We start from the raw sequence: 56019 nt of genomic DNA, 5'->3' as shown, positions 1-56019 counted from the left end.
AGCACGATCGAGATTCTTGATATCCTGGCGCGCGGCGGGACCTTCGCTCTCGCCGTGATGCTCGGCCTTCTCTTCCTGCGTGATGCCCGGCACAGCCTGGCGGCCCGTCTCGGCATCCTGTTCGCCACCGGCGTGGCTTGCTACGCGCTCCTGTCGTCCAACACGATCGCCGCCGTTCTCGGCCCCTTCGATCCGGTGCTGAACGTGTTCGCCGTGCCCACCGGCGTGTTCTTCTGGTGGTTCACCACAGCCCTGTTCGATACCGGCTTCCGCTGGCGGATGTGGCGCCTGCTGCCCATGCTGGCGGTTGTGCTGTGTGCGGCGGGCAATTTCCTGTCGCCCGGCGACAGCGTGTTCGCGATGATCTCCGCCAGCGGCTGGCAGATCATCAACATCTCGATGATGGGGCACGCCGCCATCCTGGCCCTGCGCGACTGGGGCGACGACCTGATCGAGCCCCGGCGCAAATTCCGCATCGCCTTCGCGATCCTGGTCGCCCTCCTGGGCATTGCCATATCCGCCCTGGAACTGCGCTATGCCCGTTCCAGCTTTCCCGACTGGGTCTTCCCCGCCCACGGCTTCACGCTCTTCATCCTAGCCATGGGATTTACCGGCTGGCTGGTTGCCACGCCCACCGACCTGTTCGGCGCCCGGGACAGGCGCCGCCGCGGCACCGGCGCGCGCGGCCGGGAGCTGTCACCGGAGAACCGCCCCCTCGCCCGCCGGCTGGAAGCCGCCATGGCCGAAGGACTCTATCGCGAACCCGGTCTCACCGTCGGCTCGCTGGCCGAGCATCTGGGCACGCGCGAGCACCGGCTGCGGCGGATCATCAACCAGGGGCTGGGCTACCGGAATTTCTCCGCCTTCCTCAACGCCCACCGGCTGGAAGAGGCCAAGCGGCTGCTCGCCGACCCGGACCGCGCCCATGACCAGGTCCTCACCATCGCGCTGGACCTGGGCTATGGCTCGATCGCGCCCTTCAACCGGGCCTTCCGCGCCGAAACCGGCACGACACCGACGGCTTTCCGTCGCGATGCGCTGAGCGGTTAGAGCAGTTTCAGCAAAAGTGGGTACCGGTTTTGCGGTTCGAAAATGCGGCCACTCAGGACCCGGCATTTTCAGCAAAAGTGGGTACCGGCTTTGCGGTTCGAAAATGCGACCGGTCAAAGGCCAGTGCAATCGCATCGGCCGCAATCGCGATGAAATCGCTCTAGAGATCCGGCTCGCTGTCCTTGAACACCTGGTGCGCGGCTTCGTCATAGCCATTGCGGCGCGAGATGATCAGGATGGCCGCCAGCCCGCCGCCGACGGCGACACTGACCACTGTGCCCAGGCCGAGGGCAATCCAGCCGTGAATGCCCATCGAGACCTCGGGCAGATTGCCCAGCCCCCAGACGATGAAGGCGAGACAGAGCAGGATCGCGACGACCGCGACGGCGATGAGGGGGATGTTGGTTCTGTTCATGGGGTCTTCTACCTGTTCCTGAGACGCAGGACCATGGCGGGCCCGGCCTGCGTGACGCTTCGCCGCACCACGCAAGCCGGGCCGTCACGGCAGCTCAGTGCCGGGCGACCTGCATGCGATTCCACAGATTGATCATCGCGATGAGTGCCGTCAGCGCGGCGATCTCGCGCGCCTCGAAATGACGCGCCAGCCCGGCGCGCAAGGGCTCCAGCTCTGCGGCCGGATCGATAATCGTCAGCGCCTCGGTCCAGGCGAAGGCGGCCTTTTCACGTGCGGTGAAGTCGGACATGTGACGCCAGGCCACCAGCCGGTCGAGACGTTCGTTCGTTTCCCCGTCCTCACGGGCCTCGCGCGTGTGCATCTTCACGCAGAAGGCACAGCCATTGATCTGAGAGGCCCGCAGCACGACGAGATGGCGCAGGGCAGGTTCCAGACCCGTCTCGAGGATGGCCGTCTGGGCCGCGATGAAGGCATTGAAGACGTCCGGCAGGTCGCGATCGGCACGGATTTCGGTATGGGCAGTCATGTCAGTCTCCCGGGTTGGCGAAGCAAAGGCTTCAGAACCCAAGACGCATGGCCGGCGCCGCGTGTGACAGATGCGCTGCGGAGTGCCGGGAAGGCTTGTCGCGCGTGTCGCGGACAGCCCGCCTTCGCCAAGGCTTCGGAGGACAAGCCTCTTCGCCCCAAGTGCGCGCTGCGGGTGGCTTGCCACCCGAAGCCCGCAGGGCGAAGGGTGGTGGCGAGGGAGAGACTTGAACTCTCGACCTCACGATTATGAGTCGTGCGCTCTAACCAGCTGAGCTACCTCGCCACGAGGTCTGTCCCGTTCGGGAGAGGGACGCCATATACGCGGCCCGCCCGCGGCTGGCAAGCCGCGAACGGGCCCCGATTTCAGTTGTGCCTGCTTTACGCGGCACGCACCTCGTTGAGGAATTGCTCGACCGCCGATTTCAGCGAGTCGGACTGGCGCGACACGGCCAGCGAAGCCTCGAGCACCTCGCCTGCGCTTTCGCCGGTTTCCGAGGTCGACTGGTCGACTTCCTGGATGTTGGAGAACACGTCGCGCGTGCCGTCCGCGGCTTCCTGGGCCGAGCGGGTAATCTCGCCCGCGGCCGCCCGCTGCTCTTCCATGGCAGCGGCGATGGCCGTCGCGATTTCCGACATTTCGTGGATCGTGCCGCCGATCGAGGACATCGCCTCGACCGCCTTGGCCGTCGCACCCTGGATGCCGGAGATGTGCTCGGAGATGTTCTGCGTCGCCGCACCGGTCTGGCTGGCCAGCGCCTTCACTTCCGACGCCACGACCGCGAAGCCCTTGCCGGCCTCGCCTGCGCGCGCCGCCTCGATGGTGGCGTTCAGGGCCAGGAGGTTGGTCTGCTCGGCGATGTCGTTGATGAGGCTGACGATATTGTCGATCGACTTGGCCGCATCGTCGAGACGCTGCACGTCCTCATTGGTGCGCTCGACCTGGTCGACGGCAGAACCGGCGATCTCGGTGGAGCGGGCGATCTGCTGCGAGATCTCGCCGATCGAGGAGACCATTTCCTCGGCCGCGGCGGCCACGGTCTGAACGTTCTGCGACGCGCCTTCGGAGGCCTGGGCCACGGCGGCAGACTTGCCGGTGGTGGCCGCCGCCGTCGAGCTCATGGCGCGGGCGGCGGCTTCCATGCGATGGGCCGCTTCGCCGACCTGGCTGAGTGCATCCGACGAGGCCTGTTCGAAGGCCTGGATCAGGCTTTCCACGGCCGCCGAACGCTTCTCCTTCATGCGGCGTTCCTGCTCGGTTTCCGCTTCCAGACGCGCACGCTCCTTGGCGTTCTGGCGGAACACGTCCACCGAGCGCGCCATGTCGCCGATCTCGTCCTGGCCGGGCGTGAAGCCCAGATTGACGTCATTGTCGCCGTCGGCCAGCGCGCGCATGGTGCGGGCCATCGCCGTCAGGCGCGCGAGCAGCGTATTGTTGACGTAGAACCAGGCAATCGCGAGCGCCACCACGAGGCCGATCGCCGCGATGGAGATCAGCAGGATCCGGCCGGCAATCACGGCGCCGTTGGCGGCGTCGGTCGCGTTGTCGACGCGGCCGGCGACCTGTTGCTTGTAACCTTCAACGCTGGCCAGCAGCGTTTCGGCCGACAGGCGCGCCTCCTCGGCGACCACTTCGGCCGCGACAACAGCGGCGAGTTCCGCCTTGCGCAGTTCGAAAATCCCGGTGTCGCCCTCACCGAAGGCGATCAGGGTGTCGGCCTGGCCGCGCATCACGTCGGACACGACCGGCCCGAGAATGGCGAGGTTCACATCCAGTTCGCCGACGGCTTCGTCCCAGCGGTCGAACACCGCGTCGACATCCGGATTGGTCGAGGCAATATCGACCTCTGTGTACTGGATCATCATCTGGTTGGCCGCCAGCAGCGAACGCAGCAGGCTTTCAATGTCCGCGTCGGTGCTGGTGTCGAGGGCATTCTCGACGCTGGAGGCAAACTGGGCGCGCGCCGTGCGGGCCTGCGCGGTCGCGTCATAGCGTTCGTCGCGGATCTGGAGCCGGCGATCCACCACCTCGTTCATGCTTTCGACGAGATCGGAGAGATCGGCGACGGCCGTCGCCAGTGCTGCGGTTTCCGCCTCGCCGCCGATCGACTGGAGATCCTCCAGTTCGGCCGTCAGCTGCTCGCGGTAATCGACGACGCGGTTGTAGTTGGCCAGGCGCGCATCCACCGTCGGGGACAAGGCAAAACTGGACAGCGCCTCGGAGAGGGCCTGGCTGTCTTCGCTCAGCGAATCGACGGCCTGCGTTTCCGGAATGGCACGCTCGGCAATCTGCTGCACGGCGTAATTGGCCGAATTGAAGCCGGTCACACCGACCACCGCCGCGATCAGCGTCATCGCCGATGTCAGACCGAATGCAGCCAGGAGCCGGACCCGGATACTCGAGGTCTTGCCGAGAAACTTGGCGAACACAGAATTCATTGGATGGCCCCTTACGGTTAATGCCCCCGATAAAAAGATACGGCGACGCTACCGCGCCGCCGTAAATGAATTCTTATTCTTGTGAGCGCTTTCCGGTTCTATCGCCGGATGGCGCAGTATTTCTTTATGTTCAGCCGCCGAGGTTGAAGTCGAAGCGCTGCTGGACACCTTCGGAAGCGGACGCGGCCGGCGCGTAGGCCCAGCCTTCGATGGCGCGCAGAACGGCGCGGTCGAACACGCCTTCCGGGCTCGCCTCGACGACCGTCGCGTTCTCCACCGTGCCTTCGGCCGAAACCGTGTACTCGACAACCGCATAGCCCTCGATCCCGCGGCGTTCGGCACCGCGCGGATATTCCGGTGCCTCGACCTGGGTGCGCTCGCGATCGTCCTGTGCCAGTGCCGGAGCCGCCGTGAAAGCCATCGCCGTCATTGCCGCTGCCAGAAACATGGTTCCCGTCTTGTTCATCGACATACCCTTCATCCAGTTCTTGGTTCGAGGCGCTGCCCGGGATTTTCCCCGTGTTCGAACGCCCGTTGATTTCCTGCGGACCCGTTCTGTCCGACGTGATGAAGAATGACCGAAACCGGTTGCCAAACGCTTAAGTGCGATTCGATTTTTCGAGCGGTTGTAGAATTTTTTTATCTCGTAAATTCAGTGTCTTAGCTGTTTTCAATTTGAAGATTTGGTTACCTGTGCCAAAACGCGACATGTCTTCGCCGGATTCTTCGTAAACATCGGATTAACCGCGAAAAAACAATTCGATCCTTCCTGGTCGCCCCAACCGGACCCCTTGCATGACCCCCACCGACCGCCGCATCGATGCCGACACGCTGACCGGGTTTCTCGCCGCCGTACTCACCTCGGCCGGAGCCCGCAAGCCTGACGCCGATTGTGTCGCGGCGCATCTGGCCGATGCCAATCTGAAAGGCCATGACAGTCACGGCGCCGGCCTGCTGCCGGTCTATGTCCACCATATCCGCAAGGGCCTGGTCGAGACCGGGGCGACCCCCTCCACGCTGACCGACACGCCGGTTCTGCTGCGCATCGGCGGCAATGGCGGATGGGGCGCGCCGACCGGTTTCGGCCTGATCGAGCAGGCCGGACAGAAGGCGAAGGCCGGCGGGCTGGCGGCGGCCACACTTGGCAATGTGCACCATCTCGGCCGTGTCGGCGCCTATGGCGAGCGGGCGGCGGCGGCCGGGCTGGCCTCGATCCATTTTGTCAGCGTCGGCGATCATGCGCCGCTGGTCGCACCCTTCCGCGGGTCCGACGCCCGTTTCGGCACCAACCCGGTCTGCATCGCCTTCCCGGCTACCGCCAACCGGCCTGCCTTCGTGCTGGACATGGCGACCAGCCGTATCGCGCTGGGCAAGGCACGGGTTGCGGCCAACAGGGGCATCGCGCTGGCCCAGGGCAATCTGATCGACGAGAAGGGACGGCCGACCACCGATCCCGGCGGCATGGCCGGTTTCGAGCTGAAGGGCGCACTCACCCCGATGGGCCGCCACAAGGGATACGGGCTGGCCTTTGCCTGCGAGATCCTGGGCGGCGTGCTGTCAGGGGCGGGCACGATCCAGCCGGGGCGCGAGCGGCGCGGCGGCCTGCAGAACGGGCTCTTCTCCATCCTGATCGATCCGGCCGCCTTCGGCGATCCGGCCTGGATGGAGGACGAGATCGAGGCGCTGGCCGATTATGTCCTCGCCTCGCCGCCCATGGACTGGGACAGCCCGGTTCTCTATCCCGGCGATCCCGAACGCGCCGCCGAGGGCAAGCGCCGCCGCGAGGGCATCCCCATGGACGACACCACGATCGCCCAGCTGAACAAGTCGGCCGAGATCGCCGGCTGTCCGGAGCGTCTCTAGGGCAAATGCTCCTTCGCGCACTTCAGAGCGCGAAGGAGCTTGCCGGTCAGGCCAGGCTCAGGCGGACATCCACATTATTGCGGGTGGCATTGGAATAGGGGCAGACCTGGTGAGCGGCGTCGACCAGCGCCTGTGCCGTATCGCGCTCCAGGCCCGGCAGGTCGACCTTGAGGTCGATGTCGAGGCCGAACCCGCCCTCGTCGCGCGGACCGATACCGACCGTCGTCTCGACCGTCGCCTCGGCCGGAACCTTCGTACCGACCTTGCCGGCCACGGCTTTCATGGCACCGATGAAACAGGCCGAATAGCCCGCCGCGAACAGTTGCTCCGGATTGGCGCCTTCGCCGCCCGCACCGCCGAGCTCCTTCGGCGTCGCCAGCCTGAACTTGAGCGTTCCGTCGAGGCTTTCCGCCGTACCGTCGCGGCCGCCGGTGGCCCGGGCCGTGGTCTTGTATGCAACCTTTACAGACATTGCGCGTCCTTCCTGATGAGCGGCCTCGCGGCCAGGTAACTTTTGCACGATTAAATCGCGCACGATATAATTGGGAAGCCGATGCCCCGTCGTCAAGCGCTTGCGATCATATCGCGTACGATTAAATTGATGGCCTTGTTCCAGCGAGAGCCGCAATGCCTGAAACCCCTGCCCCCGCCACCGTCCCGGAAAAGATCCGGCTGAACGATCTGGTCTGTTTCGCCGTCTATTCGGCGAACAATGCCTTCAATCGCTTCTACAAGCCGATCATGGCCGAGCTGGGCCTGACCTATCCGCAATTCCTGGTGCTGATGGCGCTGTGGGAAGAGGACGGCCAGGGCGTCGGCCAGCTGGGCGAACGGCTCGGCCTGGAATCCAACACGCTCACACCGCTGCTCAAACGCATGGAAACCGCCGGCGTCATCGAACGCCGCCGCGACCGGGCCGACGAGCGCCGCGTCGCCGTGCAGCTGACGCCGTCCGGCCGCGACCTGGAAGCCAAGGCCGGCGCCCTCCTCGCCTGCGTGCCGCAAGCCACGGGCATGACCAAGGACGAGCTGGTCGAGCTCAGAACCGCGGTCGAACGCCTGCGCGACAATCTCGCCTGCGCACGCGACGGCGACTGATCAGCTGCGCTCCAGCCCGCGCAGGGCGAACGTGTCGAGAATGTCCTCGCCGATCCGCTTGGGACGGCGGGTGTCGCGGTCGATCAGGCACCATTCCGTCGTCGCCCGCGCAGAGAAGCGCTTCGCCCCGGGTTTGCGGATATCGACATGCCGGTCAAAGCGCGGCCCGTGTACCCGGCCCAGCCAGGTGCGGATCTCGGCGGTCTCGCCGGGCTGGATGGCATCGCGATATTCGATCGTGTGCTTCAGCGCGATCCAGATATCGCTGGCAATCATCTCCGGCGTGGCGACACGGTGCCAGTGGGTGATGGCAATATCCTGGACCCAGCGCAGATAGACGACATTATTGACGTGGCCGAGTTCGTCGATATCGCCCGGGCCCGGCACGACGCGGCGCATCAGGGCCGTCTCGAAGGAAACACAGCCCAGACCTTCGCCCTCGACCGCCTGCTCCGGCCCGATCACCCCGGCCAGGGATATCGCGCTGTCATCCATCACACTCTCCTTCGCAGGTGCACAATATATGGATGGCGGCGAGGCAGGTGAAGGGGGGTGGGCCGCTGCGCGGCGAAACACGCTCGCGACCCCTTCTCCCCTTCCGGGGAGAAGGTGGGCGAAGCCCGGATGAGGGGCGCGCGGTCGCGCCGCGCTAAAGAAGAGTCTTTAAGTGGCCGCTCCCGCGGCCGCCCCTCACCCTGCCCTCTCCCCGGGAGGGGAGAGGAGAGCGTGGCCGGAGACCCCCGCCCCTATTTCGGCGCGGAGATATGGATCGGATGACCCAGCGCGGTCAGTGCAGCCTCCGCGAAGCCTTCGGTGAGGGTCGGGTGGACGTGGATCGTGCCGGAAATGTCTTCCAGCCGCGCCCCCATCTCGACCGCCAGGGCGAACTCGCCGGAGAGCTCGGAGACATGCGTGCCCACGGCGTGGATGCCCAGGATGACATGGTCGTCCTTGCGCGCGGTGACGCGGACGAAACCGCCATCCGTGCCGGCATCCATGGAGAGATAGCGGCCCGAGGCGGCCAGCGGGAACTTGCCCGTGATCACTTCTTCACCCTTCGCCTTCGCTTCGTCCGGCGTCAGGCCGACACCGACGACTTCCGGCTCGGTGAAGCACACCGCGGCGATGGCGACGGGATCGTGCACGCGGCGCTGGCCGGCAATGATCTCGGCGACCATCTCGCCCTGGGCCGTCGCCTTGTGCGCCAGAAGCGGCTCGCCGACGACATCGCCGATGGCATAGACGCCGCGCATGCCGGTGCGGCACTGGGCATCGACCTTGATGAACTTGCCATCCATGTCGAGGCCCATGTTTTCAAGGCCCCAGCCATCGAGGCACGCCTTGCGGCCGACGGCGACGAGGATCTTGTCGGCCTCGATCGACTGCGTGGCGCCCTTGGCGTCCTCATATTCCAGAACGGCCTTGCCGCCTTTTGTCTCGGTCACGCCCCTGGCCTTGCAGGAGAGGTGGACATCCACCTTGTGCTTCTTCAGCCACATCGTGATCGGGCGGGTGATTTCCTTGTCATAGAGCGGCAGGATGCGGTCCAGCGCCTCGATGAAGGTCACTTCGGTGCCCAGCTTGCGATAGGCGATGCCCAGTTCCAGGCCGATATAGCCCGCCCCGACAACGACCAGCTTTTCCGGACGTTCGGTCAGATCCAGTGCCTGGGTCGAACCGATCACCGACTTGCCGAAGGGCATGAAGGGCAGTTCGACTTCCACCGAACCGGTGGCCAGGATCACATTCTCGGCCGTGATCTCGACCTTCTCGCCATCCTCCTGCGTGACGATGCAGGTCTTGGCGTTGGAGAATTCGGCCCAGCCGGCGATGTGTTCGGCACCGGCGGCCTTGATCAGCTGCGCCACGCCGCCGGTCAGCTTGGAGACGATACCGTCCTTCCAGCCCACCAGCTTGCCCATGTCCAGCTTGGGCGCCTCGGACAGCGAGATGCCGAAGCGGTCGCCCCTGGCGGCCTCGGACATATGCTCGAACTCGGTCGCCGCATGGATCATCGCCTTGGAGGGGATGCAGCCGCGATTGAGGCAGGTCCCGCCCAGACCGTGCTTGTCGACAATAATCGTCTCGAGCCCCAGCTGGCCGGCGCGGATCGCAGCCGGATAGCCGCCCGGGCCACCACCGACGACGAGGACCTGGCAAGTGCGTTGTTGCATGGCGTGCGCTCCCTAGCCCATGAACAGGGTGGCCGGGTTCTCCAGGAACCCTTTGACCCGCTGGATCAGCATGGCGGCGTCATAGCCGTCGACGATGCGGTGGTCGAAACAGGATGACAGGTTCATCACCTTGCGCGGCACGACCTGGCCGTCAGCGTCATAGCGCGGCAGGGTCTGCATCTTGTTGACGCCGATGATGGCCGTTTCCGGCGCATTGAGGATCGGCGTGGTGACCAGACCGCCGATCGCCCCCAGCGAGGTGATGGTGATGGTCGAGCCGCTCAGCTCGTCCTTGGTCGCCTTGCCGTCCTTGGCGGCCTGGCCGAGACGGCCGAGCTCGCTCGCGATCTGCCAGATGTCCAGGCTTTCCGCGTGCTTGATCACCGGCACCATCAGACCGTTCGGCGTCGCTGCGGCGATGCCGCAATGGACGGCGTCATACTTGGTCAGCACCATGGCCTCGCCATCGAAATGGGCATTGGCCTGGGGCGTGTGGGGCAGGGCCCGCGCCAGCGCCATCACGAGGAAGGGGATGAAGGTCAGCTTGGGCTGGTCTTCGCGGCGGGTATTGTTGAGATGCGCCCGCAGCTCTTCCAGCGCGGTGACGTCGATCTCCTCGACATAGGCGATGTCGGGGATGGTGCGCTGGGCGCGCGACATGTTGTCGGAGATGCGCCGGCGCAGGCCGATCACCTTCTCCTCGGTGACACCGGTCTGCGGCGCACGGATCGCCGTGCCGCCCCCGCCGGACTTCGACGCGAGGCGTCCGCCGGACTTGATGAAATCGTCCAGGTCCTCGTGCGTGATACGCCCGGCCGGACCCGTGCCCGGCACCAGACCGAGATCGATATCCTTGTCCAGGGCCCGCTTGCGCACGGCCGGGCTGGCCAGCGGGCGCTCGCCGGTCATGCGGGCGGCCACGGAGGGCGCCGCAGCGGCCTGCTCCGGCTCGACGGGCTTTTTCGGCTCGGGCCGGGCCGGTGCTTCCGGTTCCGGCTCTTTCGCCGCGTCCCCGGCCGGAGCCGCGCCTTCGGTGGCGATGAACATGATCTCGGTGCCGACGGCGATGACGTCGCCCGGTGCCCCGACCAGCTTGGTGACGGTGCCGTTCACGGCGCAGGGGATTTCCACCGTCGCCTTGTCGGTCATCACGTCCAGCACGTGCTGGTCCTCGGTGACGGTGTCACCTTCCTTGACGTGCCATTCGACGATCTCGGCCTCGACGATCCCTTCGCCGACATCGGGCATCTTGTAGCGGTATTCGCTCATCTTAAGCCTCCAGAACGGCGTTCATCGCGTTGATGAAACGCTCCGGGCCCGGGAAGTAGGACCATTCATGCGCATGCGGGTAAGGCGTGTCCCAGCCGGTGACGCGCTGGATCGGCGCCTCGAGGGCGTAGAAGCATTCTTCCTGGATCTGCGCGGCCAGCTCGGCTGCGAAGCCGGAGGTGCGCGGCGCCTCCTGGGCAACGATGCAGCGGCCGGTCTTGTTGACCGAACGGGCGATCGTCTCGATGTCGTAGGGCACCAGGGTGCGCAGATCGATGATCTCCGCATCCACACCGGCCTTTTCGGCTGCCGCCTGGGCAACGAGCACCAGCGTGCCATAGGTGACGATGGTCACGGCATTGCCTTCGCGCACCACGTCCGCCTTGCCGATCGGCACGGTGTAGTGGCCCTCGGGCACCTCGCCCTTGGGATGCTTGCCCCAGGACGACAGGGCGCCGCCGGAATGCCCGTCGAACGGCCCGTTATAAAGACGCTTGGGCTCGAAGAAGATCACCGGATCCGGGCTCTCGATGGCCGAGATCAGCATGCCCTTCGCGTCATACGGGTTGGACGGCATCATCACCTGCACACCCGGGATATGGGTGAAGAAGGCTTCCGGGCTCATCGAGTGAGTCTGGCCGCCGCGGATACCGCCGCCGCAGGGCGTGCGGATCACGACCGGCGCGGTGAAGGTGCCGGCCGTGCGATAGCGCAGGCGCGACAGTTCGGAGACAATCTGGTCGAGGCCGGGGAAGATATAGTCGGCGAACTGGATTTCCGCGACGGGCTTGAGGCCGCGCGCCGCCATGCCGATCGCCATGGCGACGATGGCCGCCTCGTTGATCGGGGCGTCGAAGGAGCGGTCGAGACCGTATTTCTTCTGCAGGTTCGCCGTGACGCGGAACACGCCGCCGAAATAGCCGGCATCCTCGCCGAAGCTGACGACGTCGCCATCACGCTCCATCATCACGTCCAGGGCCGAGTTGAGGGCCTGGATCATGTTCATCGTGGCCATGTCCTAGACTCCCAGATCCTGGCGCTGGCGGCGCAGGCGCCAGTCCTGTTCGGCGTAAACATCCTCGAAGATGGAATTGACCGGCGACAGCGGGCCGTCATGCAGCGTGCCGTGGCTCTCCGCTTCCTTGTAGGAGGCGATCACCAGCTCGTTCTGTTCCTTCTCCAGCGCGGTGTGACGCGCCTCGTCCCACTCGCCCAGACCGATGAGATGGTTCTTCAGGCGCGCGATCGGATCGCCCAGCGGCCAGATCTCGTTCTCGCCCCTGGGCCGGTAGCCGGACGGATCGTCCGAGGTGGAGTGCGCATCGGCGCGATAGGTGTAGGTCTCGATCACCGTGGCGCCATGACCGGCCCGGGCGCGCTCGGCGGCCCATTGCGTGGCGGCATAGACGGCGAGGAAGTCATTGCCGTCGACCCTCAGCGAGGCTAGGCCGTAGCCGATACCCTTAAGCGCGAAGCTGGGCGACTGGCCGGCGGCGATGCCCTGGAAGGTCGAGATGGCCCACTGATTGTTGACGACGTTGAGGATGACCGGCGCCTTGTAGGTCGAGGCCAGCACCAGCGCGCCATGGAAATCGCCCTCGGCGGTCGAACCCTCGCCGATCCAGCTCGCGGCGATCTGCTTGTCACCCTTGTACTGGCACGCCATCGCATAGCCCACGGCCTGCGGGAATTGCGTCGCCAGATTGCCGGAGATCGAGAAGAAATTGCCTTCGGCCCAGGTGTAGTGCACCGGCAATTGCCGGCCCTTCAGATTGTCACGGCTGTTGGAGATGCAGTGGCACATCATGTCGACGATGTTGCGGCCGCGCGCAAACAGGATGCCCTGCTGGCGGTAGGACGGGAAGACCATGTCGCCCTTGTCCAGCGCCATCGCGCCGGCAACGGCCACCGCCTCCTCGCCCGTCGACTTCATGTAGAAGCTCATCTTGCCCTGGCGCTGCAGCTTCAGCATGCGGTCGTCATAGGCGCGGGTGAGCATCATGTGGCGCAGGCCCTCGCGCAGCACGTCCGGCTGCAGCTTGGGATCCCAGTCGCCGACGGCCTGGTGGTTGTGATCGAGCACACCGATCAGGCCGAGCGCCAGGTCGCGCGTCTCCATGCCCGCAACGGACGGGTCGGGACGCGGCGCCTCACCGGCAGCCTGCAGGTCGAGATGGGAGAAGTCGGGCGTGTCGCCGGGCCGGACATGAGGCGCCGGAACATGGAAGCGGGGTTCGTCTTGTGCCATGGGCTCTCGCTGAACTGATGGGGCGTCTGGGCCCCGGCAATCGCCGCGATATACTGGCTCGCGAGCGCGAGACGGCGTCTAACGCGGATGGACAGGTCTTGTCTACCGTTGGAATGCGGCGCCATTTCGGGGTTCGCAAGTGCAATATATTGGATTAATTTCGCAGAAATCCATGGTTTGAGGAAATAATGACCGCCACTCTCGACACGATTGATGTCCGCATTCTGGAAGCCCTGCAGGAAGATGCCGGCCGTTCGGTCGCCGATATCGCCGAAATCGTCGGCCTGACACCCTCGCCCTGCTGGCGCCGGATTCGGCGGCTGGAGACCGAGGGCATCATCAAGCGCCGCTCGGTCCAGCTCGACCGCCGCGCCATCGGCCTGATGTTCACCGCCTATCTGGAAGTGAAGATCCAGCCGGCCCGCAAGGCGAATTACGAAAAGTTCGAAAGCGCCATCCAGTCCTTCAAGGAAGTCACCGAGGCCGCCACCATGACCGGCCCCTATGACTACCTGCTCAAGGTCGTGACGCCGGACATCGATAGCTATAACGACTTCATGTACGAGAAGATGATCCCGCTCGACGTGGTCGGCGACTTCCGCACCTCCGTGCAGATCCGCAATGTGAAGGAAGGCCGCGGCCTGCCCCTCAACCATATCGAGGACTAGGTGGCCCTTCGCCAGCGCAGCATGACGGGGCCGCTCCTGTGGGGCGCCGCGATCCTCGTCACGCTGGTCATCGTGATCGTTCTGCGGTTCGACTTCTCCGGCAATCTGGAGATCGATGCCTGCCTCGATGCAGGCGGACGCTGGGACCGCGCCGCGTCGGCCTGCGATTTCACCCCGCCTCAGGAAGAGACCAGCCGCGGCAGGACAACCGCGCGGTAGGCCCGCTCGATCTCCTCGTCCAGCGCTTCGGGGACAGGCGCGCCCGGCATGTAGAGCTTCACGGCACCCAGGGGAAAGCCGATCAGGCCGAGCCGTGCGATTTCCAGGGGCAGGCCTGTGCGCCGGCAGAAGGCTTCGATCGCCGCCATCACCCGGTCATTGACCGTGGCGAGCTCGGCCTGCAGCGCCTCCGGCGTGTCGTCCGACATCAGCTCGCTGCGCCGGCAGCAGACCAGGATCAGCGCCTTGTCCGGCTCGTCGCGGCAGAAGCGCGGCGTCTCCAGCGCCGCTGCCAGGCCCGGCACCTCGCCGGGCTGATCGAGGGCTGCGAGAAAACGGGCATGAAATGCGGCCAGCGTGTCCAGCCAGGCCCGCGCCAGCAGTCCCTCGCGCGAACCGAAGCGGTGATAGAGCGAGCCGACCGAGACGCCGGTCTGCTCGACCACGCTCTGCATGCGCACCTCGCCGTCACGCACCAGCATGCGGCCAACCGCCGCAAACACATCATCGTCGGAGAATGTTGACCGCCGGCCCATATTAGAACATTATTTCTAGAATAAGTTTTCCAATACGAGTCACTATCATGCCCCTCCTGCTCTGGCTAGCGGCCGCGATGGCCCTGTTCACCACACTGGTTCACACATTCGCGGGCGGCCGGGAAGTCGCGCGGCCGCTGCTCGACAGCGACACCCTGCCGCCGGCTTCGAAATGGCTGAACTATTATTGCTGGCACATCACCACCATCCTGCTCGCCTTCATGGCCGCAGGCTATGCTCTCGCCGCCTGGGATGCGGGTTACCGGCCGATCGCGCTTTTCCTGACGCCGCTATGCGCCGCGCTGAGCGTGCTGAGTGCGGCTGTCGCGATGAAGGGCGGCATCGCGCCGCTCAAACTGCCCTCGACCAGCCTGTTCGCCGCCACGGCTGCGCTCGGCGCGGCCGGACTGGCGCTCTAGCGGGAGACATAAACGATGCTTCTGATCGCCGCCGCCCTGACCGTGCTGATCGGCCTCTATCACTCCATCGCCGGCGAGCAGCGCCTCATCCGGCCGCTGCTGACGATGGACACCCTGCCCCGCCTGCGCGGCAGTACGGACTTCACACGGGCGCTGATCCGCACGGCCTGGCATATCACCACCCTCGCCTGGTTCGGACTGGCCGGTATCCTCGTTGTGATGGACGGGCAGACCGGCGCCGGACGGACCACCATTCTCGGCATTGTTGCGGCGGTGTTTGCTGTCAGCGGCGCGGCGGCCCTGTTCTTCGGACGCGGGCGGCACCCGGCCTGGCTGGCCTTCCTGCCGATCGCCGGCCTGTCGGCCTTCGCCGCTTTTCAGGGCTAAGCCGGACCCCAAGAGAAAGGGCGCAGCCGGCCGGCCGCGCCCTTCTTCGTTCCAGTCTGGCCGGTCTGGCGAAACGCTTACGCCAAGCGCTCGACAGCCACAGCCGTGGCTTCACCACCGCCGATGCACAGCGAGGCAACGCCCTTCGTCTTGCCGGCCTTTTCCAGGGCCGCCAGCAGCGTCACCATGATGCGGGCACCGGAGGCGCCGATCGGGTGACCCAGGGCGCAGGCGCCGCCATTGACGTTGATGATGTCGTGGGAAATGCCCAGCTCTTTCATCGCGATCATCGGCACGACGGCGAAAGCCTCGTTGATCTCCCACAGATCGACATCCTCGACCTGCCAGCCGGCCCGCTCGACAACCTTGCGCATGGCAGGCACCGGCGCGGTGGTGAAATAGGCCGGCTCGTGGGCGTGGGCCGCCGTGGCGGCGATACGGGCGATCGGCTTGATGCCGCGGCGCTCGGCTTCGGACTGGCGCATCATCACCAGCGCTGCCGCACCGTCGGAGATGGCCGACGCATTCGCCGCCGTGACCGTGCCGTCCTTGGAGAAGGCCGGACGCAGGGACGGGATTTTCTCCGGCATCGCCTTGCGCGGCAGTTCGTCGGTATCGACCGTCACATCGCCCTTGCGGGTCTGGATCGTCACCGGCGTGATCTCGCGCTTGAAATCGCCCTCCTTGGTCGCGCGCTGGGCGCGGGCCAGGGTTTCCAGGGCATAGGCATCCTGCTGCTCGCGGGTGAACTGGTGTTCTTCCGCGATCATGTCGGCATAGACGCCCATCGGCTTCTTCTCGTAGGCGTCCTCGAGACCGTCCTGGGCCATGTGGTCCTTGATCGTGTCATGACCGTATTTGAAGCCGGCGCGATGCGTGGGCAGCATGTGCGGGGCGTTGGTCATCGATTCCATGCCGCCGGCGATGATGATCTCGGCATCGCCCGAGGCAATCGCCGCACGGCCCATGATCGCCGCCTGCATGCCCGAACCGCACATCTTGTTCAGCGTGGTCGCCTCGACGGATTTGGGCAGGCCGGCCTTGATCGCGGCCTGGCGGCCCGGCGCCTGGCCCTGGCCGGCCATCAGCACATTGCCCATCAGGATCTGGTCGACATCGTCGCCGGCGAGACCGGCCTCTTCCATCGCCGCCTTGACGGCAATCGCACCGAGTTCGTTGGCCGAAAGCGGCGCCAGCTCACCCAGCAGGCCGCCCATCGGGGTGCGGGCCATGCCGACGATGACAATGGGATCGTCGCTAGCACTCATTTCGTGTCTCCTCAGGGGTTGGTTTCGTCTCTAGTCTGGCGCGCATGATCGAAAGATGCGGCACAGCGTCAAGCATTTTCGCAGATGCAACATCCGCGGTCCGGACCTGGCCGCGATTGTCCGATTGGGGACAATCCCTTCTGCTGTTTGCCGTTTTTGCGCTCATCGCTGCCTATTTGGGGCAACATGAATCACTGTTCAAGTTTTCCCTGACCGATGAATGGCGGCCATTCATCGCCATTGCGGCGGCCGCAATCCTGGTCCCCGCGCTCGCCGAAGAGATGATTTTCCGGGTCCTGCTCGGCGGCCGGACCGGCTGGCTGAGAGCCGCCCTCGCCCTGACCGCCTTCGTGCTCTGGCACCCCGTACAGGTCTGGCTCGGCCTGCCGATGGCCCAGCCGGTCTTTCTGGAGCCGGCCTTCCTGGCGATCGTGGCGCTGCTCGGCCTGGTGTGTACTTTGGCCTGGCGCCGCAGCGGCTCGGTCTGGCCCGCCGTCATGATCCATTGGCTGACCGTGGTGGCCTGGAAAGGGCTGACGGTTCCGGGTTAGATCTTGTCCGATACCAGCCGCTGGGCCGTTTGCCTCAGGTGCGCTTTCACCTCTTCGGGCGTATAGCGCCGGGGATCGGCCAAAGCTTCTTCCAGCGACTGCCGCAACTCAGCCAGCTTCGCCTCGCGTTCAGCAATGAGGCGCAAACCGTCTTCCACCACTTCGGCCTCCGTCTTGTAACGGCCCTGCTCCACCTGCTCCTTCACGAAGATCTGCCAGCGCTTTTCGAGCGAAATGGACATGGGACGCCTCCTTGAGGTTGCAATTCTAGCACGCTTCGGTGCGGGATGCTCCCCTTTTGTTCCGCGCGGGCAAGCCAGTGTGAGACCGATCCCGTCAGAGATGTGTGCAACACACCCCGCCATTGATCTCTTGTCAGCCAGCGGGCCTCAGTCTTTCAATCCGGTCAAGGGTGAAACCGCGACGCGGCGCCAGAGGCGCCCTTGACCGGATTGAAAGACTGAGGCGGAATCCCGGCAAGAGATCAATGCCCGAAAGTGACCGCCGTCGCCTAGTCATCTGCCAGTCCCCGGCTGACCTCGCTTGCTACGATCAGCATTCCGAATGCGACAAGCACAACCCAGTAGGGAGGCTCAGTGAGCAGAAGCATTACGAACGAGGCTAGCGCCGGCCGCTCCCAATCCAGTTTGATTTCCACTTGGCGCATCTCCCAGCAAAAGAAAGAAACAAGCTGAGCGCCGTGGGCATTGTTTTATCTCAGTTCAATCGCAAGGCCGGTCAAGTGGCGTGAGTTCGAAAACACAGGCGCCGACAGAGTACGCGTTAACGATTGATGGCAGCGGTGGACAACAGAACAAAACCTTTTATTGGCAGACACTTGACGGACCCGCGCCTCACAACCAAAGACCGAATTTCAATCACTTAGGGAGTGAGTTTATCCACAGCGCGGAACACGCGCCCCTGCCCTCACCCGATCAGCCGCACACCCGTACCCGCATTCCCCCGCCCGCTCGTCGACGCGATCCAGCCGCCGCCCAGCACGCGGTCTTCGTCATCGCTGGAATAGAAGACGCAGGCCTGGCCCGGCGCGACGCCCTCCTCGCCCTTGGCGAGGACGACGCTGACGCTGTCGCCATCGACCGCCAGGGCGGCCGGCACGGGCGGCCGCGTCGAGCGCACCTTCACGCGCACGGGCGCGCCATCCGACAGGGCATCATCGCCCAACCAGTTGACCTCCTTCAGGCCGATCGTGTCGACTTCCAGCGCCTCGCGCGGGCCGACAATCACCTGCGCCGTTTCAGCGTCGAGGCGCACGACATAAAGCGGATCGCCCAGGGCAATATTCAGCCCGCGGCGCTGACCGACGGTATAGCGGATCACCCCGTCATGATTGCCCAGCACCCGGCCGTCGACATGCACGATCTCGCCCGGCCGCGAGGCGCCGGGACGCACTTTCTCGACAATGTCGACGTAGCGGCCCTGGGGCACAAAGCAGATGTCCTGGCTGTCCGGCTTGTCGGCGACGATGAGGCTGAAGGCCTCGGCCAGCCGGCGCGTCTGGTCCTTGTTCAGATGGCCCAGCGGGAAGCGCAGGAAATCCAGCTGCTCATGCGTGGTCGCGAACAGGAAGTAGGACTGGTCCTTGCCGGCATCGGCGGCCCGGCGCAGCTCCGGCCCGTTCGGGCCGGCCACGCGCTGGATGTAATGCCCGGTCGCCATGCAGGCCGCACCCAGCTGGCGCGCCGTGTCCAGGAGATCGGCAAACTTGACCGTCTGGTTGCAGCGCACGCAGGGAATGGGCGTGTAGCCGGCCAGATAGGTATCGGCGAACTCCTCGATCACCGCCTCGCGGAACCGGCTTTCATAGTCGAGCACATAATGCGGAAAGCCGCAGGCCTCGGCGACGCGCTTGGCGTCGTAGATGTCCTGACCGGCACAGCAGGCGCCCTTCTTCTGGATCGCGGCGCCATGATCATAGAGCTGCAGCGTCACGCCGACGACATCATAGCCGGCGCGGTGCAGCACGGCCGCCGTGACGGAACTGTCGACGCCGCCGGACATGGCCACCACAACGCGATGGTCTGCCGGGTTGCCGCCCAGCCCCAGCGGATCGCCGGACAGGTTGAATTCGGAAAGCAGTGCATCGGCGCGCGCCAGGGCATCGCCGGAAACCAGCGTGGTCATTCTTGCGCCTCCAACGGGGTCAAGGCCCGGAGCAAACGGTTATCGATTGCGGTGATATAGAAGAAAGGGAGCGCAATGACGAGTCGGTCAGGCTCACGCCAAGGTCAAAGCCCGAAAGAGAGCTGGTCTCTCCAAGCCAGAAAAAACAAAACCCCAATTCCGAGGACTATGGCGATCAGCCAAACTCCAGGATTGGTAGTGTCCATCCGATCAAAGACATCGCGCGGGGCTTCGCCGTCGGCTCTGGTTGATCTTGCGGACAGGACAAACCAAACAACACCCAGCCCGACGATGCTGACAACGGTGGCGACAGTAGCAGCAAGGCCTGGTTCTCCGCCATTTAACAGGAGAGCCAACGCGAAGACGGCACACCACAGCCCCACTATTGCGGCAAGAGCAGCTTTCATGAAGCTAGCTTATTCGAGATAGCTACTCCCACAATGCTCTGCCCCGCAACGGCGCGCTGTTTATCGCAGATAGTTGAGCAGCGAAACCTGGTTCAGCGAGGAGAAGGTCGCCGCGGAGACCTGCACGGCCGTCTGGGCCTGCTGGAAACGGGTCGCGGCCTCGGCCATGTCGGCGTCCTCGATGTCGGAAATCATCAGGGTGATGAAGTCCTGGCGCTCGACATGATTGGTCTTCAGGTTTTCCACATGCGCCTGGCGCGTACCATTCTCGCCGACGCGGGCATGCAGATTGTCCAGGGCAGACACGACATTCTGGATCTCGGTCTGCAGGAAGGCTTCCTGCGCTGCGGAGAGCGGGCTGGCGAAGGGCCCGTTCGGGCCGGCGTCGAAATCGGCGATCCGCTTGAAGGACGCCATCACATCGCCGCCGACATCGCTGGCCAGCATGCCCACCTCGATCGAATAATTCTGGTCGAGCTGGACCTGCGGCTTGCGGTCATTGTTCTGGAAGGCCTCGTCGGCACTGGCCATGGGCACGAGGTCGGACAGGTCCGAAATCCCCACCGACGGCACATCGGTGCGCGTGCCGCTGAACAGATAGGTGCCGGCATGCTGCGTATTGAGCGCGTTGGTGACCTCGTAGAAGGCCTCGCGCGTCTGCTGCATGATGTAGTCGCCTTCCTTGGTGGTGATCGCAAGGCGCAGGCTGTTGGCGGCGTCGGCGATATGCTCCAGCGCCGTATCCTGGGCAGCCAGGCGCGTCTCGGTGCGCGTCGCGGCTTCCTCATAGCTCTTGGCCTGGGTTTCCGCGGCGCGGGCGGCCGACAGCATCTCGGCCTGGTAGCCGACGCCCTTGAGATCATGCACCAGCTTGCCGGTCGTCAGCTGTTGCTGCGCCTCGAACATCTGCTTCTGGGCCTTCATCAGGTCCATCAGCGCCGACTGGTTGGCGGCATAGGTGGAAATGCGCGTCATGAGTACAAAACCTCCTAGATGATATTCAGGAGAATATCGGTCATTTCCTTGGCGGCCTGCAGCATGCGGGCCGATGCGTTGTAGGATGTCTGGAAGCGCGTCATCGCGGCGAGTTCCTCGTCGAGATTGACCCCTTCCACATCGGTGCGTTTCTGGGCCGCGGTCTCACGCAGCACGGCGGCCGACTCGGCAACACTCTCCGCGCGCGAGGCGCGAGAGCCGACCGCACCGGCCATGCGGGACGCGTAGTCCTGCAGGCTCACCGTCGTGCGGTTGAGCGAACCGGCTGCGTCGAAGCTGCGGGGATTGGTCAGGGCGCCCTGCAGGGCGATGCCGCCGCGATTGTCGCCGGCCGTCACCACGACATCGCCGACAACCGTCGCACCATCGATATCCAGCTGGGCCAGCGCCAGCCGAGAGGCATTCGACCGGATCGCCGGATCGACCTCGAAGCTCTCCGAACGCCCGGCACGGGCTTCCAGGCCGACGCCGAAGATTTCCGAGAAGGCCAGGCCGGAACCCGGCCGCGACGTGTTGTCGCCGGTCAGGTTGACGTCGAAAGCCTCATAACCGGCATTCGGCGTCGAGGTCAGCTCGCCATTGGCGTCGAGACTGAAGGTGACATAACGGCCGACACCCGTCGTGGTGTTGTTCAGCGCCGTGATGACATCGTTGAAGCTCTGGCCGGCGACCATCGGGATGTCGACCGTCGTGACCCGGTCACCCGCCGCCGTCTTCACTTCAAAACTGATCGTGGAGCCGCCGGCAAAGCCGTGCAGTTCGGCACCGGTCATGCCGGTTTCGAAAAAGCCGGGCTCGTTCGACCGCACGACATCGTTGAGACCGAAGAAGTGCGCAAAGCCGCGCCCGCCCCGGTCGCTGGGATTGGCGTCATCCTGCAGGGTAGCGATGCCGTTGGCCGCCGCATCCGCGGCAATCGTCAGCTGGCCGTTGGCAAAACTGGCCGACCCGACACCGCCGAGCGCCGTGTCGATCGCCGTGGTCAGGCTGGCCACCGTCGTGCCGATCGCGGCGGCGGGTCCGCCATCGACCGACAGCGTGCCGGCGTCGAAATCGATATCGACGCGCCGCACCAGCGTGCCGGTATTGTCCGTCACGGCCAGCGTGGTCGCTCCCGTGAAATTGTGCAGGTCCGTGCCTTCCAGGCCGGTATTCCGGCCGCTCAGCGTCTGCGGCGGCGGATAGGCAGTGGCATTGTTGTGCGCCGCGTTCAGCGCGTCGGCCGCCCCGGAGGTCAGCTCTGCCAGCTCTTCGGCCATGGCGGGCAATTCCTTGTCGCGCATGTCGATAAGCGCGCGCAGCTCGCCGCTGGTGATATGGCTGTCCAGCTGCTGCGCCGTACCGCCATTGGGCGGCTGGACGAAAATGTTGCCGTAATCGATGCCATAGGCACCCGTGCCACCGGCATCATAGCTCAGCCTGGCCGGGTAGTTGTCGAGCAGCAGCACGCCATCGCCGGTACGCACGACAACCCGTCCATCGGGCTGGTAGTCCGAGCGCACGTCCATGTATTGCGACAGCTCGTCAAGCAGTTCGGACTGGCGGTTTTCTGCCCCGGATGTATCGCCGCCCGTGGTGGCAAGGCTCTGGACACTGGAGTTGAGCTCGTAGAGCTCGTTGATGATCTCGTTGACCCGCGTGACATTGGCATTGATCTTCGAGTCCGACTCCAGACGGTAATTCCGGATCTCGCCGGACAGGCGCTTGGCCTCGTCGAAGAAGGATTGCAGGTCGGAAGCCGCCGACAGGCGCGCCACAGCCAGGGTGGGGTCCACACTTGCCTGCGACAGGCCGGAGAAGGCCGCATTCATGCGCGAGAACAGTGAGCCGGCATCGTCCAGCTTGCCGAACTGTGCCTGCACCCGGTCCAGCATGTTGGCGCTCAGCTCGGCCGCGCCGGCATCGCTGATCGCCCGCAGTGATGCGACCTGGAGGTGGCGGTCGACGATCCGGTGGATGCCGACCACTTCGACGCCCATCGCCACGCCGCCGACATTGCGCGCCTGCAGCAGCGCTTCCGTGCGGGCATAGCCGGGCGTGTTGACATTGGCGACATTGTTGGAGGTGGCGCGCAGGCCGGCCTGGCTGGCCGAGAGGCCCGACAGCGCGTTTCCGAGAATTCCGTTCAGCGACATGTTCCGCTCCCTGCACGCAGGCCGATCCGGTGGGCCGGGCGGTCAATTCTGCCGCCGGCACGGCAAGCCTTGCCGGGTCGCCGGAGGCGGCGCGCACCGTGTTCAAGCCAAGCTGCCATCACGTAACCCATTGCGATATTTCGACCTTTGCGCATTCGATCCATTCGGCGGCCATCCGCGAGACGGATCGGCCTGTCCCTGACGTCGCAAGGGGCGGGCCAGTTTTTCGATGACCGCACCGGCGCCTGTCCGGCGCCCGGGAAACCGGGCCGGGAGAACAGGAACGCGCCCGCGCGCGAGGCCGGGCGGGTGCGTGAGGCGCAGACCGGCAGCTTCGGCCCACCACCGGGAAAGTTTCGCCGGGCAGAAGCGGATCGAGCGACCGGTTACCGGGAAATTAATACGTATTTTCTGATGGTTAGACTAAGTCGAAACTGGCACGCCCCTTGCGACCGGATCGGCAAGCCAGGCGCGGATGGCGCCGCAAGAACAAGATGGACCGGACATGCAATCGGGTTTTCCCACTGCCAACCTCCCCCGGAGCGCCGACACGGCGGCCGCCGCCGATCGCCCCGGCGCGACCGGCCGGCCGTCCGGCGATGCAGGCCGCCGTCATGACGATACGGACAGCGCCCGCGAGAGTGCTTTCTCCGACATGGTCGAGACCGCGCGCAGCACGGAAGAGACCCCGGTCCGCAAACCGGCCGGCCAGGCCAAGACCGGTGAACGCGCCATTCCGAACGACACCGCCAATGCCGGCAATGCCGGCAATGCCGGCAATGCACCTGCCGCGGGCCAGCCCGCTCCGGCAACCGGAAGCGACGCTGAAAGTGCGGACGCAGCAGCGGCCGGCCAGAAACCGGTCCAGGCAAAGTCCGCGGAGGCGGGCAAACCAGCCTCCTCCCAGCCGGCTGCACAACAAGCCGCCGCTCAACCCAATACCCAGATGAATGCCCAGGTGAACACCCAGGCGGCTTCAACGCCGGTCGCCGGCGCTGCACCCGCAGCAGCATCGTCTGGCAACACGACTGAGCCCGCTCCGGCCGCAAACAGCGCCGCGCAAACACCGGACAGCGCGACAGCCGCGGCTACCCGCGCTGCCGGCGCATCGGCGAACGCGCAGGACGGCGTTACCGCCAGATCAACGGCCACAGCTCCGGCGCAGAACACCGGCCAGGCGACCGCCTCCACCGCTGCCAACCCGGCATCGAACAGCACGCCGGGATCGCAGAGCGGCGCTACGACGCCTGACCTCGCTCCCGAACCTGGCAAGCAGGCCGCCGCCGCCAAGACCGCGGACACAGGCGTTGCCGGCAAGACCGCCAACACGGCTTCGCCGGCTCCGTCCGCACCGGATGCATCCGGCGCCACGCCGGGCAAACCGGCCCAGACCGCCAATGCGGCCGCGCAAGCAGCTGCCCAGCCGGCTGCCACGTCTCCGGCTGCATCGGAAGGTGCCGCGGCGTCATCAGGCACAGCCAAACCTTCGGTCATGCAGGCCGGCGCTCAAACCCAGGCCGCCACGGCCGGGGCCACTACAGCCGCCGCCACAGCTGCCACGGCCAATGCAATGCCGCAGCAGCAAACCGGACAGGCACCGGCCCCGCTGCGCGAAACATCGCACCGTCCCGCGATCCTGGAAACCGGCGGTAGCGCGGCATCCGCCAAATCGTCCAGCGGCAAGTCCGCCGCGCCGGCCGGCCAGGGCGTTTCGACGACGCCAACCGGACAGGGCTCTGTCCAGTCAAATGCGACAGCGGAGGGCAGCAATATTACTTCTATGTCACCGCAACGTGACCCGAATGCACCGGCTATGTCACCGCTTATGCAGGCACTTGCACAGCCTGCCGGAAACGCTGACCCGGCGCCGGTCCAGCCGCTCGAGATCGACCCCGACGCCGCGCAGTCCGATGCCGAGATCCAGCTCAACCGGACCGGCGATGTCCGCGCCCCCGCCGACCGTGCCGGCGCCAACCTGCCGCGCTTTGCGCCACACACGGCCCAGCACCTGGCCGGACAGATCACGCGCCAGTTCAACAATGGCCAGCGGGTGTTCGACATCCGTCTCGACCCGGCCGAGCTCGGCAAGGTGGATGTGCGCCTCGAACTGCGGGCCGACAATCGCGTTCACGCCGTTCTATCCGCGGAACGTCCTGAAACGCTTGCGGAACTGCAACGCGCCGCGCGGGATCTGGAACGCAGCCTCAATGAGGCAGGACTGGAGCTGGCCGACGAGGGCCTGACCTTCCAGATGCGTGACGAAGGCGGCGACACATCCGGGTCTGAACGTGATCCGTCTGCGACCACCATGCCGATCTTTGCCGAGGGCGGCGAGATCGGGCTGACCGACGAGGCCGCTGCGCCGATCGTTCAGCAATCGAAATACGGTTTCCTGCTGTCACGCCGGAGCGGCGTGGACATGCGGGTGTAAGGGAGACGGAAGAATGACCGAAGTCACGAGTGCGACCCAGGCAAGCCCGTCGCTCGTCAATTCGCAGACCGGCCTCGCCGACAATTTCGAGATGTTCCTCACCCTGCTCACCGAGCAGATGAAGAACCAGGACCCGCTGAATCCGCTGGATTCAACCCAGTTCGTGAACCAGCTGGTCGACTTCTCGAGCGTGGAACAGCAGATCGCCCAGAACCAGAATCTGGAGAGCCTGCTGATCCTGCAGTCGGCCGCCGCCCAGGCGAACTCGGTCGGCTATATCGGCCGGGTTGCAATGGCCGACACACCGATGGCCTACATGGAGAACGGCAGCGCCAACTGGGAGTACATCCTGCCCGACGACGCCGAGTCCGTGACGCTTGTGATCAAGCAGGGCGAACGTATCGTTGCCCGTTCGACCGGCGAGGTGACTGCCGGTTCCCACGAGTTCGAGTGGGACGGCAAGAGCGAAAACGGTGCCGACCTGGAGGATGGCGTCTACACGCTGGACGTGATTGCCACGAATGCCGATGGCGAGAGCATCACCGCCGAAATCCGCGCCTCGGGCCGGGTGACGGGCGTCGACATGTCCGGCAGCGAAGTGATTGTCCAGATGGGCAATATCAGCGTCCCGCTCTCCTCCATTCTCGCAGTACGTGAGGCTGGAGCAGGGAGTATCGAGGACAACCCCTATCTGGAACCGACTGAATAGAGCAGGCCCGCCGGCCTGACGGGCCGCCAGAAGGCAGCCCCAACCAACGCAGCAGAAAGCTCCAAACAAGACCCAAGAACGCATGGAGCATGCACTATGAGCATCAATTCCGCGCTTTTGGCCGGCGCTTCCGGCCTGATTGCCAATTCGAGCGCGCTGGCCGCGATCTCGGACAACATCTCCAACGTCAACACGATCGGCTACAAGCGCGCCAACTCCGTGTTCACACCGCTTTATGACGGCGGCGGCAATGCCTCCAGCTCGCGCTATACCGCTGCTGGCGTGAACTCTGTCGCCCGCCTCGCGATCTCCGAGGGCGGCCTGCTGCAGCCCGGCACCACCAGCACCGATCTGGCGATCGCCGGCCGCGGCTTTTTCGTTGTGCGGGAGAATCCGACGGCTGACTCGAACGATTCGGTTGCCTTCACCCGCTCCGGCCGGTTCCTGCCGGACGAGAACGGCTATCTGAAGAATGATGCCGGCATGTACCTCGCCGGCTGGCCGGTAGCCTCTGACGGTACGGTTTCCGCCAACCCGTCCGACCTGAATAATCTGGAAACGATCAACCTGTCGTCCATCGGCGGCGCGGCTGAAGCCTCAACGTCGATGTCGTTCAATGCCAATCTCTACCAGCGCCAGGCCGTTTCAGCCGACGAAGCGACCTACGATCCGACGCTTTCGGCCAACAATATGGCGTCGGGCAATGTTACGCCGGACTTCCAGCGCTCCATTCCCTTCTATGACAGTGTCGGCGGTGTGCGTACGCTCACCATCTCGATGCTGAAGAGCGCAACGACGAATGAATGGCATGCCGAAGTTCACATGTCTCCAGCCTCCGACGTAACGACCGGCGCCGGCCTGGTCGACGGTCAGCTGCTGACGGGCACGGTGGCGTTTGACGAGAATGGCCGCCTCGATGTCGCCAACACCACGCTGCCGACGTCGCTCAACTTCCTGGCGTCCAGCAACGCTGCCCCCCTTGCCGCGAACGAATTCCAGTGGGCGAACGCGACCGGTATCGACGCCCAGTCCATCACACTGGACTTCGGCGGCGCGAACTCGGCCGGCGGCTTCACCCAGTATGACAGCCCGTCCAATCTGGGTTCGACAAATGTGAACGGCTCGGCATTCGGCAACTTTGCCAGCGTCGATGTGGATGAGGACGGCTTCGTCTTTGCCAAGTTCACAAACGGCATTGTCCGCAAGATCTACCAGATCCCGGTCGCGACCTTCACGAACCCGGATGGACTGGAAGCCCAGTCGGGCGGCACATTTACCGTCACTCCCGAGTCCGGCGCCTACACCCTGACGCGTCCGGGTCTGGGAACGGCCGGCAATATCGCCTCCTCGACGCTGGAAAGCTCGAATGTCGATCTGGCGACCGAGTTCACCAGCCTGATCACGACGCAGCGCGCTTATTCAGCATCGTCGAAGATCATTACCACGGCTGACGAGATGCTGGACGAGGCGATCCGGATGAAGCGCTAGGGTCGGCACTGATCCTTGGACTGGTCTGAAGGGGGCGCCTCGGGCGTCCCCTTCTTTTTTTGCCGCCTGCGGGGCATGTCGCGGGCTCCCAATTCGACACAAATTCTATCGAGTGCCTTAAACACAAATTTACCCAGCGGTTTAGGTGGATGTTAAAGGCCGCTGTGTAGGGTGACCCTACAAACAAGAACAACGGGGGTCGGACATGCAGCCGCGCCTTAAAAAAGAAAATTATGTCATTGGACCGGATGGTAGCCCTCTCACCCTGGCGGACCTGCCCAAGCCGAGCACCCAGCGCTGGGTTGTTCGTCGCAAGGCTGAAGTCGTCGCGGCCGTGAGAGGTGGCCTGCTTTCGCTCGAGGACGCATGTGCACGCTACTCGCTGACGGTCGAGGAATTCCTGGGCTGGCAGCGCTCCATCGACAAGCACGGACTGGCCGGGCTGCGCACGACGCGCCTGCAACAGTATCGCTAGTTGTCCCCCCTTTAACTAGCGTTTCCGAACGGCGGCCCTTCCCCCCGGGTCGCCGTTCAACATGTCAATTGCACATCGTGATTGTGTGCTCTGCCTGGTCTCGACGGGCAGAGTGCATTTCCTATTAAGCGTCATTAAACCCTCGTTTACGAGACCGGTAGGAAAATTCTGCCCAGTGCTTCGCTGATGAAGCAGGGACGCAAGGCAGGATTCTCCGTGAACGCTCTACTCGACCAGTTCAAGGCTTTTGGTGCCGGACGCCTGACCGCTATCTTCGGTCTCGCCGTGGGTGTGGCCGCTGCGCTTGTCTATTTTTCCGGCGCCGTCGGCGGTGGCAGCCAGTCGCTCCTGTATTCGGGTCTCGATCCGGCGGAAGCGGCGTCCACCAGCCAGCTGCTCGACCAGGCAAACATCGCCTATGAAATCCGCGAAGGCGGCACCGCCATCTATGTCGACACGGCCCAGGTTGACGAAGCCCGTGTGCGGGTCGCGTCCTCCGGCCCCCTGTCCGGCGCCTCGGTCGGCTACGAGATTTTCGACCGCCAGGACAATTTCGGCCAGACCAGCTTCGTACAGAACCTGAACGCCAAGCGCGCGCTGGAAGGCGAGCTGGCACGCACGATCCAGTCCATGGCCTTTGTCGACAGCGCGCGGGTACACCTGAACCTGCCGGAGCGCCGCCTGTTTGCCCGCGACCAGCAAGAGCCGACGGCCGCCGTCACAGTCTCTACCGGTCAGCGCCTGAACGCCGAACAGATTCGCGTGATTCGCAATATCGTTGCCTCCGGTGCCGGTCTGGAACCGGGCCGGGTCGCCCTGGCCGACGATCGCGGACGCCAGCTGGCCGGCACGGTCGACGGAGAGAATGCCGGTGCCGTCCTGATGGATGAGCGCCGCGGCGAGGTCGAAGCCGACCTGCGCCGCAACATCCTGGACATTGTCGAGGGTGTTGTCGGCTCCGGCGCTGCACGCGTCCAGGTCACCGCCGAGTTGAACCGCCAGAGCGTGACTCAAAGCTCTGAAACCTACGACCCGGAAGGTTCGGTCCTGTTGTCACGTGAGCGTTCAGAAGACGTCTCCAGCGATCGCGAAGGATCCGGCAACCGCGTCTCGGCCTCCGAAAACCTGCCCGACGGCGCCAATGGCGAGACCGAAGGTGCCAGCAATATCGCCAACCGCGAAACCTCCAACGAGACGGTCAACTACGCTCTCTCCAGCACCACGCGGACCGAAGTCGTCGAAGCCGGCGCCGTCGAGCGCCTGTCTGTCGCCGTTGCCGTCGACGGTATCGTTGAAGTGCAGGAAGACGGCACCACGGTTTGGCGCGAACGCCCGCAGGCCCAGATCGAGCAGATCGAAGCCCTTGTTCGCTCGGCCATGGGTTTCAGCGACGATCGGGGCGATACCCTGACGGTTCGCCAGATCGAATTCGCCCGGGCCGACCCGCTGTTGGGCACCCCTGCAAGCAGCCCGCTGTCCCTGTCAAAAGCCGACATCATGCGGGTTGCGGAAATCATCGTCCTGTTCGTGACGGCCCTGCTGATCATCTTCCTGGTTGCGCGGCCCCTGGTCAAAGGCGCCAGCGGCGTGGCAATGCCGCAGGGTCTGGCCCTGGCTGCAGCCGGCGCCGACGCCGGACCGGTGCCAATGGCGCTGCCGGCCCAGGGCGAACGTCCGGCAGCCCTTCCCGCAAGCGGCAGCAACGATTCAATCGATATCGAGAAGATCGACGGCCAGGTGAAGGCGTCCTCGCTGAAGAAGGTCGCCAACATCGTTGAATCCCATCCCGAGGAATCGATCGCGATCCTCCGCTCCTGGCTGCATGAAGGGTGAGCCCGGCCATGTCTGAGAAGCGCGCCATAGAAGATCCCGCCAGACTCACCGGCCCGGAAAAGGCCGCCGTGATGCTGCTGGCGCTCGGCGACGAGGGCGAGTCGATCTGGCAACACCTCGACGAGGAGGAAATCCGCGAGGTTTCCCAGGCGATGTCCAATCTGGGCACCGTCACCTCAAGTGCCGTGGAAAAGCTGATTGTCGACTTCGTCGGCCAGATGTCCTCCACCGGCTCGCTGATGGGCTCGTTCGAGGCCACCCAGCGGCTGCTCACCTCCTTCCTGCCCGGCGAAAAGGTCGAGGCGATCATGGAAGAGCTGCGTGGTCCGGCTGGCCGGACCATGTGGGACAAGCTGGGCAATGTGAACGAGGTGGTTCTGGCGAACTACCTGAAGAATGAATACCCGCAGACAGTTGCCGTCGTGCTGTCCAAGGTGAAGTCCGAGCACGCCTCGCGCGTTCTCGCGGCCCTGCCGGAAGACTTCGCCCTGGAAGTGGTCACCCGGATGCTGCGCATGGAGCCGGTGCAGCGCGAAATTCTCGACCGGATCGAGGAAACGTTGCGCACCGAATTCATGTCCAACCTCGCCCGCACCTCAAAGCATGACAGTCACGAGATGATGGCGTCGATCTTCAACAATTTCGACCGCCAGACGGAAAACCGCTTCCTGGCTGCCCTCGAAGAACGCAATCGCGAGAGCGCCGAGAAGATCCGTTCGCTGATGTTCGTCTTCGAAGACCTGTCCAAGCTCGACCCGGGCGGCATCCAGACGCTGATGCGCAGCATCGACAAGGACCAGCTGGGCCTGGCGTTGAAAGGCGCGTCCGACAGCCTGCGCGACCTGTTCTTCTCCAACATGTCCGAACGCGCCGCGAAGATCATGCGCGAAGACATGGGGGCGATGGGCCCGGTGCGCCTGAAAGACGTCGACCAGGCGCAGCAGGCCATCGTCTCGGTGGCCAAGGACCTCGCGGCCAAGGGCGAGATCATGCTCGCCGACGGCGGCGCCGACGATGAACTGATCTACTAGGGAGCGGACGAACGATGAATCCTGTCAAATTCGACTTCGATACCGAGTTCGACCGCAACGGTGAAATCCTGCGCGAAGGCGAAAGCTACAAGCGCTTCTTCACGCAGGACGATGTCGACGCAGCACGCATGTGGGGCGTCGAGGAGGGCCGCGAGATGGAGGAAGGCCGCTGCGCCGATGCGCTGCAGGCGATCGCCTCCCAGATGCAGCTGATCCTGTCGCGCCTGACCCATGAATCAGAGGCCCTGCGCCACGAAGCCGCCGGACTGGCTGTCGCTGCCGCCCGCAAGATCGCCGGCGAGGCCCTGTCGGCCTACCCGCTGGAGACCATCGACAGCCTGGCACGCGAAACTGTCCAGGACCTGCGGTCCGAGCCGCGCCTGTCCGTGCGCTGTGCGGCCGAACTCGTCGAGGACCTGTCGGATCGCCTCGAAGCGACCGCCCGCGATGCGGGCTTTGAAGGCGCGATCTCGGTGCGCGGCGACGCCGGCATGCGCGGCGCCGATGTCCGCATGGAATGGGGCGCCGGCGCAGTCCAGCGCAGCGCCGAGGAAATCGAGGCGCGGCTCAATGACGTGGTGGCCCGCTGGCTCGCGGCCGGCCCCGGTGAAGATGACAGCACCGACGGTGTCTCCGGCCAATCGGCCGGCGCGTCTGCTGCTTGAAGGAGGCCAGAATGGCTGACGAAAACAATTTCGACCTGCCCGATCTGGGCAATGATGCGCAGCAGGTGCCGGCAGCGGCACCCGCGCCGAAGGCCGACCAGATGCTGGAAGACGATGCGAAAAACGCCGCCGATCTGGCGCCGGTTTTCGATGTCCCGGTCAACATCTCGGCAGTGCTCGGCAAGGCGCATATCGACGTGAACTCGCTTCTGAAGCTCACCTCCGGATCGGTGGTCGAGCTGGACCGCAAGATCGGCGAAGCGATCGACATCTACGTCAACAACCGGCTGGTGGCCCGCGGCGAAGTCGTCGTGGTCGACGACCGGCTGGGCGTGACCATGACGGAAATCATCAAGGACGGGGACGCGGCCTAGGCCGCCTGAGGACGGAGTAATACCATGCGCATTCTGATAGTTGGCAGCCTCGGCGGACAATTGCACACCGCCACCAAGATCGCCCTGGACCGGGGCGCCAAGGTCTCCCAGGTCGACACGATCGAACAGGCCACCGCGCACCTGCGCGCCGGCCGCGGTGCCGACCTGCTCATGGTCGACCTGTCGCTGGACGTTCAGGCCCTGATCGCCGCCAACGAGGCAGAGCGGATCTCCGTGCCGGTCGTCGCCTGCGGCGTGAATGTCCGTCCGGAAGCCGCCGCGGCCGCGATCCGCGCCGGTGCCAAGGAATTCATTCCGATGCCGCCGGACGCCGACCTGATCGCCGCCGTCCTGCAAGCCATCGCCGATGACGAACGTCCGATGATCGCCCGCGACCCGTCCATGCAGGCCGTCATCCAGCTCGCCGACCGTATCGCCGCCTCCGACGCCTCCGTCCTCATCACGGGTGAAAGCGGCTCCGGCAAGGAAGTCATGGCGCGCTACGTCCACTCGAAGTCCAAGCGCGCCTCGGCTCCCTTCGTCTCCGTCAACTGCGCCGCGATCCCGGAAAATCTCCTGGAATCGGAACTGTTCGGTCACGAGAAAGGCGCCTTCACCGGCGCGATTGCCCGCCGCGTGGGCAAGTTCGAGGAAGCCGATGGCGGCACGCTACTGCTGGACGAAATCTCGGAGATGGACATCCGCCTGCAGGCCAAGCTGCTGCGCGCCATCCAGGAGCGCGAGATCGACCGGGTCGGCGGCACCAAGCCGGTCAAGGTGAACATCCGCATCCTGGCGACCTCGAACCGCGACCTGCGCAAGGCCGTGGCCGAAGGCATCTTCCGCGAGGACCTGCTGTTCCGCCTCAACGTCGTCAACCTGGCACTGCCGCCACTGCGCGAACGCCCGGCCGACATCCTGGCCCTGGCCGAGCACTTCACCAAGAAGTATGCCACCGCCAATGCGATCGAGGAGCGGCCGATCTCCGAGGCTGCCAAGACACAGCTACTGGCGCGCGAATGGACCGGCAATGTCCGTGAGCTTGAAAACGCCATGCACCGCGCTGTGCTGCTGGCATCCGGCCGCGAGATCACGCCGGATGCGATCCGCATGCCGGACGGTTCGGCCTTCACCGGTTCGGGCAACAGCGTTGCCCGCCAAGCCGCCGATGCCGCGCAATCGGTACAAACCGACATGATCGGCCGCACGGTTGCCGAGGTGGAACAGGACCTGATCCTGAACACGCTCGACCATTGCCTGGGCAACCGGACGCATGCCGCCAACATTCTCGGCATCTCGATCCGCACCCTGCGCAACAAGCTGAAACTCTACTCGGACCAGGGCTTGGACATTCCCGCACCCAACCAGCCCGCAACCGGCGCCTCCGTAGCCTGATTGGACTAGATCGTGGTCGACACCGCAGCAACCGAAACCGCCGCATCCAATGCGGGCGGATTTGATACCCGCGCCTTCCTGAACCGCGTCATGCGCGGCGATGTGGCGCTGGCCGTGGGCATTCTCGCCATCCTGGTGATGCTGCTCCTGCCCATGCCCCGCATGCTGCTGGACTTCTCGCTGGCGATCTCCATCTCGGTGTCGGTGCTGGTGCTGATGACCGCGCTCTTCATCAAGAAGCCGCTGGAATTCTCCGCCTTTCCGGCGGTGCTGCTGATCACCACCCTCTTGCGCCTGGGCCTGAACATCGCCTCGACGCGCCTCATCCTGTCGCGCGGCCACGAAGGCACCAACGCCGCCGGCGAGGTGATCGAGGCCTTCGGCGCCTTTGTCATGCAGGGCAATGTCGTCATCGGCGTGATCGTGTTCTCGATCCTGGTGATCGTGAACTTCGTCGTCATCACCAAGGGTTCCGGCCGGATCGCGGAAGTCGCGGCCCGCTTCACCCTCGACGCCATGCCCGGCAAGCAGATGGCCATCGACGCCGATCTGTCGGCCGGCCTGATCAATGAAGACGAGGCGCGCAAGCGGCGCGCCGAGCTGGAAGGCGAAAGCAATTTCTTCGGCGCCATGGACGGTGCCTCGAAATTCGTGCGCGGCGATGCCATGGCCGGCCTGATGATCACGGCGATCAACCTGATCGGCGGCATCATCATCGGTGTCGTGCAGTCGGGCATGTCCTTCCCGGACGCTGCCAGCGCCTACTCCACCCTGACGATCGGCGACGGCCTGGTCTCCCAGATCCCCGCCCTGATCATTTCCGTGGCTGCGGGCCTGCTCGTCTCCAAGGCCGGTGTCGACGGCGAAGCCGACAAGGCCGTGTTCGGCCAGCTGACGGCCAACCCGCAAGGCCTGGGCCTGGTTTCCGGCGTTGCCCTGATGGTCGGCATCCTGCCCGGCATGCCCTTCCTGCCCTTCGCCCTGATGGCGGCCGGTGCCGGCTCCCTGGCCTGGATGAACCGCGATATCGTCGAACGCAAGGCGCGCGAGGAGGAAGAGGCGAAGGCCGGCAAGATTGCCGAAGAGACCGCGGGCAAATCCAGCGGCGACGCGCCGATCGAGGAAAGCCTGGCCATCGACGAGCTGAAGATCGAGCTGGGCTATGGCCTGCTCCCGCTGATCAATGATGTCGACGGCCGCAAGCTGACCGACCAGATCAAGGCACTGCGCCGTTCGCTGGCCGAGGAAATGGGCTTTGTCACACCAGCGGTCCGCATCGTCGACAACATGGCGCTGGGCAATAACGAGTACACGATCCGCATCAAGGAGCTGGAAGCCGGCCGCGGCGAGCTGCGCCTGCACAAGCTGCTGGTCATGGATCCGGCCGGCCTGCCGATCGACATGCCCGGCGAGCACGTCAAGGAGCCCACTTTCGGCCTGCCCGCGACCTGGATCGACGAAGGCATGCGCGAGGAAGCGACCTTCCGCGGCTATACCATTGTCGAACCGGCCGCCGTCCTGGTGACGCACCTGACCGAACAGCTGCGCGAGAACATGGCAGACCTGCTGTCCTATGCCGAAGTCGAGAAGCTGATCGACAAGCTGTCGAAGGAACACAAGAAGCTGGTCGACGATATCGCGCCGGCACAGATCAGCCGCGCCGGCATCCAGCGCGTCCTGCAGTCGCTGATCCGCGAGCGTGTCTCCATCCGCGACCTGTCCACCATCATGGAAGGCATCGCCGAAGCCAGCGCCACGACCCAGCATCTCGATGCGATCGTCGAACACGTCCGCACGCGTCTGGCCCGGCAGATCTGCCACGCCAACAAGTCCTTCGACGGCAACCTGCCGGTTCTGGCCCTCGGGCCGCAATGGGAACAGGCCTTCATTGAGTCGCTGATCGGCGAAGGGGACCGCAAGCAGCTTGCGCTCGCCCCCTCGAAGCTGCACGACTTCGTCGCTGCGATCAGAAACTCTTTTGAAACCGCATCGGCGCAGGGTCAGGTTCCTGTACTGCTGACGAGCCCGATGATTCGTCCGTATGTGCGCTCCCTGGTGGAACGTTTCCGCCCGCAGACGGTGGTGATGTCGCAGAACGAGATCCACCCCAGCGCACGTCTGAAGACCCTGGGCCATGTCGGCTGACCGGCCGGAACCCCCTTGTGAATTGAACCAACCATGCGCCTGAAAACCTTCTCTGCCCCGTCCCTGACCCAGGCCATGGCCGATGTGCGCCGTGAAATGGGTCCGGATGCGGTGATCATCGCGACATCCGACGCGCCCGGCGGCGGTGTGCAGGTGCGGGCCGCGGCCGAGACGGCCTATGTGCGCGAACCGGCCGAACCGGTGCGTGAACGCGCCGAGCGGCTGCATGCCGAAGCCGAGATCGAACGCGGGATGCGTGAGGACAGCGATCTGGATCGCGTGATCCGGGCGCTCGGGTTCCACCGTACACCCGGCAGCGCCGCCCAGGCCCTGATCCGCGCGGCCCACGATCTGTCGGACGGTCAGGCCGTCGCCCGCCTCGCCCACGCGATCGAGAGCCGTTACACCTTCCAGCCGCTGCCGGCCGTGCCCGAGCACGCCCTCTTGTTCGCGGGTACGCCGGGTGTCGGCAAGACTTCGGCGCTCGCGAAAACAGCGGCACGCGCGATCACCGCAGGCGCCAAGCCCACCCTGATCTCGTGCGACGGCGAGCGCGCCGGCGCCGACGAACGGCTGCGCGCCCTCGCCAAGCGCATGGGCGCCGAATTCCGCACCGCCGACGACCCGCGTGAAATGATCGATGCAGTCGCCGAAATTGACGGCCCCGTCCTGATCGACAGCCCGGCAGTGAACCCGTTCGAGCTGGACGATCTGGACATGACGCTCGCTTTCGCCGACTCTGCGAGAGCAGAAATCATCTATGTCTTCGATGCCGGGCTGACCCCCGAAGACGCCGAGGATGCCGCATCGCTGTTCGCCTCGATCGGCGCCAGCCGCTGCATCCCGGTCAAGCTCGATACCAGCCGGCGTCTCGGTGCGATCCTGGGCGTCGGCGAAACCGGGCTGGCCTTTGCCCAGATCTCCTCCACCCCCTTCATCGGGGGCGGACTGGCCCCGGCCACGCCGCTGCGGCTGGCCCGGGTTCTCATCGAAGACCGTGACACCCCGTTCGAAGAGGCGGACCAATGAAGCTCGCATCCGCGCCGCAAGACCGCTCCGCAGGCCGCATCCTGGCCATTGCCTCCGGCAAGGGCGGGGTCGGCAAGACCGCGTCCGCAATCGGCATGGCCCACGCCTTCTCGCAGATGGGCGAGCGGGTCCTGCTGGTCGATGGCGATCTGGGCATGGCGAATATCGACGTCCAGCTGGGCCTCCAGCCCGCCGCCGACATCACCAGCGTGCTCAACGGCAAGGTTTCCCTGACCGACGCGGTGGGTCCGGCATTCGGCGGTTCCCGGAAGCGCGGCGGGTTCGATGTGATCTCCGGCCGCTCCGGCTCCGGCGCCCTCGCCAATCTCGCCGGGCCGGGCCTGACCAAGCTGGCCTCCGGCGTCGCCGCACTCGCCCTCTCCTATGATCGCGCCATCCTGGACCTCGCCGCCGGCGCCGACCGCGCGACGGTGCGTCTGGCGCTGACGGCAGACGATGTGGTGATCGTCATCAATGACGAGCCCACCTCGCTGACCGATGCCTACGCCTTCGTGAAAACACTGCGCCTGCACGATGACGGAGCCGCGCCGCTGGTTGTCGTCAACAACGCGCCCGACATGATCACCGCGCGCGAGGCTTTCGGTGCGTTCAAGAAGACCTGCGAGGCCTTCCTCAGCTTTACGCCGACACTGGCCGGTATTGTCCGGCGGGACGTCAACGTGCCCGCAGCAATCCGCAACCAGACCTGCGTATCCGTTCGCGCTCCGGCCTGCGATGCAGCCAAGGACCTGCAGGCACTTGCAGGATCACTCGCGCGCGGCAAAGAAGCGGCCTAAACTGTCTCCCGGACGTAAGCGTAGGGGAGCGCTCGGGGGATGTACGAGACGTTTGGAGACCGGCTGGCCTCCGGCTTTACCGGTTTTGACTGGTGGCTGCTGATTGTCCTGTCGCTGGTGGCGGCACTGATCATGCGCAAATGGCCGCAATGGCCGGCGGCGGCGGCCATTGCCTTCTTCGCCGATGCGGCGGCCCCCTTCTTCTACCGCTGGGCGACCGGCGTTCCGCCTGATTTCGCTTTTGATTTCGCGATTTCCAGACTCGACGAGCGCGGCGGTATCGTCGTCCTGCTCCGCCTCGCCCTGTACATGATCGCCATCGGCGGCATTTTCTGGGTGAAGCGGAAATACGGGCGCAAGTGAACCGCCCCGTACCTTCGCGCACCATTATTCAAATACCCGATAAGCGATATTCGCCTCATCGATTGGCGGAATGCCGTCGCCTGTCCCACCTGTCCCGCAGCCAGCCGCCTGGCCGCCAAGACGAGGGAAATGCGATGAGGACTGCCAAACCGGCCTGACGGCCCCGGCCCCTGCGGGCCGCCCCCCGAAATCGAAACACTGGACAACGGACGCCCGGGCGTCCCGCCGGGTCGTCCTGCGCGACCCCGGCACGAGACCGCATGCGCGAAAGGACCCGAAATGGGCGCTATCAGAAATCGCACGGACATGTTTGCGACGGCTCTCGCCGAAGCCATGATCCGCTGGCGCTGGATTGTCATCCTCGCCACAATCCTGGCTACGGTCGGCTTTGCCATGGGCATGCCGCGCCTGGCCTTCGACACCAATTACCGGGCCTTCTTCTCCGACGAGAATCCGGAACTGGCCGCTTTCGAGAACTTCCAGGCCACCTATACCAAGAATGACAACTTCCTGATCGTTGTCCGTCCGGCGGACGGCAATGTCTTCAGCCAGACAACCCTCGCCGCAGTCGAGGAGATCACCGAAGCGGGCTGGCAGGTTCCCTACGCGATCCGCGTGGATTCCATCACAAACTTCCAGCACACCTGGGCCGACGGCGACAATCTGATTGTCGAGGATCTGGTTCGCGATGCCCATACGCTCAGCGACACCGAATTGTCCGAACGCAGCGCCGTCGCCCTCAATGAGCCGCTTCTGCGCAACCAGCTGATCACCGAGGACGCCAGCGTCACGGCGATCAACATCGTGCTCCAATACCCCGAAGAGAGCGCGATGGAAGTCCCCGAGGCCGTCGCCGTTGTCCGCGCACTGCGCGACCGGATCGAGGCGGACTATCCGGACATCGATATTGCCCTGTCGGGCGTCTCCATGATGAACAACGCCTTCATGGAGTCCGGGATGGGCGACATGGCGAAGCTGATCCCGCTGATGTACCTCGTTCTGCTGGCCATCATGATGGTCGCGATCCGGTCGGTCAGCGGCACCATCGCGACACTGTTCCTGATCCTGTTCTCCTCGATCGTCTCGATGGGGTCGGCCGGCTTCCTCGCGATCGGCCTGACGCCGGTGTCGGCGTCGGCACCGACCATCGTCCTGACACTCGCCATCGCGGACTCGATCCACATTCTCATGTCGATGCGTCAGCGCATGCGCGACGGCCTGCCCAGGCGCGACGCCATCGTGGATGCCGTGCGGATCAACTTCCTGGCCGTCACGATCACCTCGCTGACGACCATCATCGGCTTCATGGCGCTGAACCTGTCCGATGCACCGCCCTTCGGGCATCTCGGCACGATGACGGCGATCGGCATCGCCGCTGCCTGGCTGCTTTCGATCACCTTCCTGCCGGCCATCGTCAGCGTGCTGCCGATGAAAGCGGCGCCGCGCAAACCCGACGGCAAGGATGCGACCGCCCGCATGGGACAGCTGGCCGGCTTCGTCACCCGGCACAGCCGGGGCGTGCTCATCGCGTCGGCAGCCGCCAGCGCGGCACTGATCGCTCTGATCCCGACGATCGAGTTCAACGACCAGTGGGTGAACTATTTCTCGCCCTCGCTTGAGGTCCGGCAGGACAATGACACCGCCCTGGAGTATTTCGGCCTCTATCCGATCGAGTTCTCGGTCCCGGCCGACGGCGCTGGCGGTGTCTCGGACCCGGTGTATCTGGAACGGCTCGACGCCTTCGCCAGCTGGGCCCGGCAGCAGGATGGCGTAACTCACGTCTATTCCATCACCGACATCATGCGGCGCCTGAACCGCAACATGCACGAGGACGATCCGGCCTATTTCCGCATCCCGGAAGACCGCAGCCTCGCCGCGCAGTATCTGCTGCTCTACGAACTCTCCCTGCCCTACGGCCTGGATCTCAACGACCGCATCAATATCGACAAGTCGGCCACCCGCATGACGGTGACGCTGGATAATGTCACGACGCAGGAGACCAAGGACTTCCTCGACGCGGCCGAAGCCTGGCTCGCCGAGAACACGCCGGACTACATGCATACGTCCGCAACCGGCGCGCAGGTGATGTTCGCCTACGTCGCCGAGCGCAACGTCAACTCGATGATCTCGGGCAATATCATCGCCATCCTGGCCATCGGCCTGGTCATGGTGATGGCGCTGCGTTCCTTCCGCCTCGGCCTGCTGAGCCTGATCCCCAACACACTGCCCATTCTCACGACGTTCGGGACCTGGGCACTGCTGGTGGGCACGGTGGGCTTCTCGGTCGCCGCGGTCGGTGCGGTCTCGCTCGGCATCGTCGTCGACGACACCGTCCACTTCCTCACCAAATACCGGCGGGCCCGCATGGAGCGCGGCGCCTCGACTGCCGAGGCCATCCGCTACGCCTTCGAGACCGTCGGCATGGCGGTGGTGATCAACACCATCATCCTGGCCGCCGGCTTCGCCGTGCTCGCCATGTCCACCTTCAAGCTCAATGCCGACATGGGACTCCTGACCGCCCTGGCGATCGTCTTCGCCCTGGTGCTCGATTTCCTGCTCCTGCCGGCCCTGCTGGTCGAGCTGTCCAAGCTGACCGCCCCCAAGCCCCAATCCGGAGAAAAGTCCAATGAAGACCGTGACTACCAACCTGTGGCGTAACGCCCTTCTGGCGACGGCGGCCTTCGCCGCCATCGCCACCCCTTCCGCGATCGCGCAGGATATCGGCCTGCCCGACTGGGTCGACAGTGACAGCGAGCGCCAGGGTTATGAAGTCGCCATGCGTTCGGACAATTCCGACAATGGTTTCGGCGACAGCCGTGTGGAGGCCCGCATGGTGCTGCGCAATGCCGCCGGCCAGGAAACCAGCCGCGAGCTGAGCTTCCAGACGCTGGAGCGTGCGGACAATACGGTCGGCGACAAGTCGGTCGTTGTGTTCCACACGCCGGCGGATGTGGAGGGAACGGCGCTTCTCTCGCACGCCCGCATTCTCGAACCGGACGATCAGTGGCTCTACCTGCCGGCCCTGGCACGCGTGCGCCGCATCTCCTCGGCCAACAAGTCCGGCCCGTTTGTCGGGTCCGAGTTCGCATTCGAGGACTTCACGGCGGTCGAGCTGAACAAGTACGAGCACAACTACGTCTCGTCCGGTGACGTCGAGATCGGCGGGGAGACGATGACGGTTGATATTGTCGAGCGTTTCCCGCGCTACGAGAATTCCGGCTATTCGCGCCAGGTCTCCTACATCGACCAGGACATCTACCAGATCCGGCGGATCGAGTTTTTCGACCGCCGGGGCGACCTTCTCAAGACGCTCGATCTGGCCGACTACCGCGAGTACGGCGACGGCATCTGGCGGGCACACGTCCTGACGATGACCAATCACCAGACCGGCAAGTCCACCGAGCTGGTCTACAGCGACTACGAATTCGGCGTCGGCCTCTCCGACAATGACTTCGTGCGCGGCGTTCTGGAACGCCAGTACTGACCCCGCCCGCACAGGCTCCGGCGGTTCATCCGGACCCGTGCCCGGCCGCAGCTGCGCCAACGCCCAACCGGCGCAGCTGCGGCGCTTTCCAGTCAACGAGACTTCCGATGCTTCCTTCCCTGCGAACCCTGCGCTCGCTTGTTCTTCCCGCGCTGATCCTTGCGGCCGTTATCATCCTCGCCCAGTCGACAGCCCGCGCCCAGGGATGGGATGCGGGCGGTTCGGCCGGGGGCGAGACCCGTATCTTCCTGGACGATCCGGCCTGGCCCGGACAGGCGGACGATGTGCAGTCGTCGATCATCCTGGAAGGCGATTTCCGCTGGCGCAGCGAGGACCGCCGGCATCAGCTGGTCGTCGTGCCCTGGGCCCGGATCGACAGCACCGATGACGAGCGGACCCATGCCGATCTGCGGGAGGGATTTTACCGCTACATAGGTGACACATTCACGCTCGAAACCGGCCTCATAAAGGTGTTCTGGGGTGTCACTGAGTCACGTCACCTGGTGGACATCATCAACCAGACCGATCTCGTCCAGGATTCCGACGGCGAGGACAAGCTGGGCCAGCCAGCCCTTCGCCTGACGAGCCAGCGCGACTGGGGGCGGCTGGAATTCTTCGTGCTGCCCGGCTTCCGTGAACGGACCTTCCCCGGACGGGACGGAAGACTGCGCGGTCCGCTGCCAGTGACGGAAGCACCGCTTTATGAACATGCCGACGAGGAACGCCATGTCGATCTCGCCGCGCGGTGGAGCCATTTCCTGGGAGACTGGGATGTCGGTCTGGCGGCCTTTCACGGCACCGACCGGGAGCCCGTCTTCACAATCTCGGACAGCGGCGACAGTCTGCATCCGCTCTACCGGATCATCACCCAGGTCTCGGCCGACGTGCAGCTGACGCGCGGCCCCTGGCTGTGGAAGGGTGAGGCGATCGTCCGCGAAGGTCAGGGCGACACGTTCGGCGCGTTTTCCGGCGGGCTGGAATATACCTTCTACGGCATCACCGCGTCCGGCGCCGATTTCGGCGTGCTGGCCGAGTATCACCTCGACGGCCGCGACAGCGATCCCGCCATCGCGCCGCCGACCGCTTTCGACAATGACATCTTCCTGGGCGGACGGCTGGCGCTGAACGATATCAACGACACCGCGATCCTCGGCGGAGCGGTGATCGATACGGAAAACGGCTCGACCGCAACCCTGATCGAAGCGGAGCGCCGTTTCGGCTCCTATATATTCCTGGAACTCGAAGGGCGGTTTACGCTCAATGTGGACGAACGGGACGCCCTTTTTCCGGCCGACCGCGACGATGCACTCACCCTTCGCCTGACCCGGCACTTCTGAGCCCGGGCGAAGCGAGAGGCGCAAAGGATGGCCATCATGTCGCTCAAGCATGTCGATCTGAATCTGCTGATCACCTTCGAGGCGCTCTGGCACGAGCGCAATGTGACGCGGGCGGCGCGGCGGCTGAATGTGTCGCAGCCGACCGTGTCGAATGCGCTGGCACGCCTGCGCTCGGCGTTCGGCGACCAGCTCTTCATGCGCTCGCCGCGAGGTATCGAACCCACGGAACGCTGTGCCGAAATCATCAAGGATGTCCGCGAGGCGCTGCGCCATATCGAGCAGGCGCTCGACAGCGGCCCGGCCTTCGATCCGCGCCTGTGCCGGCGGGAATTCCGGATCGGCAGTGCGGACTATTTCGATCTGTTCATCCTGCCCGGCCTGATGGCCCACATGGCGGTCGAGGCGCCACAGATCGATCTGCGCCTGCGCTCGCCCGATCTCGACGAAGGGCTGGACATGCTCGACGCCGGCGAACTCGACTTTCTGCTGCACAAGGAGGCGCCGGCGGCCAAACGCTTCGGCGTCAGAACGGTGATGCAGGACCTGCATGCCTTCACGGTGCGCTCGGACCACCCCCGGGTCCGCGCCATGCCGGACATCGGACTTTTCGCGGATCTCGCGCACGTGAATTTCTCGCAGCGCGGCGACTCGGAGTCGCACGTGGACGAGACCCTGGCCAGGATGGGCTATCGCCGCCGCGTTGCCGTGACGACACAGCATATGGGCACGGTCGCGCACCTGGTGCGGACGACCGATCTGGTCGCCACCGTGCCCGGCCGGCTGGCGAGGAAGATGGTGGATGAAGGCGGTATCACCGCCTACCCCCTGCCCTTCGAGATCGCCTGCGTGCCGATCGCACTCTACTGGAACCGCCGCTTCGAGCTGGACGGCGCGACACGCTGGATGCGTGACGCGCTCGTCCGGTTCTGCCAGTCGGTACCGCCGGCCGCCCTGCCTTTCCAGCAGGGCCGCCCGCGCGAAGTCGCCGCCGCCCGGTAGGCCTTATTCGACAACCGTGATCTGGCTGTTCAGCAGGATCTCGGCTTCGGCATAGGCCTCTTCAGCCGTCGCAATGCCGAACAGGACCCGCTGGCCCGCCTCGAGGACCGGACCGTACAGCAGCGTGCCCTCGGCATCGTCCTCGATGTGGAAGCCCTGCGTGCCGGTTTCCAGATTGTCGAAATAGCCGCGCACCATCGCCCAGTAGTCCTGCGTCGCGGCCCAGTAGTCATGAGCGGCCTGGTCATTGCCCAGATCGGTTTTGCGATAGGTGTTCACGCCGATCTCGCGCACCAGCTCGTGCACCGCGCCGTCCTCTTCGACGACGAGCTTGGAATTGTCCTGCTCATGGGTCCAGCCCCACGGCATGACGGTGTGGCGGTTCACGGCAGCGATAACATCATAGTCGTCACGCGTGGTGTCGTCCCGGCGCGGCAGCGGACGCCAGGAGACCGGCGGCTCCCAGGTCGAAACGCCATCGGCATCATGGGTCCAGGGTGCAACCGCGGCATAGCGCGGGCTGTCATCCACCTGGTAGACGGTCTGCGACCAGGCGCCGGCGGCTTCGGCAGCCGGGACCGCTTCGACGGTCCAGTCGTCATGCCCCTGGAAGGCCAGCACCGTTTCCGGCTCGTAGCGCCAGTCCTGGCGCCAGTGCTTGACGATGAAAGGTTCTTCCTCCGGCCCCACGATCAGCAGGTGCTGAAGCATGATGAAGTCGCCGGTATCCTCGACGACGATCACCACCTCGCGCGCCGGCGTCAGCTTGGGCTCGGCCAGTTCATAACCGTCGGCCACCGGCACCGTCTCGCGGAAGTCGAATGTCACCGCGTATTCGCCCTGCATCGCCAGGATCGCCTCGCGGTCTTGTTGGTAAAGAGCGCGGGAGCGTTCAGACATCGGCGCGACAGCCGCGGTCTCCCCGCCGGTTGCGGTGTTCGTGGTGGCGCAGCCGCCGGCCGTCAGTACGGCGGCGACAGCGGCAAGATAGGCGATCTTCATGAAAACCCTCATCCATCAGACGTGCCCGAAAGGCACAGGCATGTTTCTAAGAAGAATTCTCACTTGCAATCTCAAAAAGCAAGAGGCAGAACACGGGCAACTGATAATCATTCGCACTTAGGGACATCGAAATGAAAACCGTGTTGCTTGCCGGCGTCGCCGCCTTTGCCCTCTCCGCCCCGGGCCTGACCCAGGATGCAGACGCAACGAATGACGATGCCGATGTCATCGTGGTCGAAGCCACCTACACGAAGCTGGACGCGTTCGTTTATCCCGGCATGACGGCGTCCATCGATGCCGAGGCACTGGACCTGCGCCGCCCTGCCGATCTCGACGATCTGCTGCGCTCCATGCCCGGCCTCGACGTCGCCGGCGGTCCGCGACGCACCGGCCAGACAATTGCGCTGCGCGGTCAGGGGCGGGAAAACACCACGCTCCTGCTGGACGGCGCCCGCCAGAACTATTCCTCCGGCCATGACGGCGTCTTCTTCATCGACCCGGCCCTGCTGGTTGGCGTGGAAGCCGTGCGCGGTCCGGCATCCGCAATCTACGGCTCCGGCGCATCCGGCGGTGTCGTCTCCTTCCGCACGGCCAGTGCCCACGATCTGCTGGATGACGGCGAAAGCTGGGGCTATTCCCTCGGCGCCGGTTACCGGTCGGTGGACGAGGAAACCCGCGGATCGGCCAGCGTCTACGGCCGCGCCGGCACGGCAGATTTCCTGGCCTCCGTCTCCGCCCGTTCCTCCGGCGATATCAGCCTGGGTTCCGGCAATGACCTGCCGGCCGACGACGAATCCTTCTCCAGCCTGATCAAGATCGGCAATGATTTCGGCGACGGCCTGCGCGCCGAGCTGAGCTGGCAAAGCTTCTCCGGCGATGTGACCGAGCCGAACAACGGCCAGGGCAATGCCGGCGTCGATTCGCTGAACGCCCTCGTCGACAAGGACATCACGGCCGACAATCTGACCCTGACCGCCGCGATCGCGCCCAGCACGATCGACTGGCTGGACCTGGAACTGACGGTCTACCGCAACGAGACCGGCGTCGACGAGCGCGAGACGGTCTCCGGCCGGCAATTGCGCCGCGATCTGGAAACCGTCGGCATCCGCGGCGACCAGCGTTTCGAATTCAATCTGGGTGCCTTTGAGGCAGGCCTGACCGTCGGCGGCGAATACTATGAAGACAGCCAGGACGGGTTCGACAGTTCCGATCCGGACGGCACGCGGGGCGGTGCGCCGGATGCCGACAGCCAGTTCACGGCGGGCTGGGTCCAGCTGGAACTCGACGGCCCGGCGCCCTTCGGGCTTCCCGGCCGCATGATCGTCCTGCCCGGCGTGCGCTATGACGAGTTCGAGACCTCCACGCCGTCCAGCGCCGCCGTATCGAATGACGCCGTTTCACAGCGCCTGGGCCTGACCTATGCGCCGATCGACACGTTCAACGTCTTCGTCAGCTGGGGCGAGGCCTTCCGCGCACCGTCGATCAACGAACTCTATCTGGACGGCACGCACTTCTCCTTCCCGCACCCGATCCTCGGCGCCCCGATCTTTGTGTCGAACGATTTTATCGCCAATCCGGACCTGCTGCCCGAGGAAACCGAAACCCTGGAAATCGGTGTCGGTGTCGATCTGGCAGACCGGGTCGGGGTCGACCGGCTGGACCTGCGCGCCTCCTGGTACGAGACCGATGCGGAAAACCTGATCGACCTCTCGGTCGACTTCGCCTTCGACGGAAGCTGCTTCGCGCCGCCCTTCCTGCCCTGTACGGCGGGCACGACGCAGAGCAGCAATGTGGGTTCGGCCGAGCTGTCGGGCTATGAGATCCAGGCGAGCTTCGCGGAAGGCCCCTTCTCGCTCGACGCATCGCTGACGGGGATCGATGGCAAGGATGCCCAGTCTGGCGATCCGATCGGTTCGCTGGCCCCGGCGCGCCTCTTTGTCGATGGCCGCTGGAGCTTTGACCAGTATCGCCTGATCCTGGGCGGCCGCATCGAGGCGGCCGGCGAGTATGACGAACCGCTGGATCCGGCCGAGCATCGTGCCGGCTATGTGGTGACGGATGTCTATGCCCGCTGGCGGCCGTTTGCCGAGCACGGGCTGAGCCTGAATGCCGGCGTCGAGAACCTGCTGGACCACGACTATGACCGCGTCTTCGCCGGCGTCAGCGAGCCGGGCCGTTCGGTGCGCTTCGATATCGGCTGGACGCAAAGCTTCTAGAGGAAGGCGGCCTCCCCGGCCTTCTTCTCCGTGTCTCCCGGCCGTTCCGGCCAGGGGAACCTCGTAGGTGGGAAACTACGAACTCAATGGTCCCGGTCTTCTTCAAGGCCGGGACCTTTTTTGTCCGTCAGTTGGGGCGGCGGTGGCGCACCTGGGCGATCTCGTCGAGCTCGTCCTGTTCGGCCGCGCGCACGGCTTTCTCGATCCGGGCCAGACGCCGTTCCTCGAGCAGCTCGTACTTCTTGAGTTCCTGGAAGGCTTCGGACAGCCGGCCGCGCAACGCATTGGCCTGGATATCCACTTCCTCGAGCGACAGGCGGATGTTCTCCTTCCGCTTGATCACGGCCTGGGCATAGGAGCCATAGGCCAGGAAGCCTTCTTTCGACTCGGTCGCGATGGCCTGCTCTTCGGGGACCGAAGCTTCGAGCCGTTCGATCTGGTCGATCAATGCCTGGCGGGAGCGATCGAGCTCCGCCATCTGTTTCTGGAGTTCCTCGACCTTGAACCGGGCCAGCCGGATCAAGGGTTCATGCGAGCGTGTCATGACCGCCCTCCTTCACCACCACCCAAAATCTCGGACAGCAGCGCGAATGTCGACGGAATGTCCGCCGCTTCGTCTTTTTGCTGCCCGAGGAATGCTTCCAACGGTTCGTTGAGAGCGATTGCCCGGTCCACATCCGGGTTCGATCCCTGGGTGTAAGCCCCCAGCCGGATCAATTCTTCCATGTCGGCATAGGCCGACAGCAATTTGCGCGCTTCGGCCACGAACGGGCGCTGCGGCGGATCGTAAACCTCCGGAGCCGTCCGGCTGACCGATTTGAGAACGTCGATCGCGGGATAGCGGCCGCGCTCGGCAATGGCCCGGCTCATCACGACGTGGCCGTCCAGGATACCGCGCACGGCGTCGGCAATCGGTTCGTTGTGATCGTCGCCGTCGACCAAGACGGTGAACAGGCCGGTGATCGTCCCCTGGCGTCCGCCATCGCGGCGTTCGGGGCCCGGTCCGGCGCGCTCCAGAAGACGCGGCAGTTCGGCAAAAACCGACGGGGTATAGCCCCGCGTCGTCGGCGGCTCACCGGCCGCCAGGCCGATCTCGCGCTGGGCCAGCGCAAAACGGGTGACACTGTCCATCAGGCACAGCACGTCCTTGCCCTGGTCGCGGAAGTATTCTGCGGTCGTCAGGGTGAGATGGGCAGCCTGCCGGCGCGCCAGGGCCGGTGCATCGGATGTTTCGGTAATGACGACGGAGCGCTTGCGGCCTTCCGGGCCCAGCACATCGTCGACGAATTCGCGGGCTTCACGGCCCCGTTCGCCGATCAGGCCGATCACGATGACGTCGGCGTCGCAGGCCCGCGCCAGCATCGACATCAGGACAGACTTGCCGACACCCGAGCCCGCAAAGATGCCCAGGCGCTGGCCGCGCCGCATGGGCACGAAGGCGTTGAGCACGCGGACACCGAGATCCAGCTTCGTCCCCAGCCGCGCACGGCCATGCGCACCCGGCGGATTGCCCTTGAGCGGATAGGGGACACCGCCTTCGGTGAGCGGAGGTCCATTGTCCAGCGGACGGCCGAAACCGTCGAGCACGCGGCCAAGCCAGGCCTGTGACGGACGAACGCGGGCGGCTTCGGGCTGCAGGCGGACCCGGGCTCCGGGACGCACACCTTCCAGCGGACCGAAGGGCATCATCAGGGCGGTTTCGCCGCGAAAGCCGACGATCTCGCATTCCGCGACACCCTCACCCGTCTCGATCAGGGCATGCGCGCCCAGCGAGAGGCCCGCCTTGGGGCCCTCGGCTTCGACAAGCAGGCCGTTCAGGGCGGTGATCCGTCCTTCCAGCACCCGGTCGTCGAGGCGATCGATGCGATCGATGAGGGTCTGCATCATACGGGAGATCCCGCCCTGCTTCCTGTGGCGAAAATGCCAGCTCCCGGAGACAATATACCCAACGCGGTTGCTCCGACGTAAACACCCGGCTTTTTTTGCACGGCGTCGCGCAGCTGATTCCCCGAAACGGACGGACTCGATTCCGCCAGGTGAGTCTCGCAGGCGATACAATGTCCTGTGGAAAACCCAGGAAGCCTTCCAGGACAGGCTCTAAAGCCGAATTTCCGTTTCAGAACGGGCAGATCGGGCCGGTCTGAGGCTATACTTTATGCACGTTATATTTGATCAATTCGCGAAATTTTACGCTGCCGGGGGATTCACCACACGCGTTAACCCCTGAATCGTTAACGAGTTTCTCGAATCAAGCGGATCGACAGAATTTTCTCGAATTGACGATTCCGAAACAGGGTCAAGCAGCGCTTAACTTTCGTTAAGGGTTTCCGCCTAGCGTCCAAATAAGGTTAATCACAGACGTGAGGCCGGGCGGCACTGATTCGCCCGCACAACGAAACCGGAGGCGAACCAATGCGGGTTCTTCTTATTGAGGACGATCGGGCAACTGCCCAGTCCATCGAGCTGATGCTGAAGTCCGACGGCTTCAATATCTATACGACCGACCTCGGTGAGGAAGGCGTCGACCTGGGCAAGCTGTATGATTACGACATCATCCTGCTCGACCTGAACCTGCCTGACATGCCGGGTTTCGATGTGCTCAAGACGCTTCGCATGGCGAAGATCGACACGCCCATCCTGATCCTCACGGGCAATGCCGACATCGACAACAAGGTGCGCGGCCTGGGCTGCGGCGCCGACGACTACATGACCAAGCCCTTCCACAAGGACGAGATGATCGCGCGCATCCACGCCATCGTCCGCCGCTCGAAGGGCCATTCCCAGTCGATCATCCGCACCGGTTCGATCGCCGTGAACCTCGACGCCAAGACGGTCGAGGTCGATGGCCAGCGCGTGCACCTGACCGGCAAGGAATACCAGATGCTCGAGCTGCTCTCCCTGCGCAAGGGGACGACGCTCACCAAGGAAATGTTCCTGAACCACCTTTATGGCGGCATGGACGAGCCGGAACTGAAGATCATCGACGTCTTCATCTGCAAGCTTCGCAAGAAGCTCGCTGCGGCCACCAGTGGCGAACACTATATCGAGACGGTCTGGGGCCGCGGCTATGTGCTGCGCGACCCGGTCGAGGAAAAGGCGTCCGCCTGATCCGGCCTCACAACCGAACCTGAGAAAACCCGGGCGGCGACGTCCGGGTTTTTTCATGTCCCCTGTTCAGGGGTTTTTCCGCTCGAAGCTCAGCCGCTAGCCTTGGCCAGCCGTGAAGGAGATCGCCATGCGCTGGCTTGCCGCTTTGCTCGTCTGTATCAGTGTCACACCTGTCGCGCTCGCCGACAGCGAGGACGACGCACTTGCCCTCACCCTGGAACTGGTCAACCAGATTGCGCAAATCGGCGGCCTCACGGTGGATGATCCCGACGCCCTCACAGCCCGCCTCGAAATGGCGATGGACCGGTTCGAAGAAGAGGCCGATGCGCGCGGGGCCCAATGGTCCATGAGCTATGGCGTCGATGTCGATGCCAGCAGCATCGAGCGCCACGATGCGCAGGGCAATCCGCTGCCTGTCGATCCCGACACGCTGGAAGAGGACGACCGCATGCCGGCGCCGGACGCAGGTTGCGACACACCGGCCATCCACCCGCTCTCGGCAGCATCGACGGCAGATGCCCGCTGGGAGGTTTGAACCGGGATCGAGGATGAGGGTGACGGGCCCTACTATATCGGCTTTTCCGAATTGCTCTACGGCGTGGATGGCAATTTCCGGCGCGTCCGGCTGGGCGTCGCGGTCACGTCTTCCGACGCATCCTATATCGACGCCATGCGTGAGCCGGCGACACAATTGCTCTACGAGATGATGGACGCCGTACGCGCAGACGCGATCACGCCGTAGGCGCTTTGGCCGGACATGAAAAAGGCGCAGCTCCTGGTGGGGCCGCGCCTTCTTGTTCGGCAGGAGCTGTCAGGCGTGTCAGGCCGCAGCCGACTTGGCCGCGCCGGAGCGGCCATACAGGCCGCGGCGGCCTTCGACCGGCGCAAAATCCTGCGACAGACCGACCACCGTCTCGGCGGCACCCATGATCAGATAGCCGTCGCTCGCGGTCTGCGCGGCGAGCCGCTGCAGGATGCGCTTCTTGGTGTCGGCATCGAAATAGATCAGCACATTGCGGCAGAAGATGACGTCGAACGTGCCCATGCCGGAGAAGTTCTCCAGCAGGTTCTGCTTCTGGAAGGTCACCATCGAGCGCAGGTTCGGCTTGATGCGCCACTGATCGCCGGACTGGTCGAAATGCGTCACCAGACGCTGGATCGCCAGGCCGCGCTGGACCTCGAACTGCGAGTAGACGCCGGCCTTGGCCTTTTCCAGCACGCGCGGTGCCATGTCGGTGGCCACGATCTCGAAGCGCAGACCGCCCAGGCGGGCCTTTTCCTCTTCCAGGATCATCGCCAGCGAATAGGGCTCCTGGCCCGACGAGCAGGCCGCGCACCAGATCCGGATGGTCGACATGTTGCCGCGGGCCCGCGACAGCACCGGCAGGATTTCCTGCTTGAACAGGTCGAAGGGCGTGTTGTCGCGGAAGAAGAAGGTCTCGTGCGTCGCCAGAGCCTCGGTGATCGCCCAGAGCAGGCGATCATTGCTTTCACGGCGTGCCGCGGCGATCAGGGCCTCTATCGACGGATAGCCCTCGGCCCGCGCCAGCGGCGCCAGGCGGCTTTCCAGCAGATACCCCTTGTCGGTCGACAGGACGAGGCCGGAGCGCTTGTAGGCTTCGGCTGCCACGAAAGTGATGTCTTCGATCTTGATCATGGTCACATCCCGTTCTTCGCGCGCTGGACGATCGACGAACCGATCCGGTTGAGCGGCAGGATTTCGTCGGCCAGGCCGGCCGCGGCGACAGCGCCGGGCATGCCCCAGACCACACTTGTTGCTTCGTCCTGGGCGAGGATCGTGCCGCCGGCACTGCGCAGGATACGCGAGCCTTCGCGGCCGTCATGCCCCATCCCCGTCAGGATGATGCCCAGCGCCTTGCCACCGGTCACCTCGGTCACCGACTGGAACAGCGGGTCGACGGCGGGGCGGCAGAAATTGATCGGCGGCGTCTGGTCGAGCACCGCGTAGAAGCCGGCCGCATCCTTGCGGACGGTCAGATGGAAGTCGCCCGGCGCAATGTAGAGACTGCCGGCGACGAGGCGTTCGCCGTCCTCGGCTTCCTTGCAGCGCAGGGACGAGGCCTTGGACAGGTGTTCCGCCAGGATCTTGGTGAACAGGGCCGGCATGTGCTGGGCCACCACGATCGGGACCCGGATATCGGTTCCAAAGGCCGCCACGACATCGCGCAGCGCCTGCGGGCCACCGGTCGAGGACCCGATGGCGATGATTTCCGGACGCACCGTATGGCGGGCGACAGCCCCGCGCGAAGCGGGCGGCTGTGCCGCCGGTGCAAACGCCTTGCGGACGGGCGCGCCGGGTGCGGCGGGCGCAGGCGTGATGGTGCGGATCGCCGGCGCAAGCGCCGCGGGGATGTCGCGGGCGCTGGGAACCGGCGGAATCGGGCGCGGTGCCAGCGCTTTCAGCTTGGACAGGAGGTCGCGGCGGAACTCCTCGGCGCCGGCCAGACGCCCGGCCTGCGGCTTGGGGGCGTAGTCGGCCGCGCCCATGGACAGGGCGCGGATGGTCACCTCACCGCCGCGGCGCGTCAGGGTGGAAGCCATCACGACCTTGCAGCCCGGCACTGCCTTCAGCAGCAGCGGCAGGGCGGCGAGGCCGTCCATCTTGGGCATTTCAACATCGAGCACGATCAGGTCGGGCTTGAGCTCCTCGGCCTTTTTCAGGCCCTGCTCGCCATCGACTGCCGCGCCGACAAGCGCGAGATCGGGATCTTCATCGACCCAGCGGGTCATCAGGCCCCGTGCGACAGCGGAGTCGTCGATCACGAGAACCTTGGCAATGGGGTTGGCGGCCGCGCCCGTAGTGGCGAGTTCCGGCATGGGAAACTCCTCAGGAGGCGCGAAGCAATCCGGTTTGCTGCAGCTTGGATTCGATGATTTCACCGTCGAAGGGCTTCATGACGTATTCGTCGGCACCCGCACGCAGGGCTTCGGTGATGTGTGCCATGTCGTTCTCGGTGGTACAGAACACCACGACCGGCTTGTCACCACCCTCCTCGCGGCGCAGCGCCTTGACGAAGTCGAGCCCGTTCATGACCGGCATGTTCCAGTCGAGCAGGATCGCGTCGGGCATCTGCTTGCGGCAGGCGTCGAGCGCTTCGGATCCGTCCGCCGCTTCGACACATTCGAAGTCGAGCTCTTCAAGAATTTTGCGAGCGACTTTCCGGATCACCCGGGAGTCGTCCACGACGAGACAGGTTCTCATGCCTTACCCTCCGCTAGGCAGCCTTGTTGGTCTGGCCGGCCGTACCGATGACGGCCGAAACGTCGAGAACTGCAAGCAGTTCCTTTTCCAGCCGGTGCACGCCCTTGACCATGGAACGCCAGCGCGCATCGACATGGGCCGGGACCGGTTCCAGTTCGGACCGCGGGCGACGCAGCACTTCACCGACACTGTCGACGATAAGTCCGAAGATTTCGTTCCCGCGTTCCACACCGAGTGCCATTCCGGTCTCGGTCTTCTCGCGCGGCGTCAGGCCCAGACGACGGCGGGCGTCAATGGCCGTGACGATGCGGCCGCGCAGGTTCAGAAGCCCCGCGACCTCGTCGGGAGCCAGCGGAACATGCGTTACCGATTGCGGCGCGAACACTTCACGGATCGCATCGACCGGCGCGCCGAACAGCTGATCGCCGATACGGACGGACACGTACTCGTTCATCGCTTCGGCGCCGAGGCCGGAATTGTCGCTATGCTGCGAGCTCATGCCACTTTCTCCTCTTGGGAAACCTCGTCGAGCGCGGCAATCAGGGCACCGCGGTCGGAGCGCGGCAGGACGACCGTGAGGCCGTCGGCCGGAGTATCTTCAGGCCAGTCCGTCACAGCGAGGGCCGGCAGATTGGTCCACATGCCTTCATTGCGGATGCGGTCGAGAGCCGCCGGATCGCCGACGAGCGCATCGAAATGCTCGCCCGCTTCGGCAATCGACTTGACCTCGTGCATGCCGCCGGCCGGCGTCACGTCATAGCCGGCAGCGGCCAGCAGCGGCGCGATCATGCGTCGGGCAAAGGCGTCGGCATCGACCAGCAGCACCTTGCGGCGGCGCGAGGCCGAGCGGCGCTGGATATCGCTGGCGCGCGACTGATCGAGATACCAGGCGATATCGACCACATCCGTGGCCTTGCCCTTGATGATCGCAGACCCGATGACGCCCTGCTTGTCGGAGGACATCTGCATGTCGACACGTTCCTCGACGACGTCGACGATCTGGTCGACGGCGAGACCGATGGCCGTGTGGTTCTCGGCGAAGACGAGGACCGGCAGACGCTGGCCTTCCGTGCAGCGGATTTCCGCGCCCAGCGGCACGATCGGCATCAGGCGGCCACGATACTGGACAACCTGGCGGCCATTGGTGGTCTCGATGGTATCCGGTTCGAACTCTTCCAGACGCGTGACCAGGGCCAGCGGAACCGCCTTGGGTTCCGTACCGCCGGCGCGGACCAGGAGCAGACGCTGGGTCTGCTGCGCCAGTTCGGTAACCGAAGCACTGGCCATGTCGTTCACAGCTTCCTCTTCCATCGCCGAGACGATCTCGCCGGCCAGGCCGTTCGGATCGAGGATCATGATGACAGAACCGTCGCCCAGGATGGTCGCACCGGAATAGGCCGACACATTGCGCAGCGATTCCGAGAGCGGCTTCACGACGATTTCCTCGGTGTCGAGGACATTGTCGACGACGAGGCCGACATTGCGGCCGCCGGCGTCGAGCACGACCACGAAGGCCGCTTCGTCTTCACCGCCGCTATAGGCTTCGCCGACACCGAGCACATCGTGCAGGTCGACAATCGGCATCAGGCGGTCGCGCAGACGCATCACGCGGGCACCGTGCAGTTTTTCAACCGTGTGCTCGGACCCGGCGCCGACGCGCACCAGTTCGCGCACAGCCAGTTGCGGGATCGCGAAGCGCTGTTCGTCGCAGCCGACGATCAGGGCCGACACGATGGCCAGGGTCAGGGGGATCTTGATCGAGAAATGCGAGCCGCGGCCAGCCGTGGACGCCACGTCCACCACGCCGCCGATCTGCTCGATATTCGTGCGCACCACGTCCATGCCGACACCGCGGCCGGACAGGTTGGTCACCTTGGCCGCCGTCGAGAAGCCCGGTGCGAAGATGAAGCGGTGGATCTGCGCTTCGGTCATCCGCTCCAGCTCGTCGTGCGTGGTCAGGCCCTTCTCCAGGGCCTTCTCGCCGATGCGCTTGGTGTCCAGCCCCTTCCCGTCATCGGAAATGGAGATGATGATGTGGCCACCTTCATGATAGGCGGACAGCTTGATCCGGCCCTTCTCGGGCTTGCCGGCCTTGACCCGGTCGGCCGGCATCTCGAGGCCGTGATCGGCCGAGTTGCGGACCATGTGGGTGAGCGGATCCTTGATCAGCTCGAGCACCTGACGGTCCAGCTCGGTGTCCTGGCCTTCCATGACCAGTTCGATCTTCTTGCCGAGATCCGTCGAGACGTCGCGGATGATACGCGGCAGCTTGCGCCAGGCATCGCCGATCGGCTGCATGCGGGTCTTCATGACCCCGTCCTGCAGCTCGCCGGTCACGGCAGACAGGCGCTGGAGGGGGCCCTTGAGCTCCTCGTCTTCCATGCCTCGAATGGTCTGCATCAGCTGGTTGCGGGTCAGCACGAGCTCGGAAACGGTCGTCATCAGACCTTCCAGCACGTCCACGGTGACACGCACCGTCTGCTGGACGCGCGGGCCGCCTTCACCACCGGCGACGTGATCAACGCCCTTCAGCTCGGCCATGGCCGACTGCAGCGCTTCTTCATGGCTCATATCGTCGGTGATGAACGCCTTGGGCGGTTCCGGCGCGTAGCCGGGCTCAACATCGGCGCTCATGAAAGCCGCTTCGAGTTCGGCAGCGGACACTTCACCCGGACGCAGTTCGCGACCCAGTTCCGGATCGAAATCGCCGACGCCGAGGTGCTGCACAGGCGCACTCTCTGCCGGCGCTGCGTCGCCCGGATCATTGGCAGGTTCAACATCGGCGTTCTGGAAGGCCGCTTCCAGATCGGCCAACGAGACTTCGCCCGGACGCAGTTCGCGGCCAAGGTCTTCGTCCCAGTTTTCAGGCTTCTGCGGCGCGTCCGGCTGGACGGCACCTTCCAGCTTGCCCATCGCCGCATCTTCGAGCTTGGAAATCAGGGCGCTGTCTTCGCCGGCCGGCTCGGCGCCGGTTTCCTCGAGCGATTCCAGCAGCACCTTGATCTGGTCGATCGCCTCGAGGACGAGCGTCACCATCGGTGGCGATACGGCGAGTTCGCCGTCGCGGAACTTGCCCAGCAGCGTTTCGCCGGCGTGAGCGACA

55 protein-coding genes and 1 tRNA gene (3 of these 56 running past the window's edge) are annotated in these 56019 nt (G+C 64.9%); 30 read left to right on the top strand and 26 right to left on the bottom strand.

Annotated features, from left to right (window positions below; translation table 11 throughout):
• Positions 1 to 20, top strand: the 3' end of a protein-coding gene (locus PKE71_RS04160) for a hypothetical protein (RefSeq protein ID WP_271185699.1). The gene continues 316 nt to the left of window position 1, outside the view; the window shows 20 of its 336 coding nt (coding positions 317–336); its start codon lies off the left edge, out of view; its stop codon occupies positions 18 to 20.
• Positions 1 to 1050 carry the 3' portion of a helix-turn-helix domain-containing protein gene (locus tag PKE71_RS04155; RefSeq protein WP_271185698.1) on the top strand. 3 nt of this gene lie to the left of the window's left edge, so the window shows 1050 of its 1053 coding nt (coding positions 4–1053); the start codon falls outside the window, past its left edge; it ends in the stop codon at positions 1048 to 1050. The genes PKE71_RS04160 and PKE71_RS04155 overlap by 23 nt, the downstream gene beginning before the upstream one ends.
• Before the next feature lie 160 nt (positions 1051 to 1210).
• On the opposite strand, the gene PKE71_RS04150 is transcribed toward PKE71_RS04155, so the two are convergent.
• From PKE71_RS04150 to PKE71_RS04130, 5 genes are all read right to left on the bottom strand, one after another.
• Positions 1211 to 1465 carry a hypothetical protein gene (locus PKE71_RS04150; protein WP_271185697.1) on the bottom strand — a complete coding sequence of 85 codons (255 nt, stop codon included), beginning with the start codon at positions 1463 to 1465 and terminating at the stop codon, positions 1211 to 1213.
• 94 nt (positions 1466 to 1559) lie between these two features.
• Positions 1560 to 1991, bottom strand: a complete 432-nt coding sequence (locus tag PKE71_RS04145) for a carboxymuconolactone decarboxylase family protein (RefSeq protein ID WP_271185696.1) — start codon at positions 1989 to 1991, stop codon at positions 1560 to 1562.
• Positions 1992 to 2199: 208 nt separating this feature from the next.
• Positions 2200 to 2276: transfer RNA gene (locus PKE71_RS04140), tRNA-Met, on the bottom strand.
• Positions 2277 to 2371: 95 nt separating this feature from the next.
• Complete coding sequence (locus PKE71_RS04135; protein ID WP_271185695.1) at positions 2372 to 4429, bottom strand: methyl-accepting chemotaxis protein; 2058 nt, start codon at positions 4427 to 4429, stop codon at positions 2372 to 2374.
• Between the two features lie 130 nt (positions 4430 to 4559).
• On the bottom strand, positions 4560 to 4895 hold the full coding sequence (locus PKE71_RS04130) for an energy transducer TonB (RefSeq protein WP_271185694.1): 336 nt from the start codon (positions 4893 to 4895) through the stop codon (positions 4560 to 4562).
• 329 nt (positions 4896 to 5224) lie between these two features.
• On the opposite strand from PKE71_RS04130, the gene PKE71_RS04125 reads away from it, so the two are divergent.
• Positions 5225 to 6292, top strand: coding sequence for a malate/lactate/ureidoglycolate dehydrogenase (locus tag PKE71_RS04125; RefSeq protein WP_271185693.1), 1068 nt, complete (start codon positions 5225 to 5227; stop codon positions 6290 to 6292).
• A gap of 46 nt (positions 6293 to 6338) precedes the next feature.
• Here PKE71_RS04125 and PKE71_RS04120 read toward each other — a convergent pair whose 3' ends face one another.
• A complete protein-coding gene (locus PKE71_RS04120; RefSeq protein ID WP_271185692.1) occupies positions 6339 to 6764 on the bottom strand; it encodes an organic hydroperoxide resistance protein in 426 nt (141 codons plus the stop codon).
• A gap of 155 nt (positions 6765 to 6919) precedes the next feature.
• Between PKE71_RS04120 and PKE71_RS04115 the strand changes: the two genes are divergently transcribed.
• Positions 6920 to 7390 (top strand): MarR family winged helix-turn-helix transcriptional regulator, encoded by a 471-nt coding sequence (locus PKE71_RS04115; RefSeq protein WP_271185691.1) that lies wholly within the window; start codon positions 6920 to 6922, stop codon positions 7388 to 7390.
• On the opposite strand, the gene PKE71_RS04110 is transcribed toward PKE71_RS04115, so the two are convergent.
• The 5 genes from PKE71_RS04110 to PKE71_RS04090 all read right to left on the bottom strand — a co-directional run bounded on the left by PKE71_RS04110 (position 7391) and on the right by PKE71_RS04090 (position 13081).
• Positions 7391 to 7885: an acyl-CoA thioesterase gene (locus PKE71_RS04110; protein WP_271185690.1), complete on the bottom strand. Its 495-nt coding sequence runs from the start codon at positions 7883 to 7885 to the stop codon at positions 7391 to 7393.
• A 251-nt stretch (positions 7886 to 8136) separates the two neighbouring features.
• Entirely contained in the window at positions 8137 to 9564 is a 1428-nt protein-coding gene (gene lpdA / locus PKE71_RS04105) for a dihydrolipoyl dehydrogenase (RefSeq protein ID WP_271185689.1), read from the bottom strand.
• A 12-nt stretch (positions 9565 to 9576) separates the two neighbouring features.
• A complete protein-coding gene (locus PKE71_RS04100; protein ID WP_271185688.1) occupies positions 9577 to 10833 on the bottom strand; it encodes a dihydrolipoamide acetyltransferase family protein in 1257 nt (418 codons plus the stop codon).
• A 1-nt stretch (position 10834) separates the two neighbouring features.
• On the bottom strand, positions 10835 to 11848 hold the full coding sequence (locus PKE71_RS04095; protein WP_271185687.1) for an alpha-ketoacid dehydrogenase subunit beta: 1014 nt from the start codon (positions 11846 to 11848) through the stop codon (positions 10835 to 10837).
• Between the two features lie 3 nt (positions 11849 to 11851).
• Positions 11852 to 13081, bottom strand: a complete 1230-nt coding sequence (locus PKE71_RS04090; protein ID WP_271185686.1) for a thiamine pyrophosphate-dependent enzyme — start codon at positions 13079 to 13081, stop codon at positions 11852 to 11854.
• A gap of 188 nt (positions 13082 to 13269) precedes the next feature.
• Between PKE71_RS04090 and PKE71_RS04085 the strand changes: the two genes are divergently transcribed.
• Together PKE71_RS04085 and PKE71_RS04080 are read left to right on the top strand one after the other, a co-directional pair.
• A complete protein-coding gene (locus tag PKE71_RS04085) occupies positions 13270 to 13749 on the top strand; it encodes an Lrp/AsnC family transcriptional regulator (protein WP_271185685.1) in 480 nt (159 codons plus the stop codon).
• Positions 13750 to 13968 carry a hypothetical protein gene (locus PKE71_RS04080; RefSeq protein ID WP_271185684.1) on the top strand — a complete coding sequence of 73 codons (219 nt, stop codon included), beginning with the start codon at positions 13750 to 13752 and terminating at the stop codon, positions 13966 to 13968.
• Here the strand turns inward: PKE71_RS04080 and PKE71_RS04075 are convergent.
• Positions 13929 to 14504 carry a TetR/AcrR family transcriptional regulator gene (locus tag PKE71_RS04075; protein WP_271185683.1) on the bottom strand — a complete coding sequence of 192 codons (576 nt, stop codon included), beginning with the start codon at positions 14502 to 14504 and terminating at the stop codon, positions 13929 to 13931. The genes PKE71_RS04080 and PKE71_RS04075 overlap by 40 nt on opposite strands.
• A 47-nt stretch (positions 14505 to 14551) precedes the next feature.
• On the opposite strand from PKE71_RS04075, the gene PKE71_RS04070 reads away from it, so the two are divergent.
• Together PKE71_RS04070 and PKE71_RS04065 are read left to right on the top strand one after the other, a co-directional pair.
• Positions 14552 to 14923 (top strand): hypothetical protein, encoded by a 372-nt coding sequence (locus PKE71_RS04070; RefSeq protein ID WP_271185682.1) that lies wholly within the window; start codon positions 14552 to 14554, stop codon positions 14921 to 14923.
• Between the two features lie 15 nt (positions 14924 to 14938).
• Positions 14939 to 15310: a hypothetical protein gene (locus PKE71_RS04065; protein WP_271185681.1), complete on the top strand. Its 372-nt coding sequence runs from the start codon at positions 14939 to 14941 to the stop codon at positions 15308 to 15310.
• A 77-nt stretch (positions 15311 to 15387) separates the two neighbouring features.
• Here PKE71_RS04065 and PKE71_RS04060 read toward each other — a convergent pair whose 3' ends face one another.
• Positions 15388 to 16578, bottom strand: coding sequence for a thiolase family protein (locus PKE71_RS04060; protein WP_271185680.1), 1191 nt, complete (start codon positions 16576 to 16578; stop codon positions 15388 to 15390).
• A 116-nt stretch (positions 16579 to 16694) separates the two neighbouring features.
• Here PKE71_RS04060 and PKE71_RS04055 point away from each other — a divergent pair, with 116 nt between their 5' ends.
• On the top strand, positions 16695 to 17129 hold the full coding sequence (locus PKE71_RS04055) for a CPBP family glutamic-type intramembrane protease (RefSeq protein ID WP_271185679.1): 435 nt from the start codon (positions 16695 to 16697) through the stop codon (positions 17127 to 17129).
• Here the strand turns inward: PKE71_RS04055 and PKE71_RS04050 are convergent.
• The 5 genes from PKE71_RS04050 to flgK form a co-directional block, all read right to left on the bottom strand.
• Positions 17126 to 17371 carry a type II toxin-antitoxin system ParD family antitoxin gene (locus PKE71_RS04050; RefSeq protein WP_271185678.1) on the bottom strand — a complete coding sequence of 82 codons (246 nt, stop codon included), beginning with the start codon at positions 17369 to 17371 and terminating at the stop codon, positions 17126 to 17128. The two genes, PKE71_RS04055 and PKE71_RS04050, sit on opposite strands and share 4 nt — an antisense overlap.
• 685 nt (positions 17372 to 18056) lie before the next feature.
• The gene (gene mnmA / locus PKE71_RS04045) at positions 18057 to 19274 is read right to left on the bottom strand and encodes a tRNA 2-thiouridine(34) synthase MnmA (RefSeq protein ID WP_271185677.1); all 1218 of its coding nucleotides are present in this window, start codon (positions 19272 to 19274) and stop codon (positions 18057 to 18059) included.
• A gap of 104 nt (positions 19275 to 19378) precedes the next feature.
• A complete protein-coding gene (locus PKE71_RS04040) occupies positions 19379 to 19681 on the bottom strand; it encodes a hypothetical protein (protein WP_271185676.1) in 303 nt (100 codons plus the stop codon).
• A 60-nt stretch (positions 19682 to 19741) separates the two neighbouring features.
• Positions 19742 to 20656, bottom strand: coding sequence for a flagellin (locus PKE71_RS04035; protein ID WP_271185675.1), 915 nt, complete (start codon positions 20654 to 20656; stop codon positions 19742 to 19744).
• A 14-nt stretch (positions 20657 to 20670) separates the two neighbouring features.
• Entirely contained in the window at positions 20671 to 22812 is a 2142-nt protein-coding gene (gene flgK / locus PKE71_RS04030; RefSeq protein ID WP_271185674.1) for a flagellar hook-associated protein FlgK, read from the bottom strand.
• 505 nt (positions 22813 to 23317) lie between these two features.
• Between flgK and PKE71_RS04025 the strand changes: the two genes are divergently transcribed.
• From PKE71_RS04025 to PKE71_RS03945, 17 genes are all read left to right on the top strand, one after another.
• Entirely contained in the window at positions 23318 to 25243 is a 1926-nt protein-coding gene (locus tag PKE71_RS04025; RefSeq protein ID WP_271185673.1) for a flagellar hook-length control protein FliK, read from the top strand.
• 13 nt (positions 25244 to 25256) lie between these two features.
• Positions 25257 to 25952 carry a flagellar hook assembly protein FlgD gene (locus tag PKE71_RS04020; RefSeq protein WP_271185672.1) on the top strand — a complete coding sequence of 232 codons (696 nt, stop codon included), beginning with the start codon at positions 25257 to 25259 and terminating at the stop codon, positions 25950 to 25952.
• Between the two features lie 96 nt (positions 25953 to 26048).
• Positions 26049 to 27440: a flagellar hook protein FlgE gene (locus PKE71_RS04015; RefSeq protein ID WP_271185671.1), complete on the top strand. Its 1392-nt coding sequence runs from the start codon at positions 26049 to 26051 to the stop codon at positions 27438 to 27440.
• A 205-nt stretch (positions 27441 to 27645) separates the two neighbouring features.
• Complete coding sequence (gene sciP, locus PKE71_RS04010; protein ID WP_271185670.1) at positions 27646 to 27915, top strand: CtrA inhibitor SciP; 270 nt, start codon at positions 27646 to 27648, stop codon at positions 27913 to 27915.
• 216 nt (positions 27916 to 28131) lie between these two features.
• Complete coding sequence (gene fliF / locus PKE71_RS04005; RefSeq protein WP_271185669.1) at positions 28132 to 29748, top strand: flagellar basal-body MS-ring/collar protein FliF; 1617 nt, start codon at positions 28132 to 28134, stop codon at positions 29746 to 29748.
• A gap of 8 nt (positions 29749 to 29756) precedes the next feature.
• On the top strand, positions 29757 to 30779 hold the full coding sequence (gene fliG / locus PKE71_RS04000) for a flagellar motor switch protein FliG (protein ID WP_271185668.1): 1023 nt from the start codon (positions 29757 to 29759) through the stop codon (positions 30777 to 30779).
• 14 nt (positions 30780 to 30793) lie between these two features.
• Entirely contained in the window at positions 30794 to 31444 is a 651-nt protein-coding gene (locus tag PKE71_RS03995) for a FliH/SctL family protein (RefSeq protein WP_271185667.1), read from the top strand.
• Positions 31445 to 31455: 11 nt separating this feature from the next.
• Positions 31456 to 31818, top strand: a complete 363-nt coding sequence (gene fliN / locus PKE71_RS03990; RefSeq protein WP_271185666.1) for a flagellar motor switch protein FliN — start codon at positions 31456 to 31458, stop codon at positions 31816 to 31818.
• 24 nt (positions 31819 to 31842) lie between these two features.
• A complete protein-coding gene (gene flbD, locus PKE71_RS03985; RefSeq protein WP_271185665.1) occupies positions 31843 to 33213 on the top strand; it encodes a sigma-54-dependent transcriptional regulator FlbD in 1371 nt (456 codons plus the stop codon).
• A 90-nt stretch (positions 33214 to 33303) separates the two neighbouring features.
• Positions 33304 to 35358 carry a flagellar biosynthesis protein FlhA gene (gene flhA / locus PKE71_RS03980; protein ID WP_373878793.1) on the top strand — a complete coding sequence of 685 codons (2055 nt, stop codon included), beginning with the start codon at positions 33304 to 33306 and terminating at the stop codon, positions 35356 to 35358.
• Positions 35359 to 35391: 33 nt separating this feature from the next.
• On the top strand, positions 35392 to 36387 hold the full coding sequence (locus tag PKE71_RS03975) for a flagellar biosynthesis protein FlhF (RefSeq protein WP_271185663.1): 996 nt from the start codon (positions 35392 to 35394) through the stop codon (positions 36385 to 36387).
• Complete coding sequence (locus PKE71_RS03970; protein WP_271185662.1) at positions 36384 to 37184, top strand: AAA family ATPase; 801 nt, start codon at positions 36384 to 36386, stop codon at positions 37182 to 37184. Before PKE71_RS03975 ends, PKE71_RS03970 begins: the two co-directional genes overlap by 4 nt.
• 39 nt (positions 37185 to 37223) lie before the next feature.
• The gene (locus PKE71_RS03965) at positions 37224 to 37547 is read left to right on the top strand and encodes a hypothetical protein (RefSeq protein ID WP_271185661.1); all 324 of its coding nucleotides are present in this window, start codon (positions 37224 to 37226) and stop codon (positions 37545 to 37547) included.
• A gap of 306 nt (positions 37548 to 37853) precedes the next feature.
• Positions 37854 to 40205, top strand: coding sequence for an efflux RND transporter permease subunit (locus PKE71_RS03960; protein ID WP_271185660.1), 2352 nt, complete (start codon positions 37854 to 37856; stop codon positions 40203 to 40205).
• Positions 40174 to 41031, top strand: coding sequence for an outer membrane lipoprotein-sorting protein (locus tag PKE71_RS03955; protein ID WP_271185659.1), 858 nt, complete (start codon positions 40174 to 40176; stop codon positions 41029 to 41031). The genes PKE71_RS03960 and PKE71_RS03955 overlap by 32 nt, the downstream gene beginning before the upstream one ends.
• A gap of 107 nt (positions 41032 to 41138) precedes the next feature.
• Positions 41139 to 42368, top strand: a complete 1230-nt coding sequence (locus PKE71_RS03950; protein ID WP_271185658.1) for a hypothetical protein — start codon at positions 41139 to 41141, stop codon at positions 42366 to 42368.
• Positions 42369 to 42404: 36 nt separating this feature from the next.
• Entirely contained in the window at positions 42405 to 43367 is a 963-nt protein-coding gene (locus tag PKE71_RS03945) for a LysR family transcriptional regulator (RefSeq protein ID WP_271185657.1), read from the top strand.
• Positions 43368 to 43370: 3 nt separating this feature from the next.
• Here PKE71_RS03945 and PKE71_RS03940 read toward each other — a convergent pair whose 3' ends face one another.
• The gene (locus PKE71_RS03940) at positions 43371 to 44369 is read right to left on the bottom strand and encodes a DUF6607 family protein (RefSeq protein ID WP_271185656.1); all 999 of its coding nucleotides are present in this window, start codon (positions 44367 to 44369) and stop codon (positions 43371 to 43373) included.
• Between the two features lie 131 nt (positions 44370 to 44500).
• On the opposite strand from PKE71_RS03940, the gene PKE71_RS03935 reads away from it, so the two are divergent.
• Positions 44501 to 46585: a TonB-dependent receptor domain-containing protein gene (locus PKE71_RS03935; RefSeq protein ID WP_271185655.1), complete on the top strand. Its 2085-nt coding sequence runs from the start codon at positions 44501 to 44503 to the stop codon at positions 46583 to 46585.
• Between the two features lie 127 nt (positions 46586 to 46712).
• Here the strand turns inward: PKE71_RS03935 and fliJ are convergent, their stop codons facing one another.
• Together fliJ and fliI are read right to left on the bottom strand one after the other, a co-directional pair.
• Entirely contained in the window at positions 46713 to 47129 is a 417-nt protein-coding gene (gene fliJ / locus PKE71_RS03930) for a flagellar export protein FliJ (RefSeq protein WP_271185654.1), read from the bottom strand.
• Positions 47126 to 48469 carry a flagellar protein export ATPase FliI gene (fliI, locus tag PKE71_RS03925; RefSeq protein ID WP_367277631.1) on the bottom strand — a complete coding sequence of 448 codons (1344 nt, stop codon included), beginning with the start codon at positions 48467 to 48469 and terminating at the stop codon, positions 47126 to 47128. Before fliI ends, fliJ begins: the two co-directional genes overlap by 4 nt.
• A gap of 528 nt (positions 48470 to 48997) precedes the next feature.
• Here fliI and ctrA point away from each other — a divergent pair.
• The 3 genes from ctrA (at position 48998) to PKE71_RS03910 (ending at position 50435) form a co-directional block, all read left to right on the top strand.
• Complete coding sequence (gene ctrA, locus PKE71_RS03920; RefSeq protein WP_271185652.1) at positions 48998 to 49693, top strand: response regulator transcription factor CtrA; 696 nt, start codon at positions 48998 to 49000, stop codon at positions 49691 to 49693.
• A gap of 127 nt (positions 49694 to 49820) precedes the next feature.
• A complete protein-coding gene (locus PKE71_RS03915) occupies positions 49821 to 50228 on the top strand; it encodes a hypothetical protein (protein WP_271185651.1) in 408 nt (135 codons plus the stop codon).
• A 51-nt stretch (positions 50229 to 50279) separates the two neighbouring features.
• Complete coding sequence (locus PKE71_RS03910; RefSeq protein WP_271185650.1) at positions 50280 to 50435, top strand: hypothetical protein; 156 nt, start codon at positions 50280 to 50282, stop codon at positions 50433 to 50435.
• A gap of 78 nt (positions 50436 to 50513) precedes the next feature.
• Here the strand turns inward: PKE71_RS03910 and PKE71_RS03905 are convergent, their stop codons facing one another.
• The 5 genes in view from PKE71_RS03905 to PKE71_RS03885 are tightly spaced (at most 13 nt apart) and all read right to left on the bottom strand, a layout consistent with a single transcriptional unit that may run on beyond the window.
• On the bottom strand, positions 50514 to 51350 hold the full coding sequence (locus PKE71_RS03905) for a CheR family methyltransferase (protein ID WP_271185649.1): 837 nt from the start codon (positions 51348 to 51350) through the stop codon (positions 50514 to 50516).
• Positions 51351 to 51352: 2 nt separating this feature from the next.
• The gene (locus PKE71_RS03900) at positions 51353 to 52531 is read right to left on the bottom strand and encodes a protein-glutamate methylesterase/protein-glutamine glutaminase (protein ID WP_271185648.1); all 1179 of its coding nucleotides are present in this window, start codon (positions 52529 to 52531) and stop codon (positions 51353 to 51355) included.
• A 10-nt stretch (positions 52532 to 52541) separates the two neighbouring features.
• Positions 52542 to 52916: a response regulator gene (locus PKE71_RS03895; protein WP_271185647.1), complete on the bottom strand. Its 375-nt coding sequence runs from the start codon at positions 52914 to 52916 to the stop codon at positions 52542 to 52544.
• A 13-nt stretch (positions 52917 to 52929) separates the two neighbouring features.
• Complete coding sequence (locus tag PKE71_RS03890) at positions 52930 to 53415, bottom strand: chemotaxis protein CheW (protein ID WP_271185646.1); 486 nt, start codon at positions 53413 to 53415, stop codon at positions 52930 to 52932.
• Positions 53412 to 56019, bottom strand: partial view of a hybrid sensor histidine kinase/response regulator gene (locus PKE71_RS03885; RefSeq protein WP_271185645.1) — the 3' portion only. Its footprint extends 179 nt past the window's final position; 2608 of the gene's 2787 nt are visible here — the last part of the coding sequence; the start codon falls outside the window, past its right edge — the gene reads right to left on this strand; it ends in the stop codon at positions 53412 to 53414. The genes PKE71_RS03890 and PKE71_RS03885 overlap by 4 nt, the downstream gene beginning before the upstream one ends.

Origin of the sequence: Maricaulis virginensis (assembly GCF_027922185.1) — a bacterium.
Classification (GTDB): domain Bacteria; phylum Pseudomonadota; class Alphaproteobacteria; order Caulobacterales; family Maricaulaceae; genus Maricaulis; species Maricaulis virginensis.
Note: the sequence above shows the minus strand (reverse complement) of the source record. Positions and strands in the feature narration are given on the sequence as shown.

What these genes read in the sequence shown, in the direction of transcription:
- PKE71_RS04060 (WP_271185680.1), bottom strand. Translation starts at nt 16,578, where the DNA reads ATGAGTGCTAGCGACGATCCCATTGTCATCGTCGGCATGGCCCGCACC.
- PKE71_RS03915 (WP_271185651.1), top strand. Translation starts at nt 49,821, where the DNA reads ATGCGCTGGCTTGCCGCTTTGCTCGTCTGTATCAGTGTCACACCTGTC.
- PKE71_RS04020 (WP_271185672.1), top strand. Translation starts at nt 25,257, where the DNA reads ATGACCGAAGTCACGAGTGCGACCCAGGCAAGCCCGTCGCTCGTCAAT.
- PKE71_RS04085 (WP_271185685.1), top strand. Translation starts at nt 13,270, where the DNA reads ATGACCGCCACTCTCGACACGATTGATGTCCGCATTCTGGAAGCCCTG.
- ctrA (WP_271185652.1), top strand. Translation starts at nt 48,998, where the DNA reads ATGCGGGTTCTTCTTATTGAGGACGATCGGGCAACTGCCCAGTCCATC.
- PKE71_RS04110 (WP_271185690.1), bottom strand. Translation starts at nt 7,885, where the DNA reads ATGGATGACAGCGCGATATCCCTGGCCGGGGTGATCGGGCCGGAGCAG.
- PKE71_RS04015 (WP_271185671.1), top strand. Translation starts at nt 26,049, where the DNA reads ATGAGCATCAATTCCGCGCTTTTGGCCGGCGCTTCCGGCCTGATTGCC.
- PKE71_RS03975 (WP_271185663.1), top strand. Translation starts at nt 35,392, where the DNA reads ATGCGCCTGAAAACCTTCTCTGCCCCGTCCCTGACCCAGGCCATGGCC.
- lpdA (WP_271185689.1), bottom strand. Translation starts at nt 9,564, where the DNA reads ATGCAACAACGCACTTGCCAGGTCCTCGTCGTCGGTGGTGGCCCGGGC.
- PKE71_RS03945 (WP_271185657.1), top strand. Translation starts at nt 42,405, where the DNA reads ATGTCGCTCAAGCATGTCGATCTGAATCTGCTGATCACCTTCGAGGCG.
- PKE71_RS04095 (WP_271185687.1), bottom strand. Translation starts at nt 11,848, where the DNA reads ATGGCCACGATGAACATGATCCAGGCCCTCAACTCGGCCCTGGACGTG.
- PKE71_RS03970 (WP_271185662.1), top strand. Translation starts at nt 36,384, where the DNA reads ATGAAGCTCGCATCCGCGCCGCAAGACCGCTCCGCAGGCCGCATCCTG.
- fliI (WP_367277631.1), bottom strand. Translation starts at nt 48,469, where the DNA reads ATGCAGACCCTCATCGATCGCATCGATCGCCTCGACGACCGGGTGCTG.
- PKE71_RS04040 (WP_271185676.1), bottom strand. Translation starts at nt 19,681, where the DNA reads ATGAAAGCTGCTCTTGCCGCAATAGTGGGGCTGTGGTGTGCCGTCTTC.
- PKE71_RS04145 (WP_271185696.1), bottom strand. Translation starts at nt 1,991, where the DNA reads ATGACTGCCCATACCGAAATCCGTGCCGATCGCGACCTGCCGGACGTC.
- PKE71_RS04130 (WP_271185694.1), bottom strand. Translation starts at nt 4,895, where the DNA reads ATGAACAAGACGGGAACCATGTTTCTGGCAGCGGCAATGACGGCGATG.
- PKE71_RS03895 (WP_271185647.1), bottom strand. Translation starts at nt 52,916, where the DNA reads ATGAGAACCTGTCTCGTCGTGGACGACTCCCGGGTGATCCGGAAAGTC.
- PKE71_RS04120 (WP_271185692.1), bottom strand. Translation starts at nt 6,764, where the DNA reads ATGTCTGTAAAGGTTGCATACAAGACCACGGCCCGGGCCACCGGCGGC.
- mnmA (WP_271185677.1), bottom strand. Translation starts at nt 19,274, where the DNA reads ATGACCACGCTGGTTTCCGGCGATGCCCTGGCGCGCGCCGATGCACTG.
- PKE71_RS03955 (WP_271185659.1), top strand. Translation starts at nt 40,174, where the DNA reads ATGAAGACCGTGACTACCAACCTGTGGCGTAACGCCCTTCTGGCGACG.
- PKE71_RS04070 (WP_271185682.1), top strand. Translation starts at nt 14,552, where the DNA reads ATGCCCCTCCTGCTCTGGCTAGCGGCCGCGATGGCCCTGTTCACCACA.
- PKE71_RS03900 (WP_271185648.1), bottom strand. Translation starts at nt 52,531, where the DNA reads ATGCCGGAACTCGCCACTACGGGCGCGGCCGCCAACCCCATTGCCAAG.
- flgK (WP_271185674.1), bottom strand. Translation starts at nt 22,812, where the DNA reads ATGTCGCTGAACGGAATTCTCGGAAACGCGCTGTCGGGCCTCTCGGCC.
- PKE71_RS04050 (WP_271185678.1), bottom strand. Translation starts at nt 17,371, where the DNA reads ATGTCCATTTCGCTCGAAAAGCGCTGGCAGATCTTCGTGAAGGAGCAG.
- PKE71_RS04150 (WP_271185697.1), bottom strand. Translation starts at nt 1,465, where the DNA reads ATGAACAGAACCAACATCCCCCTCATCGCCGTCGCGGTCGTCGCGATC.
- PKE71_RS04135 (WP_271185695.1), bottom strand. Translation starts at nt 4,429, where the DNA reads ATGAATTCTGTGTTCGCCAAGTTTCTCGGCAAGACCTCGAGTATCCGG.
- flhA (WP_373878793.1), top strand. Translation starts at nt 33,304, where the DNA reads ATGCGCGGCGATGTGGCGCTGGCCGTGGGCATTCTCGCCATCCTGGTG.
- PKE71_RS03950 (WP_271185658.1), top strand. Translation starts at nt 41,139, where the DNA reads ATGCTTCCTTCCCTGCGAACCCTGCGCTCGCTTGTTCTTCCCGCGCTG.
- PKE71_RS04090 (WP_271185686.1), bottom strand. Translation starts at nt 13,081, where the DNA reads ATGGCACAAGACGAACCCCGCTTCCATGTTCCGGCGCCTCATGTCCGG.
- PKE71_RS04025 (WP_271185673.1), top strand. Translation starts at nt 23,318, where the DNA reads ATGCAATCGGGTTTTCCCACTGCCAACCTCCCCCGGAGCGCCGACACG.
- PKE71_RS04115 (WP_271185691.1), top strand. Translation starts at nt 6,920, where the DNA reads ATGCCTGAAACCCCTGCCCCCGCCACCGTCCCGGAAAAGATCCGGCTG.
- fliG (WP_271185668.1), top strand. Translation starts at nt 29,757, where the DNA reads ATGTCTGAGAAGCGCGCCATAGAAGATCCCGCCAGACTCACCGGCCCG.
- PKE71_RS03960 (WP_271185660.1), top strand. Translation starts at nt 37,854, where the DNA reads ATGTTTGCGACGGCTCTCGCCGAAGCCATGATCCGCTGGCGCTGGATT.
- PKE71_RS03890 (WP_271185646.1), bottom strand. Translation starts at nt 53,415, where the DNA reads ATGAGCTCGCAGCATAGCGACAATTCCGGCCTCGGCGCCGAAGCGATG.
- PKE71_RS04125 (WP_271185693.1), top strand. Translation starts at nt 5,225, where the DNA reads ATGACCCCCACCGACCGCCGCATCGATGCCGACACGCTGACCGGGTTT.
- PKE71_RS04100 (WP_271185688.1), bottom strand. Translation starts at nt 10,833, where the DNA reads ATGAGCGAATACCGCTACAAGATGCCCGATGTCGGCGAAGGGATCGTC.
- PKE71_RS03995 (WP_271185667.1), top strand. Translation starts at nt 30,794, where the DNA reads ATGAATCCTGTCAAATTCGACTTCGATACCGAGTTCGACCGCAACGGT.
- PKE71_RS03940 (WP_271185656.1), bottom strand. Translation starts at nt 44,369, where the DNA reads ATGAAGATCGCCTATCTTGCCGCTGTCGCCGCCGTACTGACGGCCGGC.
- PKE71_RS03935 (WP_271185655.1), top strand. Translation starts at nt 44,501, where the DNA reads ATGAAAACCGTGTTGCTTGCCGGCGTCGCCGCCTTTGCCCTCTCCGCC.
- fliN (WP_271185666.1), top strand. Translation starts at nt 31,456, where the DNA reads ATGGCTGACGAAAACAATTTCGACCTGCCCGATCTGGGCAATGATGCG.
- fliJ (WP_271185654.1), bottom strand. Translation starts at nt 47,129, where the DNA reads ATGACACGCTCGCATGAACCCTTGATCCGGCTGGCCCGGTTCAAGGTC.
- PKE71_RS04035 (WP_271185675.1), bottom strand. Translation starts at nt 20,656, where the DNA reads ATGACGCGCATTTCCACCTATGCCGCCAACCAGTCGGCGCTGATGGAC.
- PKE71_RS04065 (WP_271185681.1), top strand. Translation starts at nt 14,939, where the DNA reads ATGCTTCTGATCGCCGCCGCCCTGACCGTGCTGATCGGCCTCTATCAC.
- PKE71_RS03905 (WP_271185649.1), bottom strand. Translation starts at nt 51,350, where the DNA reads ATGATCAAGATCGAAGACATCACTTTCGTGGCAGCCGAAGCCTACAAG.
- flbD (WP_271185665.1), top strand. Translation starts at nt 31,843, where the DNA reads ATGCGCATTCTGATAGTTGGCAGCCTCGGCGGACAATTGCACACCGCC.
- sciP (WP_271185670.1), top strand. Translation starts at nt 27,646, where the DNA reads ATGCAGCCGCGCCTTAAAAAAGAAAATTATGTCATTGGACCGGATGGT.
- PKE71_RS04075 (WP_271185683.1), bottom strand. Translation starts at nt 14,504, where the DNA reads ATGGGCCGGCGGTCAACATTCTCCGACGATGATGTGTTTGCGGCGGTT.
- PKE71_RS03965 (WP_271185661.1), top strand. Translation starts at nt 37,224, where the DNA reads ATGTACGAGACGTTTGGAGACCGGCTGGCCTCCGGCTTTACCGGTTTT.